The sequence below is a fragment of the Agrobacterium sp. NPDC090283 genome (genome assembly GCF_044769685.1).
Classification (GTDB): Bacteria; Pseudomonadota; Alphaproteobacteria; order Rhizobiales; family Rhizobiaceae; genus Agrobacterium.
Genome location: NZ_JBIVYG010000028.1, coordinates 1 through 47,116 on the forward strand (window position 1 = coordinate 1; position 47,116 = coordinate 47,116).

General features: G+C 60.8%; 41 protein-coding genes. 19 read left to right on the top strand and 22 right to left on the bottom strand.

Annotated elements, in window-relative coordinates:
* The 5 genes from ACIQUH_RS26120 to ACIQUH_RS26140 form a co-directional block, all read left to right on the top strand.
* The coding region (locus ACIQUH_RS26120) for a TOBE domain-containing protein (protein ID WP_400820715.1) at positions 1-198 on the top strand (198 nt) is incomplete at its 5' end.
* A complete protein-coding gene (locus tag ACIQUH_RS26125) occupies positions 195-971 on the top strand; it encodes an L-iditol 2-dehydrogenase (protein WP_400820717.1) in 777 nt (258 codons plus the stop codon). The genes ACIQUH_RS26120 and ACIQUH_RS26125, both read left to right, overlap by 4 nt.
* A 58-nt stretch (positions 972-1,029) precedes the next feature.
* Positions 1,030-2,514, top strand: coding sequence for a mannitol dehydrogenase family protein (locus ACIQUH_RS26130; RefSeq protein WP_400820719.1), 1,485 nt, complete (start codon positions 1,030-1,032; stop codon positions 2,512-2,514).
* A 7-nt stretch (positions 2,515-2,521) separates the two neighbouring features.
* Positions 2,522-3,241 carry an HAD family hydrolase gene (locus ACIQUH_RS26135; protein ID WP_400820722.1) on the top strand — a complete coding sequence of 240 codons (720 nt, stop codon included), beginning with the start codon at positions 2,522-2,524 and terminating at the stop codon, positions 3,239-3,241.
* A 57-nt stretch (positions 3,242-3,298) separates the two neighbouring features.
* Complete coding sequence (locus ACIQUH_RS26140; RefSeq protein ID WP_400820797.1) at positions 3,299-4,873, top strand: FGGY-family carbohydrate kinase; 1,575 nt, start codon at positions 3,299-3,301, stop codon at positions 4,871-4,873.
* Between the two features lie 222 nt (positions 4,874-5,095).
* Here the strand turns inward: ACIQUH_RS26140 and ACIQUH_RS26145 are convergent, their stop codons facing one another.
* Entirely contained in the window at positions 5,096-5,929 is an 834-nt protein-coding gene (locus ACIQUH_RS26145; RefSeq protein WP_400820724.1) for a MurR/RpiR family transcriptional regulator, read from the bottom strand.
* Between the two features lie 296 nt (positions 5,930-6,225).
* Here ACIQUH_RS26145 and ACIQUH_RS26150 point away from each other — a divergent pair, with 296 nt between their 5' ends.
* Positions 6,226-6,963, top strand: a complete 738-nt coding sequence (locus tag ACIQUH_RS26150) for a sulfate transporter family protein (RefSeq protein WP_400820727.1) — start codon at positions 6,226-6,228, stop codon at positions 6,961-6,963.
* On the opposite strand, the gene nth is transcribed toward ACIQUH_RS26150, so the two are convergent.
* The gene (gene nth, locus ACIQUH_RS26155) at positions 6,925-7,707 is read right to left on the bottom strand and encodes an endonuclease III (protein ID WP_400820729.1); all 783 of its coding nucleotides are present in this window, start codon (positions 7,705-7,707) and stop codon (positions 6,925-6,927) included. The genes ACIQUH_RS26150 and nth overlap by 39 nt on opposite strands.
* Positions 7,708-7,744: 37 nt before the next feature.
* Between nth and ACIQUH_RS26160 the strand changes: the two genes are divergently transcribed.
* The 4 genes from ACIQUH_RS26160 (at position 7,745) to ACIQUH_RS26175 (ending at position 9,901) form a co-directional block, all read left to right on the top strand.
* Entirely contained in the window at positions 7,745-8,227 is a 483-nt protein-coding gene (locus ACIQUH_RS26160; RefSeq protein ID WP_003523126.1) for a DUF2244 domain-containing protein, read from the top strand.
* 217 nt (positions 8,228-8,444) lie between these two features.
* Positions 8,445-9,317, top strand: a complete 873-nt coding sequence (locus ACIQUH_RS26165) for a methylated-DNA--[protein]-cysteine S-methyltransferase (protein WP_400820731.1) — start codon at positions 8,445-8,447, stop codon at positions 9,315-9,317.
* 54 nt (positions 9,318-9,371) lie between these two features.
* Positions 9,372-9,608, top strand: coding sequence for a CopG family ribbon-helix-helix protein (locus ACIQUH_RS26170; RefSeq protein WP_400820733.1), 237 nt, complete (start codon positions 9,372-9,374; stop codon positions 9,606-9,608).
* Between the two features lie 5 nt (positions 9,609-9,613).
* Entirely contained in the window at positions 9,614-9,901 is a 288-nt protein-coding gene (locus ACIQUH_RS26175) for a type II toxin-antitoxin system RelE/ParE family toxin (RefSeq protein ID WP_400820735.1), read from the top strand.
* Here ACIQUH_RS26175 and ACIQUH_RS26180 read toward each other — a convergent pair.
* Positions 9,898-10,896, bottom strand: a complete 999-nt coding sequence (locus ACIQUH_RS26180) for a sugar-binding transcriptional regulator (RefSeq protein ID WP_400820737.1) — start codon at positions 10,894-10,896, stop codon at positions 9,898-9,900. The genes ACIQUH_RS26175 and ACIQUH_RS26180 overlap by 4 nt on opposite strands.
* Before the next feature lie 193 nt (positions 10,897-11,089).
* Between ACIQUH_RS26180 and tal the strand changes: the two genes are divergently transcribed.
* Positions 11,090-12,055 carry a transaldolase gene (gene tal / locus ACIQUH_RS26185; protein WP_400820739.1) on the top strand — a complete coding sequence of 322 codons (966 nt, stop codon included), beginning with the start codon at positions 11,090-11,092 and terminating at the stop codon, positions 12,053-12,055.
* Between the two features lie 102 nt (positions 12,056-12,157).
* Here tal and ACIQUH_RS26190 read toward each other — a convergent pair whose 3' ends face one another.
* A complete protein-coding gene (locus tag ACIQUH_RS26190) occupies positions 12,158-12,925 on the bottom strand; it encodes an IclR family transcriptional regulator (RefSeq protein WP_400820741.1) in 768 nt (255 codons plus the stop codon).
* 198 nt (positions 12,926-13,123) lie between these two features.
* On the opposite strand from ACIQUH_RS26190, the gene ACIQUH_RS26195 reads away from it, so the two are divergent.
* Positions 13,124-13,855 (top strand): SDR family oxidoreductase, encoded by a 732-nt coding sequence (locus ACIQUH_RS26195; RefSeq protein WP_400820743.1) that lies wholly within the window; start codon positions 13,124-13,126, stop codon positions 13,853-13,855.
* A gap of 211 nt (positions 13,856-14,066) precedes the next feature.
* Here ACIQUH_RS26195 and ACIQUH_RS26200 read toward each other — a convergent pair whose 3' ends face one another.
* The 5 genes from ACIQUH_RS26200 to ACIQUH_RS26220 form a co-directional block, all read right to left on the bottom strand.
* Positions 14,067-14,240 carry a DUF1328 domain-containing protein gene (locus tag ACIQUH_RS26200; RefSeq protein ID WP_003499086.1) on the bottom strand — a complete coding sequence of 58 codons (174 nt, stop codon included), beginning with the start codon at positions 14,238-14,240 and terminating at the stop codon, positions 14,067-14,069.
* A gap of 211 nt (positions 14,241-14,451) precedes the next feature.
* Positions 14,452-15,306: a metal ABC transporter permease gene (locus ACIQUH_RS26205; protein ID WP_400820745.1), complete on the bottom strand. Its 855-nt coding sequence runs from the start codon at positions 15,304-15,306 to the stop codon at positions 14,452-14,454.
* Positions 15,303-16,163, bottom strand: coding sequence for a metal ABC transporter permease (locus ACIQUH_RS26210; protein ID WP_400820748.1), 861 nt, complete (start codon positions 16,161-16,163; stop codon positions 15,303-15,305). Before ACIQUH_RS26210 ends, ACIQUH_RS26205 begins: the two co-directional genes overlap by 4 nt.
* A complete protein-coding gene (locus ACIQUH_RS26215) occupies positions 16,144-17,052 on the bottom strand; it encodes a manganese/iron ABC transporter ATP-binding protein (RefSeq protein WP_400820751.1) in 909 nt (302 codons plus the stop codon). Before ACIQUH_RS26215 ends, ACIQUH_RS26210 begins: the two co-directional genes overlap by 20 nt.
* Positions 17,049-17,939: a metal ABC transporter substrate-binding protein gene (locus tag ACIQUH_RS26220; RefSeq protein ID WP_400820753.1), complete on the bottom strand. Its 891-nt coding sequence runs from the start codon at positions 17,937-17,939 to the stop codon at positions 17,049-17,051. Before ACIQUH_RS26220 ends, ACIQUH_RS26215 begins: the two co-directional genes overlap by 4 nt.
* Positions 17,940-18,223: 284 nt before the next feature.
* Between ACIQUH_RS26220 and ACIQUH_RS26225 the strand changes: the two genes are divergently transcribed.
* A complete protein-coding gene (locus tag ACIQUH_RS26225; protein WP_400820755.1) occupies positions 18,224-19,165 on the top strand; it encodes a hypothetical protein in 942 nt (313 codons plus the stop codon).
* Positions 19,166-19,307: 142 nt separating this feature from the next.
* On the opposite strand, the gene ACIQUH_RS26230 is transcribed toward ACIQUH_RS26225, so the two are convergent.
* The 7 genes from ACIQUH_RS26230 to ACIQUH_RS26260 all read right to left on the bottom strand — a co-directional run bounded on the left by ACIQUH_RS26230 (position 19,308) and on the right by ACIQUH_RS26260 (position 28,999).
* Positions 19,308-21,047: a patatin-like phospholipase family protein gene (locus ACIQUH_RS26230; protein WP_400820757.1), complete on the bottom strand. Its 1,740-nt coding sequence runs from the start codon at positions 21,045-21,047 to the stop codon at positions 19,308-19,310.
* Positions 21,048-21,437: 390 nt separating this feature from the next.
* Positions 21,438-22,937 (bottom strand): lysine--tRNA ligase, encoded by a 1,500-nt coding sequence (gene lysS, locus ACIQUH_RS26235; protein ID WP_400820760.1) that lies wholly within the window; start codon positions 22,935-22,937, stop codon positions 21,438-21,440.
* A 252-nt stretch (positions 22,938-23,189) separates the two neighbouring features.
* Positions 23,190-24,647, bottom strand: coding sequence for a glutamate--tRNA ligase (gltX, locus tag ACIQUH_RS26240; RefSeq protein WP_400820762.1), 1,458 nt, complete (start codon positions 24,645-24,647; stop codon positions 23,190-23,192).
* 261 nt (positions 24,648-24,908) lie between these two features.
* Complete coding sequence (locus ACIQUH_RS26245; protein ID WP_400820765.1) at positions 24,909-26,681, bottom strand: SLC13 family permease; 1,773 nt, start codon at positions 26,679-26,681, stop codon at positions 24,909-24,911.
* A 244-nt stretch (positions 26,682-26,925) separates the two neighbouring features.
* Positions 26,926-27,237, bottom strand: a complete 312-nt coding sequence (locus tag ACIQUH_RS26250) for a GIY-YIG nuclease family protein (RefSeq protein WP_400820800.1) — start codon at positions 27,235-27,237, stop codon at positions 26,926-26,928.
* A gap of 153 nt (positions 27,238-27,390) precedes the next feature.
* Positions 27,391-28,149 carry a TerC family protein gene (locus ACIQUH_RS26255; protein ID WP_400820767.1) on the bottom strand — a complete coding sequence of 253 codons (759 nt, stop codon included), beginning with the start codon at positions 28,147-28,149 and terminating at the stop codon, positions 27,391-27,393.
* 163 nt (positions 28,150-28,312) lie between these two features.
* Entirely contained in the window at positions 28,313-28,999 is a 687-nt protein-coding gene (locus tag ACIQUH_RS26260) for a TetR/AcrR family transcriptional regulator (protein WP_400820769.1), read from the bottom strand.
* Between the two features lie 160 nt (positions 29,000-29,159).
* On the opposite strand from ACIQUH_RS26260, the gene ACIQUH_RS26265 reads away from it, so the two are divergent.
* The 6 genes from ACIQUH_RS26265 (at position 29,160) to ACIQUH_RS26290 (ending at position 38,607) form a co-directional block, all read left to right on the top strand.
* The gene (locus tag ACIQUH_RS26265) at positions 29,160-30,374 is read left to right on the top strand and encodes an HlyD family secretion protein (protein ID WP_400820771.1); all 1,215 of its coding nucleotides are present in this window, start codon (positions 29,160-29,162) and stop codon (positions 30,372-30,374) included.
* A gap of 34 nt (positions 30,375-30,408) precedes the next feature.
* Positions 30,409-31,992, top strand: a complete 1,584-nt coding sequence (locus ACIQUH_RS26270; RefSeq protein ID WP_400820774.1) for a DHA2 family efflux MFS transporter permease subunit — start codon at positions 30,409-30,411, stop codon at positions 31,990-31,992.
* A gap of 347 nt (positions 31,993-32,339) precedes the next feature.
* Positions 32,340-33,362 carry a LacI family DNA-binding transcriptional regulator gene (locus ACIQUH_RS26275; protein ID WP_400820776.1) on the top strand — a complete coding sequence of 341 codons (1,023 nt, stop codon included), beginning with the start codon at positions 32,340-32,342 and terminating at the stop codon, positions 33,360-33,362.
* A 104-nt stretch (positions 33,363-33,466) separates the two neighbouring features.
* On the top strand, positions 33,467-34,921 hold the full coding sequence (gene xylB, locus ACIQUH_RS26280) for a xylulokinase (protein ID WP_400820802.1): 1,455 nt from the start codon (positions 33,467-33,469) through the stop codon (positions 34,919-34,921).
* A 234-nt stretch (positions 34,922-35,155) separates the two neighbouring features.
* On the top strand, positions 35,156-36,466 hold the full coding sequence (gene xylA / locus ACIQUH_RS26285; RefSeq protein WP_400820778.1) for a xylose isomerase: 1,311 nt from the start codon (positions 35,156-35,158) through the stop codon (positions 36,464-36,466).
* Positions 36,467-37,227: 761 nt separating this feature from the next.
* Complete coding sequence (locus ACIQUH_RS26290; RefSeq protein ID WP_400820781.1) at positions 37,228-38,607, top strand: GH1 family beta-glucosidase; 1,380 nt, start codon at positions 37,228-37,230, stop codon at positions 38,605-38,607.
* Positions 38,608-38,860: 253 nt separating this feature from the next.
* On the opposite strand, the gene ACIQUH_RS26295 is transcribed toward ACIQUH_RS26290, so the two are convergent.
* The 6 genes from ACIQUH_RS26295 to ACIQUH_RS26320 all read right to left on the bottom strand — a co-directional run bounded on the left by ACIQUH_RS26295 (position 38,861) and on the right by ACIQUH_RS26320 (position 46,859).
* Positions 38,861-39,988: a Gfo/Idh/MocA family protein gene (locus ACIQUH_RS26295; protein WP_400820784.1), complete on the bottom strand. Its 1,128-nt coding sequence runs from the start codon at positions 39,986-39,988 to the stop codon at positions 38,861-38,863.
* Between the two features lie 151 nt (positions 39,989-40,139).
* Positions 40,140-40,952 carry a 5-deoxy-glucuronate isomerase gene (iolB, locus tag ACIQUH_RS26300; RefSeq protein ID WP_400820787.1) on the bottom strand — a complete coding sequence of 271 codons (813 nt, stop codon included), beginning with the start codon at positions 40,950-40,952 and terminating at the stop codon, positions 40,140-40,142.
* 235 nt (positions 40,953-41,187) lie between these two features.
* Positions 41,188-42,096, bottom strand: coding sequence for a myo-inosose-2 dehydratase (gene iolE, locus ACIQUH_RS26305; RefSeq protein WP_400820789.1), 909 nt, complete (start codon positions 42,094-42,096; stop codon positions 41,188-41,190).
* A 1-nt stretch (position 42,097) separates the two neighbouring features.
* A complete protein-coding gene (gene iolD / locus ACIQUH_RS26310; RefSeq protein ID WP_400820791.1) occupies positions 42,098-43,924 on the bottom strand; it encodes a 3D-(3,5/4)-trihydroxycyclohexane-1,2-dione acylhydrolase (decyclizing) in 1,827 nt (608 codons plus the stop codon).
* Entirely contained in the window at positions 43,921-45,837 is a 1,917-nt protein-coding gene (iolC, locus tag ACIQUH_RS26315; RefSeq protein WP_400820793.1) for a 5-dehydro-2-deoxygluconokinase, read from the bottom strand. The genes iolD and iolC overlap by 4 nt, the downstream gene beginning before the upstream one ends.
* 206 nt (positions 45,838-46,043) lie before the next feature.
* Positions 46,044-46,859 (bottom strand): MurR/RpiR family transcriptional regulator, encoded by an 816-nt coding sequence (locus tag ACIQUH_RS26320; RefSeq protein ID WP_400820795.1) that lies wholly within the window; start codon positions 46,857-46,859, stop codon positions 46,044-46,046.
* Between the last annotated feature and the right edge of the window lie 257 nt (positions 46,860-47,116).

Consider the following 47,116-nt stretch of genomic DNA (forward strand, 5'->3'; position numbering starts at 1 on the left):
AGCGGCCTGTGGCAGGGCAAGGTGACGGTTGCCGAACATCTCGGATCGGATACCTTCCTGCATCTCGAGGTGTCAGGCATCGGCCCGATCACCGCAAGGACCGACGGCGAGTTCGAATGCAGGCATGGCGATACTGTCTTCATCACCCCGGATGACACTAAAATCCACAGGTTCGATGAGAAAGGCAAGGCGATATGACGGGGAGACTGGAAGGCAAATCCGCGCTGATAACAGGCTCGGCGCGCGGCATCGGCCGCGCCTTTGCGGAGGCCTATATACGTGAGGGCGCAACCGTCGCCATCGCCGATATCGATTTCGAGCGGGCCAGCAAGACCGCCCGTGAGATCGGCGAGAACGCCTATGCCGTCGAACTCGATGTGACCAAACAGCATTCCATCGACACCGCCATCCGCACCGTGGAAGGCCAGGCGGGCGGGCTCGATATCCTCATCAACAATGCCGCACTCTTCGACCTCGCACCGATTGTCGAGATCAAACGCGAGAGCTACGAAAGACTGTTTTCGATCAACGTGTCCGGCACGCTGTTCATGATGCAGGCCGCCGCAAAAACAATGATTGCTCGGGGAAAAGGCGGCAAGATCATCAACATGGCAAGCCAGGCGGGCCGGCGCGGCGAGGCCTTGGTGGCGGTTTATTGCGCCACCAAGGCCGCCGTGATCAGCCTCACGCAATCGGCCGGGCTTGACCTCATCAAACACGGCATCAACGTCAATGCGATTGCGCCCGGCGTGGTCGATGGCGAGCACTGGGACGGTGTGGACGCACTGTTTGCGAAATATGAAAACCGCCCGGCCGGCGAAAAGAAGCGGCTGGTCGGCGAGGCCGTACCCTTCGGCCGCATGGGCCGTGCCGAAGATCTGACCGGCATGGCGATCTTCCTTGCTTCTGATGAAGCACAATACATCGTCGCCCAGACCTATAATGTCGATGGCGGCAACTGGATGAGCTAATCCCCGGGGTTTCCCGGTGACCGGCACGAACAACGTTTCCCCTTTCGAGGATCGTGACATGACATGCAAACTCTCCCTCGCAACGCTTGACGAAGCCAGAAAAACGGCAGCGGTTCCGGCCTACTCCCGGGCTGATCTTTCCGCCGGCATCGTGCATTTCGGCGTTGGTAATTTCCACCGCGCCCATCAGGCGGTCTATCTGGATGACCTGTTCAACACGGGTGCGGATCATGACTTCGCCATCATCGGCGCCGGCGTTCTGCCGTCGGATGCGGTGATGCGCGAGAAACTCGCCGCGCAGGATTTCCTGACCACTGTCGTGGAGCAGGACAATAACCGCACCGGCGCGCGCGTCACCGGGCCGATGATCGATATTCTGCAGGTAGGCGATACGCAGCGGATCATCGATACGCTGGCCGATCCGAAAATCCGCATCGTCTCGATGACGATTACCGAGGGCGGTTATTTCATCGATGCTTCCGGCTCTTTCAACCCGCAACATCCGGCCATTGCCGAAGATGGAAAGAACCCGTTGACGCCAAAAACCGTCTTCGGCCTGATCGTCGCCGGGTTGAAGGCACGCCGCGACAGAGGGCTGCAACCCTTCACCGTCATGTCCTGCGACAACATCCCGCATAATGGCAAGGTCACCAAAAACGCGGTGGTCGGGTTGGCGGCCTTGTCCGATCCGGCCTTCGCCAGCTGGATCGGCGAAAGCGTCGCTTTCCCCAATTCCATGGTCGACCGCATCACCCCTGCCACCGGCGAGCGCGAACGCAACATTGCCCGCGACGATTTCGGTATCGAGGACAATTGGCCGGTCTTCTGCGAAGAGTTCAAACAATGGGTGATGGAGGATCATTTCCCCGCCGGTCGCCCGGCGCTGGAAAAGGCCGGCGTGCAGTTCGTCAGCGACGTTGCGCCCTATGAGCACATGAAGATCCGCATCCTCAATGGCGGCCATGCGGCAATTGCCTATCCGGCCGCACTCCTCGATATTCACTTCGTACATGAGGCGATGGAACATCCGCTGATCCGGGCATTTCTGGCAAAGCTCGAAAATGAAGAGATCATCCCGGTCATTCCGCCGGTTCCCGATACAAATCTTGCCGATTATTTCGCCCTGATCGAGCGGCGTTTCCTCAATCCGAAGATCGGCGACACCATTCCGCGTCTGGCGCAGGACGGCTCCAACCGCCAGCCGAAATTCATCCTGCCATCCACCGCCGACCGTCTGGCGCGTGGCGAGGATATCGTCGGCCTTTCGCTGGTGTCTGCCCTGTGGTGCCGTTATTTCCAGGGCACGTCCGACAGCGGCAGGGAAATCGCCTTCAACGATGCCAGCGCCGAACGCCTGCAGGCGGCGGCGATCAAGGCGAAGGACGATCCGATGGCCTTTCTCGCACTTGACGACATCTTCGGGGAGGTTGCCGAATCGGAGCTTTTCCGTAAACGCTTTGCCCATGCACTGAAGACGCTGTGGCGCGAAGGCACGGCGAAGACCTTGCAGCTTTATCTGGATGACAAGCTGGCTGAAAAGTGACCACGAGATGGAAGACGAGACCGGGCCCCTGTTGATTTTCGATTGCGACGGCGTTCTCGTCGACAGCGAACCGGTCTCCATCTCCGTCCTTCTCGACATGCTCTCCCATCTCGGCGTGACGATGGGAGAGGAAGAGGCCTATGAGCGCTTTCTCGGCCGCAGCGTCGCCAGCATGACGGCGACGTTGTTTGAGGACTACGGCGTTGAGACGGACATCGATTTTCTCGACCATATGCGGGCGACGCTGTTCGAGCGTTTCCGCACCGAATTGCAGCCCATAGAGGGCATTGCCGAAACGCTGGACAGGCTTCTGCCGCTGAAGCGCTGCGTGGCGTCTTCCAGCCAGCCGGAACGCATCCGCTATTCGCTGGGGCTGACCGGCCTGATCGATAAATTCGAGCCGCATGTGTTCAGCGCCACCATGGTGAAGAACGGCAAGCCGGCGCCCGACCTCTTCCTGCATGCGGCGCGCGAGATGGCTACCGAGCCGCGTCACTGCATCGTGATCGAGGACAGCCCCGCCGGCATTGCCGCCGCAAAGGCAGCCGGCATGGGCGTTTTTGCCTTTACCGGCGGTTCGCATGCGCGCTTTCCCGCATTCCGCGAAAAGATCGCCAGGCTAGGGGCGGATGCGGTGTTTGACGCGATGCCGGATTTGGTCCAACTTGTCAGGAGCTATGTGGGGAAGGGCGGTTTTGACGGCCAAATGGAACGTGATGCGGGCTGAAGCGTATTTTGCCTGCCGTTGTCGGGTCGTTGCGCAAGGGATGGAATTGCAGTCTTGATGCGTCAAAATCTCGTCGCTGTCGATGTCGGCACCGCCAGCGCCCGGGCCGGCATTTTCGATCCGGCCGGCCGGCTGCTTGCCCGTTCCACCCATCCCATCCTGATGCAGCGGCCGCAGGAAAACCACGCCGAACACGATTCCACCGACATATGGAACGCGGTCTGCATCGTGGTGAGGGCGGCGCTTGCCGAGGCGGGTGTTTCACCGCAAAGTATTGCCGCCATCGGTTTCGACGCCACCTGCTCGCTCGTCATCCGCGATGGGCGGGGTGAGCCGGTTTCGGTTTCCGTTACCGGCGAAGACCGCTTCGACACCATCGTCTGGCTCGATCACCGGGCGATATCGGAGGCCGACCGGCTGACGGCATCCGGCCACCGGGTGCTGGATTTTGCCGGCAACAGCGTCTCGCCGGAAATGCAGATGCCGAAGCTGATGTGGCTGAAGACGCATATGCCGGCAAGCTGGTCACGCATGTCCTTCGCTTTCGATCTGGCGGATTTTTTGACATGGAAAGCGACGGGTTCGGCCCAGCGTTCAAATTGCACGCAGACGGCGAAGTGGAATTTTCTGGCGCAGGAAAATCCCGGCTGGCAGGCGGATTATCTCGAACTGGCGGGCCTTGCCGATTTGAGAGAGCGGGCAGGGCTGCCCGAAACCACGGTGATGCCGGGGGAAAGCATCGGCCCGCTTTCACCCGAAGCGGCCGCCGAGCTGGGTCTCGATACCGGCTGTGAGGTCGCTGCGGGCATGATCGACGCCTATGCCGGCGCGCTGGGTGCGCTGGGCGGCTGCTTGTCTGCGGATGTGGGCCGGCATGTGGCGCTGATCGCCGGCACATCGAGTTGCCTTGTTGCCATGTCGGAGCGGCAGATGCCCGGCCATAGCCTCTGGGGTCCCTATTGGCAGGCGATCCTGCCCGGGCACTGGCTGGTGGAAGGCGGGCAATCGGCCACCGGCGCGCTGCTTGACCATATCGTGCGCATGCATGCGGCGGGCGGTGAGCCGGATACGGCGCTGCATGACCGCATCGTTGCGCGGGTAACGGAATTGCGGGCGCTTGAGGGCGAGGCCTTCGCCGAGCGGCTGCATGTGCTGCCGGATTTCCACGGCAACCGCTCGCCGCTTGCCGATCCGCATGCCGTCGGCGTCATTAGCGGGCTGACGCTGGATACGTCTTTCGACAGTCTGTGCCGTCTTTACTGGCGCACCGCCGTGGCGATTGCGCTTGGCGCCCGGCATGTGCTCGATGCCATGGAACGTTTCGGTTATGCGGTGGAAAGCCTGCACGTCACCGGCGGGCATGTGAAGAACCCGCTGCTGATGGAGCTTTATGCCGATGTGACCGGCAAGCACATCGTGGTTCCCGCCACCGCCGATGCCGTGCTGCTGGGCACGGCGATGACGGCGGCGACGGCCGGCGGAGTGCATGCGAACCTTGCCGCAGCCGGAGCCGCCATGTATCCGGGCAATGCGGAAATATCGGGAAATCCGGCGCGTGGCCCCCGTTATGAGCGGGATTATCGCCGTTTTCTCGCCATGTACCGCCATCGTCAGGAACTGGAAAGCCTTTGATTTTTCGCCGAAAATGGCAAGGCTAGACCATGGCTCAGGGCTGCCGCCTGTTTCTTCTCCCCGCCGGGGAGAAGGTGGCCCGAAGGGCCGGATGAGGGGGCACCCTCACCGGATATCTCTACCCTTGCCCCTCATCCCGCTGCCGCGACCTTCTCCCCGGCGGGGAGAAGAAACAAGCGGTAACCGCTCGATCACTCGTCCCCGTGTGGCCGCCAAGCGCCATTAACTGCGCAGCGAGCGCTTCAGGGCGGCGATGTTCCTGGCCCGTGTCCTGCCCGCATCGTCGGCCCCGGTGCTGAGCGCACAGAGGGTGAATTCCAAAAGCGAGACCAGTTGCAACAGCCCCTGGCCACCGTTCTGGGCCTGCGGCATGGCAAGAGAGAGATCGACGCTTTCCGGTCCCCATTCGTAAAACCGGGTGGTGATCAAAAGCGTCCTGTAGCCGCTCTTGCGCGCCATTGCCGACAGGCGCTGCAGGGGCGACAGGCTGCCGCCGCAATCCATGATGACGAGCAGCGCCTGCGCGGGGTCGAAATCCCACAGGGCGACATAGGCCGCACTGTCGCTGCCGAGATAATGGATGCGGCCCCGGCTCTCCAGCAGCCGTCCGTAAAAATGACGCCCGGCATCGAGACTTTCCGGAGAAGTTGCCAGAAAAACATCGCCGGCCGTGGCGATCTCGTTCATGGCAACCCGCCAGATCGATTGGGTGGTCATGTCGAAAGCGGTCTGGATGGCCTGAATCTGCTGGGACAGAAGCTGTGAAAACGGGTTGGAATGGCGTTCGCCGCCTTCGGCCGTGGCGGGCTGGTCGGCGCCGGCCGCTTCTTCGGCATGGCGCAGATCGGCGCGGATATCGCTGAACTGCCGATATCCCAGGGAACGCAGGAAACGGCCGACCGTCATCGGACTGAGGCTGAGCTTGGCGGCAAGCGTCTGCGCCGTCTCGAACGGCAATTCGTCCAGATGTTCGATCAGATATTTGGCGATCTTGCGCTCGGAGGGCGTTCCCGCCTTCATGGCGCGCGTAAGGTTCAACAGCAGCTTTTCCACCAACGCCTCATTCTTTTATCTTTATTGAACGATGATGCATGCGCGCGCGCAAACGAGCGTGCGAACCGCGATTTATGGTGGGGGATAGCCTTTCCGGCCTTGTCCTCCACCGGACCGGAATGCGAATTATGATAGATGGATTATTATATTTTAGAGATACCTTTTGTTCAAGGGAAATTCCATCTGCGGTTTAGATCCGGATATCGGGCATCCCTTTGCCCGTCTTGCAGAGGGGGCGGGCAGCGCTTATCTCTCGTCTGCTAAGTGTGTTTCACCGCGAAGGTGTCGAGGAGTTACGGATGATTTTTGATGCGGCGAGGCTTGCCTTCCACAATCTCTTTGCCACCGAAACCCGGTCGGTGTTCTGGAAGGTTCTGGGGCTCACGCTTCTCGTGCTGGCGGCGCTGTGGTTCGCCATCCGCTCGATCTTCATCTATTTCGCCCTGCCCTGGGTGGATACGCTGATCCCCGGCGTGCCGGACTGGGCGGGCTGGCTGACCTTCGTTTTCGCCATTTTCGCCGGCATCGGTCTTGCGCTGGCGCTCGCGCTGCTCATTTCGCCGGTCACCGCCGTCATTGCCGGCCTGTTTCTCGATGATGTCGCCGAAGTGGTTGAAAAAAAGAGCTATCCGAACGATCCGCCGGGCAAGGCGATGCCGGTCGGCGAGGCCGTTTTGTCGTCCATCAAGTTCTTCGGTGTCGTCATTGCCGGCAACCTCATCGCGCTGTTGCTGCTTCTGGTGCCGGGCGTCAATCTCATCGCGTTTTTTCTGGTGAACGGTTATCTGCTCGGCCGGGAATTCTTCGAATTCGCGGCGATGCGTTTCCGCTCCCCCGTGGAGGCAAGGCAGTTCCGCTCAAAACACCGCACCACCGTCTTCATGGCCGGGCTGGTGATTGCGGCCTTTCTGGCGGTGCCGTTCCTCAACCTGTTGACGCCGCTTTTTGCCGCCTCGATGATGGTGCATCTGCACAAGGCCGTCAGCCGGCGCGATCCCTCATTCGCCGCCGGCCGCACCGAACAGCTGCGCGGGTAATTCCACCAGTGGGGCCGGAATATCGAAGGTCTTTTCCGGCGATTTACAGATATCGGCAATCACGCAGCGCTCGCATTCCGGCTTGCGCGCCTTGCAGCAATAACGCCCGTGCAGGATCAGCCAGTGGTGGGCATGGAACAGATATTCTTCGGGAATGATGCGGATCAGCCGGTCTTCAACCTCGTCAGGGGTTTTGCCCGGCGCAAGACAGAGCCGGTTGGCAATGCGGAAGACGTGGGTATCCACCGCAAGCGTGGGCACGCCGAAAGCCATGGACATCACCACATTGGCGGTCTTGCGGCCGACCCCCGGCAGCGTCACCAGCGCCTCGCGGGTTTTCGGCACCTCGCCGCCGAAATTGTCGATCAGCATCCGCGACAGGGCAATGACGTTTTTCGCCTTGTTGCGGTAAAGCCCGATGGTCTTGATATAGCCGATCAGTTCCTCCTCGCCGAGCGCCAGCATCTTTTCCGGCGTATCGGCCACCCTGAACAGCGCCCTGGTCGCCCGGTTGACGCCCACATCGGTCGCCTGCGCCGAAAGCGCCACGGCCACCAGCAGGGTGAAGGGATTGGTATGTTCCAGCTCGCCTTTCGGCTCCGGCCGCTGAATGGAAAAACGGCGAAAGATTTCGGTGAGCTCGTCCTTTGAATAGGCCGTCTTCACCCGCGCCGGCTTGCGCGCAGATGCCGGATTTGACTTTTTCAATGTTTGGGTGCTGGATCGTTTCTTGGCGACTGTCATGGACTATCTATAGCCAGCCCGCCCAAAGGAAAGCAACGTGGATACGCTCAACGACCAGCCGATTTTCGCGGCGGAACTCGTTCCGCACCGTTCGCTTGGCAGAAGGGGTTTCCGGTTACTCCTGCTTTTTTCCGGGCTGGCCTGCCTTGTTTATGGCGGCTTCTTCCTCGCCACCGGGGCATGGCCGGTCGGCCTGTTCTTCGGGCTGGATTTTCTGCTGCTTTATGCCGCCTTCCGCGCCAATTACCGGGCGGCTAAGGCGCGGGAAGAGGTCAGCGTCTCACGCACCAGCCTGTCGATCCGCAAATTTTCTCCGGCCGGGCGGATGGTGGAACATCGCTTCAATCCCTTCTGGGCACGCTTCCGGGTGAGGCGGCATGACGAGATCGGCATCGTCTCCATGCATGTGACGGGCGAGGGCCGGGCGACCGATATCGGTTCGTTTCTCAATCCGGATGACAGGGAGAGCTTCGCGAAAGCTTTCGGCGGCGCGCTGGCGACTGTGCGGCGGCGGATGTAAGAGGATAATCCAGCTCTCCCTCCGTCATTCCGGCCCTGAGCCGGAATCCAGCCGACGCGCGTCTGCGCGGCGGAAGAGACTCCTTTCAGCCCAAGGACTTGGGCTGGCTGGATACCGGCTCGAGGCCGGTATGACGGTGGAAATGGAGCAGGGCGCAAGAAACGGGTGGAGACGAAATCGCTTTAATGGTTTTCTCTTACCCGTTAGGAGACATGCGATGAACGCCAATATTACGCTGAACGAAGACATCACCCCCATCGGATCGGATTACGATACGGTGCGCGGGGTTATCGAGCTTTTGACGCTGGATTATCGCGAGCAGCCCTCCCTCGAAGCCATTGCCGCAAGGCTCGGCCAGTCGCCGACGCAATTGCAGAAAACCTTCACCCGCTGGGCCGGTCTTTCGCCCAAGGCATTCCTGCAGGCCGTGACGCTCGATCACGCCAAGCGGCTGTTGCGCGAAGAGGACCTGCCGCTCTTGGAAACCTCGATCGAGGTCGGCATGTCGGGGCCGGGACGCCTGCACGATCTGTTCGTCACCCATGAGGCCATGTCGCCCGGCGAATGGAAGGCGAAGGGCGGCGGGCTGACGATCCGTTACGGGTTCCACGCCTCGCCCTTCGGTCTTGCCCTGGTCATGGCGACCGATCGTGGCCTTGCCGGCTGCGCCTTTGCCGATCCGGGTGAGGAAAGGGCCTGTTTCGAGGATATGGCCGGCCGCTGGCCGAATGCCTGTTATGTCGAGGATCGCGAAGCGACGGCGCCCTATGCCGCGCGTATCTTCGACCCATCCATGTGGTCGGCGGACAGGCCGCTGCGCGTCGTGCTGCTCGGCACGGATTTTCAGGTGCGCGTATGGGAAAGCCTCCTGAAAATCCCGATGGGCCGCGCCGTCACCTATTCGCACATCGCCTGCGATATCGGCCAGCCCACCGCCTCCCGTGCCGTGGGGGCCGCAGTCGGGGCCAATCCGGTGTCCTTTGTCGTGCCCTGCCATCGTGCCGTCGGTAAAAGCGGGGCGCTGACGGGTTACCACTGGGGTCTCACCCGCAAGCGGGCGATGCTCGGCTGGGAAACGGGGAAGGTGTGAGTCGAGACTTGGATTGCCTTTGCCGATCTGCTTGGGATCGGTTATTCTTGGCTTATGAAAAGCACGATTGAACTTCCTGATGATCTTAAGCGCCGGCTGGATATCTTGGCCGAGCGCTCGAATTCGACACCGAGCCGCATCATAGAAGATGCGCTTTCTCATGGACGTTCTCTGGCATGGCAGGAGAAATGGACGAGCGGTGTGAGGGCAGGGCTGGCGGAGGCCGAAGCGGGGGAGTTCGTTACTGAAGAAGAGATCAACGTCGTTCTGAATAAATACACCAAGGCCTGAAACGCGTGCGCTTGGTTTGGACGCGGCGCTATCTCCGGGAGCTTGATGCTATAGGCGACTATATCGCTGAACGTAATCCGCGTGCGGCGGCAAAAGTCGTTAGGGTAATTCACGAGACGACGGCACGTCTTTTATCCGATAGTCCTTATCTCGGTCGCAGTGGCGAAATCGAAGGCACTAGGGAACTGGTTATTTCCGGCTTGCCCTACATCGTTGCCTATCGCGTGAAGGAGCGACAGGTCGAAATCCTGTTCGTGCAGCATGCCGCTCGCGAATGGCCCGACGAGGCCTAAACCAGCTCCATCAACGCCCTTGCCGCCGCTTCGTCTGTTATCAGCGTGTTGCACCCGATGCGCTTGATCGTGGCGCGGATGGCGACGGCGCGGTGGGCGCCGCCGGAGGCGAGCACGATGTGTTTGGCCTTGCGCAGCGTATCGAGATCGATCGCCATGGCGCGCTGGTTGATTGGGTGATCGACGGAGCGGCCTTCCGCATCGATGAAATTGAACATGGTGTCGCAGACGCAGCCGGCATCGATGAGTTCCTGCAGCGTCGCCTTCGAAATGAAACCCTCCGACAAAGAGGTCGAATGCGGGCCGATATCGCCGCAGGAGACGATGGCGAGATCGAGCGTTTCGGCGAGGTCGTAAAGCGTGGCGAGCCCGCATTTTTCGATCAGCGCCCGCTTGGTCTCGACGGAATCCACCAGGAGCGGCGCCAGAAACATGTAACATTCGGCCCCCAGCGCGCTCGCCAGCCGCCAGGTGTAATCGAGCGGGTTGGTCTGGTGCACGGCGACGATACCGCCGAGCAGCGAGACGACCTTGCAGTTTTCCCGGCGCGGCGGGCGGAAGCTGGAAAGCGAAGCGGTCATGGTGCGGCCCCAGCCGACGCCGATGGTGGCGCCGTTCGGCACCGCTTCGGAGAGGAATTGTCCGAGCGCAAGCCCGACCGCCTTCGCCGTGCCTTCGGCGTTCGCCTTGTCTGGGGATGGGCCGGGGGACGGGATGATTACTGCCTCGTCCAGCCCGTAAGCGGCTTCCAGCCGGCCGGCCAGTTCGACGAAATCCTCGATACCCTCATTGATCCAGATCTGCACTTCGGAGCGTTTCATCGCCTCGTCCAGCAGGCGGATGACGGTGGAGCGGCTGATGCCCAGTTTCTCGGCGACGTCTTTCTGCGTCATGCCCTGATTATAATAGAGCCATGCGGCGCGCAGCCTCAGCGAAGCCGCTTCCGAATAGGCCGTATGGGTTTCTCTTCTCAGTTTCGCCACGGTTTCCGCCATTCTTTATGTTTGCGGAGTATCGCAGGCGTGAAACTTATGTCAATTGCGATGCGCAAATGTCTTGACTTTCGACCGTGCCGCTTGCGATAGTCGGAGCCGGACAAACCGCGATTTCGGCCTTGGGCGCGCCCATGGTGCGGGAACGAAATGACGGCTGAGCAAGTTTTCAAGCGATCATGAAGGATCATTCGATATGACGTCCAAACTCGAACAACTTCGCGCCATCACCACGGTCGTTGCCGATACCGGCGATATCGAGGCGGTTGCGCGCCTGAAGCCGGTGGATTGCACCACCAACCCGACCATCGTTCTCAAAGCTCTCGGCACACCGGCCTTTGCCGATGCGGTGAAGGAAGCCGTCGCATGGGGCAAGAAGCAGGGCGGTCAGTCCGACGCCGTGGTTGCCGCCGTTGCCGACCGTCTTGCCATTTCCGTGGGTGCAGCGCTTGCCGGCCTCGTTCCGGGCCGCGTGTCGACCGAAGTCGATGCCGACCTTTCTTTCGATACGCAAGCCTCCATCACCAAGGCGCGCCACATCATCGCCGCCTACAAGGAGCGCGGCATCGAGCGTGAACGCATCCTCATCAAGCTCGCTTCCACCTGGGAAGGCATCAAGGCCGCCGAAGTGCTGCAGTCCGAAGGCATCGATTGCAACCTGACGCTCCTCTTCTCGCAGGCCCAGGCGATTGCCTGCGCCGAAGCCAAGGTCTTCCTCATCTCGCCCTTCGTCGGCCGTATCCTCGACTGGTACAAGAAGTCGACCGGCGAGACCTACACCGCCGAAACCGATCCGGGGGTGGTTTCGGTGCGCAGCATCTACAATTATTACAAGGCCAATGGCATCAGCACGGTCGTCATGGGCGCGTCCTTCCGCAATGTCGGCGAAATCGAAGCGCTGGCCGGTTGCGACCGCCTGACGATCAGCCCGGCGCTGCTGGAAGAGCTGGACAAGGATACCGGCAAGCTGGAGCGCAAGCTTTCGGCCGAGAATGTCAAGGCCGAGCCGCTGCAGTCGCTCGACGAAAAGGCATTCCGCTGGGCGCTGAACGAAGACGCGATGGCCACCGAGAAGCTCTCGGAAGGTATCCGCCTTTTCGCCAAGGATCTGGTGACGCTGCGCGAAATGGTCCGCAAGGAACTGACGCTGGCTGCGGCCTGATACAAAAGGGGGAACCATCCACGTTCCCCCTGCGTTTACACAGCATAAATCTCCAGTCACTCAAAACGCGATCGGGTCCCTGCCGGTCGCGTTTTTTTGTGGTCAGACGCTTCCGGTGACGATCTCGGAAATGCGTTTTGCCGCCTCGCGGATCAGCCCTTCGCAGGCCTCGCTTGTCGGTGCCTTGCCGCCCAGCGGCGTGATATAGGGGCAGGTGATGACGGCGAGCGCCGTGCCATCGAGCGTCAGCACCGGGGCGGAGATGTTGCGCACGCCGGCGGTCTGCAGGCTGTCCATGGATTCGAAACCGTGTCTGCGCACCTCGGCCAGCCGCTCGGCAAGCCCCGGCGGCACCGTTTCGCCGCTGCCGCGCACCTGTTCGGTGATCATGATCTCGCGCTGCGCCTCGGTCTGGAAGGCCAGAAGCACATGGCCGGAGCCGGTATGGAACAGGCTCATCTGCGCGCCGACCCGCATGGACATGGCCCAATAGGTGGCCGATTCCTGCTGGGCGATAACGACGACGCTACCGCGGTCATAAACCGCCAGATGACAGGCCTGCTCGGCGCTTGCCGAAAAATCGCGCATGACGGGTGTGGCAAAGGAGACCAGCCGGCGGATCGGCGCGTGGAAATGCGCCAGCCCGAACATCTTCAGCGTCAACGAAAAACGGTCGCCATCAAGCCGCTGCACATAGCCGCGGCGCACCAGCCGGTCCAGCATGCGGTAAAGCTCGTTCGGGCTTTTTCCGATCGATTTGGCGATCTCGATCTGTGTCAGCCCGCCATCGGTGCGGGCCAGAAGTTCGAGAATGTCCAAACCCTTGTCGAGCGCGGGGGCGCGATATCTTTCGCTGTCGTCTTCGGTCATCTGGCCTCGATGGTGTTTTGCGTGGTCGTCGGGTGCGGCAGCCTGAAAATATGGTTGCCCGATACCCGACATCCGCGCAAGTTTGCTTGACGCCATATGAATACCGCGTTTACATATGAATTGTCGATCCATATTTGAGATCATCGAAATTTAGCGATCCGTCCATAAAGGACGGTCGCGCCGAGCGGGAGGCTATTCATGGTGCAGGATTTTAACGGCCGGACAGTGGTAATCACCGCCGCCGGTCAGGGTATCGGCCGGGCGGCGGCGGAGCGGTTCGTGTCGCTTGGCGCGCGCGTCATCGCCACCGATATCAATGAACAGGCGCTTTCAACGCTGAAAGGCGCGGAAACCCGGGTTCTGAACGTGCTTGACGGCGATGGTGTCAAGGATTTCGCCGCCGATATCGGCCATGCGGATGTGCTTTTCAACTGCGCCGGTTTCGTTCATTCCGGCACCATCCTGGAGTGCGAAGAGAAGGACTGGGATTTCTCCTTCGATCTCAATGCCAAGGCCATGTACCGCACCTGCCGCGCCTTCCTGCCGGGCATGCTGGAAAAGGGCAAGGGCGCAATCGTCAACATGTCCTCGGTTGCATCGAGCGTGAAGGGCGTGCCGAACCGTTTCGCTTATACCGCATCGAAAGCCGCCGTGGTGGGCCTGACCAAGGCGATTGCGGCCGACTTCGTCACCAGGGGCATTCGCTGCAACGCCATCTGCCCCGGCACGGTCGACAGCCCGTCCCTGCATGACCGCCTGCGTGCCACCGGCAATTACGAACAGGCGCTCGCCGATTTCATCGCCCGCCAGCCGATGGGCCGTATCGCCACGCCGGAAGAAATCGCAGCGCTCGTCACCTATCTCGCTTCTGATGAGGCAGGTTTCACCACCGGCCAGATCCATGTGATCGATGGTGGCTGGACGGCCTGAGGGGTTGTTACGGGAGAGAGGAGATGGGACCGCGTTTATTCGCCGGTTGAGGTTTTAACATCTCCACAAACTCAACGTCATCCTCGGGCTTGACCCGAGGATCCACACCTCAGGCTATGGATCCTCGGGTTAAGCCCGAGGATGACGCAGGAGAGTATACAGTTTTCAGAGATTAAAGGCGGCCGGCTCTTGCACCGGTCGCCTTTTTTATTCAGACGACGGCGCTTCCGGCCATCAGTGCAAGCACGAGGAAGACCAGGAAGATCACGACGGCGATGAAGAACAGAATGCGGGCGACGCCCGCCGCGGCTGCCGAAATGCCGGTAAAGCCGAATACGCCGGCGATCAAAGAAATAACAAAGAAAATAAGAGCCCACTTCAGCATGGCGCTTCCCCTTTTGCATGATTTTCCCGAGCCCGCCGCCCCGCGACAGGCTCGGTAAAATGACGCGCAAAAGGGGAAAATGTTCCACACGCCCGCAAAAATCGTTGTTTTAGAGTGTTTTCGCTTTTCTTCGAATCGCGAAAACACTCTAACTCTTTGTTTTGGCGCATTTCCGGACGGAAAACCGGGGGCCACTTTTCCTGGAAATGCTCTAGAAGCCTGTTTCACGCGCCGCGTCGATCTGGCGGGCTTTCCAGATGGTGCGGATGAAGGTGGCAACGAAAGCAAGGCTCATGAACATTACGATGGTGGGGGCCGGCGCGCTGTCGATCAGGAAGCTTAGCCATATGCCCGAAAGCGATGAGGCGACCGCCACCGCAATGGCCACCAGCAGCATGGCGGAAAAGCGCCGGGTCAGCAGGAAGGCGATTGCCCCCGGCGCCACCAGCATGGCGACCGAAAGGATGATGCCCACCGCCTTCAATGCGCCGACCACGGTGAGCGACAGAACCATCAGCAGGCCGTAATGCAGCACACGCACGGGCAGGCCGATGGCTTTTGCATGCTGGGCATCGAAGGCGTTGACCAGGAGGTCCTTGCGCAGGATGCCGAGGAACAGCGTGGCGAAAAGCGCGATCAGGCCTGTCTCCAGCATGTCCGACGGCGCAATGCCCAGCATGTCGCCGAAGAGGATGTGGTCGAGATGCACGTCGCTCTGCACCTTCACATAAAGCACGAGCCCCAGACCGAACATGCCGGAAAAGACGATGCCGAGCACCGTATCTTCCTTGATGCGGCTGTTTTCCTTGATGAAACCGGTGCCGACCGCGCAGATCATACCGGCGATGAAGGCGCCGATGGAAAGCGGGATGTTGACGATATAGGCCACCACCACGCCGGGCAGCACGGCGTGCGAAACCGCATCTCCCATCAGCGACCAGCCCTTCAGCACCAGAAGACAGGAGAGCATCGCCATGGGCACCGCGATCATCAGCGTGATCACGAAGGCATATTGCATGAAGGGCAATTGAAACGGCAGGATGGCGAGTTCGAGATATTCGCTCATGGCGTTTCTCCGAGCGCCTTGCGGGCCTTGGCCCGGGATGCGAGCAGGCCGTGCTTGGGCGCGAAGATGAAGGCGGCAAGGAAGATCGCCGTCTGCAGCACGACGATGACGCCACCGGTCGCGCCATCGAGGAAATAGCTGAGATAGGCGCCGACGAAGCTGGTGGCCGCGCCGATGATGAGGCTCATCAGGATCAGCCGCTCGAAACGGTCGGTGAGCAGATAAGCGGTGGCGCCCGGCGTCACCACCATGGCGACGACGAGGAAGGCCCCGACGGTCTGGAGGGCGGCAACCGTGGACGCAGCAAGCAGGGTGAAAAAAATCACCTTCAGTACTTCCGGCTTCAGCCCCACGGTGCGGGCGTGGTTCTCATCGAAGAACACCACCATGAAGTCACGCCATTTCAGCGCCAGCACGATGAGGCTGATGCCGCCGATCAGCGCCAGCTGGATGGTGTCTTCGGCGGTGATCGCGAGAATATTGCCGAGCACGATGGTCTGGATATTCACCGAAGTGGGCGAGAGCGACACCATGAACAGGCCAAGCCCGAAAAACGAGGTGAAGATCAGCCCGATGATCGCGTCTTCCTTCAGCCGTGTCTTCTGGTTCAGGAACAGCATGGAACCGGCCGCAAGCCCGCCGGAGAGAAAGGCACCCAGCGAAAACGGCAGGCCCAGCATATAGGCGCCGGCCACGCCGGGAACGATGGCGTGGGAAAGCGCATCGCCGATCAGCGACCAGCCTTTCAGCATCAGATAGGCGGAGAGAAAGCCGCAGACGCCGCCCACCAGTGCGCTGACCCAGATGGCGTTCAGCATATAGCCATAGGTGAAGGGCTCAAGAAGGCTGTTTATCATCGACTTTTTCTTTCGGAGCCTCAGGATCGCGCCCGTTCTGGCCATTCTTGCCGTAGATCACGAAAGGCCGCTCGTCATCGGTGATGACCTTCACCCGGCGCGGATCGGCGTCGTTATGCAGGTCTGCCCCGCCAAGCACGAAGTGGCGCAGGCTGCCGCCGAAGGCTTTTTGCAGGTTCTCCTCGTTGAAGGTATCCGCCGTCTTGCCCGATGCCAGCACCGTGCCCTTGACGAAGACGGCGCGGTCACAGAATTCCGGCACGCTGCCGAGATTATGGGTGGAGACCAGCATGACGCGGCCTTCGTCGCGCAGCGCCTTCAGAAGTGCGACGATCTGCTCTTCCGTCGTCACGTCGACACCGGTGAAGGGCTCGTCCAGCAGGATGACCTGACCTTCCTGCGCCAGCGCGCGGGCCAGAAACACCCGCTTCTTCTGCCCGCCGGAAAGTTCGCCGATCTGGCGCTTGCGATAATCGAGCATGTTGACGCGTTTCAGCGCCTCTTCGACCATCTGGTGATCGCGTTTCGAGGGGATGCGCAGGAAATTCATGTGGCCGTAACGCCCCATCATCACCACATCCTCCACCAGCACCGGAAAACTCCAGTCCACCTCCTCGGCCTGCGGCACATAAGCGACGAGGTTTTTCCTGAGCGCTTCCTTCACCGGCAGGTCAAAAATCGAGACGGAACCGGCGGCCAGCGGCACGAAACCCATGATCGCCTTGAAAATCGTGGACTTGCCGGCGCCATTGACGCCGACAAGTGCAGTGATCGTTCCGCGGGGGATGGAAAAGCTGGCATTTCTTAATGCGGTGTGGCCGTTTCGATAGGTCACTGTCGCATTTTGAACCGTCAGGCCGCCGCCGGATTTTTTACTGCCCATTCTCATGAAGACAGTCCCTTGGCGATGGTTTCGCTGGTGACGCGCAGGAGGTCCAGATAGGTCGGAACCGGGCCGTCGGCCTCGCTCAGCGAGTCCACATAGAGGATGCCGCCATAGGCCGCGCCGGTTTCCTTGGCCACCTGCTGCGCAGGATCGGCGGAAACCGTGCTTTCGCTGAAGATGACCTGGATATTATGCTCGCGCATGGCGTCGATCACGCCGCGCACCTGCTGCGGTGTGCCCTGGCTATCGGCATTGACCGGCCACAGGAACAGTTCCTTCAGGCCGAAATCACGGGCGAGATAAGAAAAGGCGCCTTCGCTCGTCACCAACCAGCGCTTGTTTTCAGGCAGAACCGAAAGCGTGTCGCGGATCGGCTGCACCGTGGCCCTGATCTTGTCCGAATAGGCCTTGGCATTGGCGGCATAGACGTCGGCATGGGCGGGGTCGATTTCGGCAAGACCCTTGCGGATATTTTCCACGTAGATCAAGGCGTTATCGGGCGACATCCAGGCATGAGGATTGGGTTTGCCCTGATAGGCGCCGCCGCTGATCGCCATGGGTTCCACGCCCTCGCTCACCGTCACGCTCGGCACGCCGGAAAGGTTGGCCAGGAACTTCTCGAACCACAATTCCAGATTGAGGCCGTTGCGCAAAACCAGATCGGCCTTGCGGGCTTTGAGAATATCGCGCGGCGTCGGCTGGTAGTTGTGAATTTCAGCGCCCGGCTTGGTGATGCTTTCCACCTCGGCCGCATCTCCCGCCACATTGCGCGCCATGTCGGCGATGATGGTGAAGGTGGTCACGACAACAGGCTTTTCCTGGGCAAGGGCAGCGCCCGGCAGGAAAAGCGAAAAAGCGAAAATGGCGTGGCGGATTTTATGGAAGTTCACGGAGTTCACCAGATTTTGTTGCGATTAATTCGCAATACCATCTGTTATAAAATCACGCTTGTCAACGCTATTGCAAATCATTCGCAAATTACTGCATTTCGCAAATGTCCGGAAATGGCGCGTTTTTGCTGGCGTTGTGCCGGCGGGATTAAACTTTTTTCAATGAGAAAGCGGCACTATCGCAAGGCTCGGACAGCGTGGTCCCGAGCTTGTCCCGCGTGTGTTCCTCATCCATCGAGCCACGTTTTGGGGTGAGGGCGTAAGACGGGGTACTTGATGTCAGGATGTTGCGGGTGAAAGCTGTATTCGGACGAATGCGGTTTTCGCGCAAGCTCGTTATGATTGGAGGCGGGATCCTGCTTTTGGCGGGTGCGACCGGCTCTGCTGCCGTATTTATCGGCAGCGAGCGGCTGCTCGGGCGATCCTACGTTTCTTCCAACGGGCTTTCCTGCGACGCGGTCCAGACAGTCAACATCCGCAAGAACGGTTCCTTATGGGTCCGCAAATTCATTCGCACCCAGGGCGGTGACGGCACCGAGCGGCTGAAGACCGCGATTCGGGTCGCCCGGGCGGTTTACGACAAGCAGAAACCCGATCTGGTTCAGGTCTCCGTGCTCGACAGGAACGGTCCGCAACTGCGCTCGGAAATGCGCGGCCGTGCCATTGCCGCACAGGTGGTCTTCATTCCCGATCCGGCAAAAATCCCCGAAGGGGCGGATGCCCACCGTTATTCGGCCTTTTATTATGATGGCGCGGCGAATGGCAGCGGCCAGTTTTACGGCTTGCGCATCGACCTGCCGCTGGAAGATACCGAGGCACTGGCGGCAAGCCTCAGCGATTCCGCCGATTGTGCCACGCCGGCTCTGGATGCAGGCTCGGAAGGCCACGAAGGAAAATCCGCGAAAAGTGCTTCGGGACACGGCGAAACCAAGGATGACGGCGCGGGTGGCCATGGCACCGCGCCGGCGCAAACCGAGGAAGGCGGCGCCGGTGCTGAAGGCCACGGCGAAAGCCCGTCTCCCGAAGCGCATGGCGAGCCGGCTGCCGACGAACTTCTGACCTCGACGCCGGAAGCCGATGGCGGCAGCATCTTCAGCCTCACCTATCTGAAATCGCTGATCTTCGGCAAAGGCTCGACCACCGCACAGGCGGCGGAAGGGAAGCCGGCTTCCGAAAACGCGTCGGCGGAAGAATCCGGTGCAGAGAAAAAGGCACCGAGCCACTAGAGGATTCGCTCGATCAAAGCGGATATTCCAGCTCCTTGTTTTACGCATTTTCCGGACGTAAAACCGCCTCGCACTTCCAGGGGAAATGCTCTAGCAGGCGAGGGTTCTCCCCGAAGCTTTCTCAGAAGCTTCACCCGGCTCGTCAGATATCCGGTCCGATCCGCAGGCGACCGGCCGGATTTGGAAACTTCTTCCGTTTGTTGACAATTGCCGGGGAGAAACTCTGTGACAGGGCGGCGAAGGCGGCAATGCGGGCGATCAGCTTTTCCCGCTCACCCTTTGTCACGGCTGCGTAGCTTTTGATCTCGTCGACATAGCCCGTCAGCCAGTCTTCATATTTGCCTTCGCTCCACACGCGCTCAGTCGCAAACACCGTCTCTTCCAGCCGATCATAGGCAACAAGCGTCCGCCGCCAGCGATGCTCGTCAAAATCCAGCGCGCCATTGGCAAACAGCGATCCGACTTCGAGACCATAACCCATCAGCTTTGCCGAACGCTCCGCCGGCATGGTGAGATTTAGTCCGCCTTCCTCCTCGTTGAGAAAGACGCGGGCGATGCGCTCCCGCTGGCCTGGCATTGTGGCAAGCGATTGATCCTGCCAGTCCTTCGCCGAGCTGAGGATGCTGCCGAGGAAACCGCTCATTTTTTCCATCTTGTGAACGGGCACGCCTATTCCTTCGCCCGCCTCCTGCGGAATGGTGACGCGCTTGCTGTTGCCGGCGATGGATTTCGGCAATTCATCGAGGCTGAGGGCGAAAGTGGGACGCGACGGAAGCAGGGCATCGAAAAGATGAATGGGAAAGTTGCTGCTGATGCCGCCATCCGAGAACCAGATTTTCGCTTTCATAACGGGTCGCGCGTCGCCGCTGAGACGCCGCACGATATCGAGCGTGCCGCGATCGTTGGTGTAAGCGGGAATGGCCTTGAACAGCACCGGGAAACTCAGGCTCATGCGCGTGGCGATGATGACCGGCAGCTGGCCGGGCTCCGGGAAAGCCTTGAGTTCGGGAAAGGGACCGCCCGGTGTTGCGATCTGCTTCAGCCAGTTCATCACGCCGGCGGGAAACAGCTTGCTCCATTCCTTCGGGTCGTAAGCCACCATGAGATTGGTGTTCGGAAGCGTGTGCGGTCGCCGCATCGACAGGTTCGTGGTGACCATCTTCAGGTTTATCACCGGCTTGTCCGGGTTGTCGCCGGAGAGATGGCCAAAGGTCAATGGCGGCGCTGCCGCGGCCTCGCTGCCGAAGGCGATGTCCTGGATCGATGCATGCAGCCATTCCGTGAGACCCGGAACATCCGCCCCCGGAACCGTCAGTCCCGAGCACAAACCGAAGCCTTCCTGCGGCAACCGATGGAAAACCAGCCACAGAACCTGGACGAGGATCGCGGCCACCAGTCCCACAAATCCGCCGAGAACCGATCCGGCGTAGCTGCCGCCCATGGCCCATAACAGGCCGGCGCCTATGACGATCCCCGCCAGCGAAGCCAGCGGAAAAGCCAGGGGCAGGCCCAGAACTTTGCCCGGCCAGCCGCCAGCCTGCGCCCATAACAGATATTGCATCAATGGGCGAAAACGACGCTCCGGCTGGAAGAGCTTGCCCAGAATTGCGGGTATCGTATCGCAATGGGCCTGCAGGCGGATGAACCCTTCAGGATCGTTTCTGACGGTGCGGGAATATTCCGCAGCCGCCGCAAAGGCGGCGGCAATCGCACCGGCCGAGGTGCCGCCTATCGAGTGGAAACGATACCGGCGCGCCAGTTCCAGAACCGCATAGGGATAAACGACACCGGAGGTGATGCCGCCCTTCATAACCACGTCGCAGTCCTTCTCGGGCGTTGCGAACATGTCGGGCTGGTATTTGGGAAGCTCATTCTCGGGCATGCGTATCTCCCCCGGCGGCTCTTGATCGAAAGCCGTCAAACACAATGCGAATGATGGGAAATGGGTATCACAAGTTGAGGTTAGGTCGCCAGTATATTCTACCGAAAGTTAAATAAACTTATGCGATCCGTTCGCTGAAAGTCGGATAACTACTTGCGCGCGTCTATGTATGGAGAGGAAAACCGGCAGACAAACGGGCGAAACCTCGCCACACTCTCCGATGTCATTCTCCGGCCTGTCCCGAGGATCTGCAACGGATTGATTTTGTTGGGCGTGATTAAATCCTTGGGACAAGCGCAAGGATGACGTCAAGAAAATACGCCCCTTCGCCACTAGCGAGAAAATCAGGGAGCGGAAGGCGGCCGCGAGGCCGCCCCTGGTTTCGTTCGATCAGTCCGCCTTGTTGCGGCGGGCCGGGAAGAGGATGACGTCGCGGATCGACGGCGCGTTGGTGAGCAGCATGATCAGGCGGTCGACGCCGATGCCGAGGCCGCCGGCGGGCGGCATGCCCTGGTCGATGGCGTCGAGGAATTCGTCGTCCAGCTGCTTGTCCTTTTCGCCGCGGGCGTGCGCCTGTTCCAGCTGCTCCACCATGCGGCGGCGCTGTTCTTCCGGATCGTTGAGTTCCGAGAAGGCGTTGCCCACTTCCCAGGCGTTGCAATAGCTTTCGAAACGCTCGACGAGGCGCGGTTCGCCCGGCACTTCCTTGGCAAACGGCGAGATATCCTTCGGGAAATGCGTGACATGGCTCGGCTGGATGAGCGTGGCTTCCACCTTTTCTTCAAAGATGAAGGCGAGGCATTCGCCCCAGGTCCAGTCCTTCTCGACGGCAAAACCGGCGGCCTTCGCCGCAGCGCGGGCTTCTTCGTCGGTCTTGATGGCGAGGAAGTCGATACCGGTGGCTTCCTTCACCGCGTCAGGCATCGGCACACGCTTGAACGGGCCCTTGAAGGAAATCGTCTGGCCCTGGAATTCAACCTCGGTGGTGCCGTGCAGGGCAATCGCCAGCGTCTCGAACAGACGCTCCACGAGACCCATGATGTCTTCGTAGTCGGCATAGGCCCAGTAGCATTCCATCATGGTGAATTCAGGATTGTGCCTTGTGGATACGCCTTCGTTGCGGAAGTTGCGGTTGATTTCGAAGACCTTGTCGGTGAGGCCGGAAACCAGCGTACGCTTCAGGAACAGTTCCGGCGCGATGCGCAGATACATGTCCATCTTCAGCGTGTTGTGGAAGGTCTTGAACGGATCGGCCGTCGCACCGCCATAGATGGTCTGCAGCATCGGTGTTTCCACCTCGAGGAAGCCTTCGGCCTCCATGAAGCGGCGGATGCCGGAGAGGATCTTCGAGCGCTGCAGGAAGCGCAGCTTGGATTCCTCGTTGGAGAGGATATCGAGATGGCGCTTGCGATACCGCAGCTCGATGTCGGAGACACCGTGCCACTTTTCCGGCATCGGCAGCAGCGACTTGGTCAGCATGGTGATTTCTTCGGCATTGATCGTCAGTTCGCCGCGCTTGGTGCGGCGCACCTTGCCGGTGACGCCGATGATGTCGCCGATATCGATCATCGGCAGCAGGTTGCGGGCTGCTTCCGGCGTCGTATCCTTGTGGGAGAAGATCTGGACCTTGCCCGAGGCGTCATGGATATCCATGAACATGCCGGAATTGCGCGAGGAATAAACGCGGCCAGCCACCGTCACCGTATCGCCGGTTTCGACGTCGGCTTCGATATCGGCATATTTTTCCGCCAGCTCGGCATTGGTCAGCGTGCGGTGGAAATGCGCCGGATAGACGTCGCCGATCTGCTCGCGCAGCAGCGCGAGTTTCTGGCGGCGCACTTCTGTCGCGTCGGAGGAAAGGGCGGTGGTTTCGGTCGTCTTGTCGTTCATTGTGTTTGCCTTTAGCGGGCTTGTTCGTTGCGGGTGGCCTTTGTGCGTTGGGCTTACCCCCCTCTGCCCTGCCGGGCATCTCCCCCTCAAGGGGGGAGATCAGATGCCGCGCCCACCCGTTCCATGGGCAAGGTGTCAGCCGCTTGTCGATCTCCCCCCTTGAGGGGGAGATGCCCGGCAGGGCAGAGGGGGGTAAGCCCCAGGCAGAAGGCCGTATTCTAAAATGCTGCCGTCACCGTCAGCACATAACTATCAGCTTCCGCTGCCAACCATCGTGGCCACAACGGCAATCGCCATCTTCAACCGCTGGCGCACCACGGAGCGGCCAAGCAGCGCCATCGAGTCAAACAGCGGCAGCGAGCGCGAGGAACCGGAGACGGCGACGAAGAGCGGCGGCGTCACCACGCGCAGCTTCTTGCCCGTGCGTTCGGCCACATCGCGCAACTCGGCCTCGATCGCTTCCACGTTCCAGTCCGGCATCTTTTCCAGATCGGCGGCAACCGTGGTGAGGATTTCGTGGATCTCCTCCGGTTTGCTCTTCAGCCCGGCAAAGGAAGCCGGCGTCAGGCCGACATCGCTTGCCAGCAGGAAGCCGGCAAGGTTCGGCAATTCGCCGAGTCTCGAAATGCGGCTCTGGGCAAGCTTCAGGCCTTCGGTCAGGCGGGCATTTTCCATCGCCCATTCCAGCGTGCGGGCAATGAACTCTTCCGGGGAAAGCTTCTCGCGCAGCCAGCGGCCGTTCAGCCAGTCCAGCTTCTGGATATCGAAGATGGCGCCGGCCTTGGAAAGCGCTTCTGGATCGAACTTTGCCGCCAGCTCTTCCATGCTCAGGAGCTCTTCGCCTTCGGCGATCTGGATGAAGAACAGGCCAAGGAAGTTCATCAGCGCTTCCGGCAGGTAACCGAGCGCGGAATAATAGGAGATCGACGTCGGGTTCTTGCGCTTGGAAAGCTTCGACTTGTCGGCGTTGCGCATCAGCGAAAGATGCATGAACGTGGGCTGGTCCCAGCCGAAATAACGGTAAAGCAGGATGTGCTTGGGCACGGAGGCCAGCCATTCTTCGCCGCGCGCCACATGGGTGATCTTCATCAGATGGTCGTCGATGACGTTGGCCATATGATAGGTCGGCATGCCGTCGGCCTTGATCAGCACCTGCATGTCAACCGAATCCCACGGGATCGAGACATCGCCGTAAACGCCGTCATGGAAATCGCATGAGCCTTCGGTCGGGATTTTCATGCGCACGACATTGGCCTCGCCGCTAGCGACGCGGGCGGTGACTTCTTCGGCCTTCAGGTTGAGGCAGTGGCCGTCATATTTCGGCGGCTTGCCGCTAGCGCGCTGCGCTTCGCGCATCTGCTCCAGCCGCTCGGGCGTGCAGAAACAGCGGAAGGCATGGCCTTTTTCCAGAAGCTCTTCGGCATAGGGCCAGTACATGGCCTTGCGCTCGGACTGGCGGTAGGGGCCGTAAGGACCGCCGACATCGGGGCCTTCCGACCAGGTGAGGCCGGTCCAGCGCAGCGCTTCCAGCACCTTCTGCTCATATTCGAGGGTCGAGCGGGTGGCGTCGGTATCCTCGATGCGCAGGATGAACTCGCCGCCATGTTTCTTGGCGAAGAGATAGTTGAACAGCGCGATATAGGCGGTGCCGACATGCGGCTCGCCGGTGGGGGAAGGTGCGATGCGGACGCGAACGCCGGAAGTGGTCATGAAATTCACTCGTCGTGACGTGGAAGTGACATAGGGGCGGCTTCACCCGTCTGTCACAGAGTTTTCGTTTGGATGCGGCAGGAAATCATGTTGGAAGACGCAATGAAAGCGCCTTTTGCACATTCCCGTTCGGCTTCGGCTTAGGCCATATTCTGCCGCAGGCGTCAAGGAAATACGCAGCCCGCGCTGTCTTCGCGCGGCGGCGGACCGCGCTGGTTCAGCGCCCTGGTTGGCGTCCTAGCTCACGTCCTAGTTCACGTCCTAGCTCACTGGCCAGACGTAAAGCAGCATGGGAATGCTGGCAATGACGATCATGATCGACAGCGGCAGGCCAAGGCGCGGATAGTCGCTGAAGCGGTAGCCGCCGGGGCCCATGACCAGCGTGTTGCACTGGTGGCCGATGGGGGTGAGGAAATCGCAGCCGGCGCCGATCGCCACCGCCATCAGGAAGGCCTCCGGCCGAAAACCGAGCGTGGTGGCGAAACCGGCGGCGATGGGGGCCATGACCAGCACGGTGGCGGCATTGTTGAGAAAGGGCGTCACGGCCATGGCGGTGAGCAGGATCATGCCGAGCGCCGCAAAGGGCGGCAATCCCTGCGCGGCATGGCCGAGCCAGGCGGCGATCAGTTCGCTGGCGCCGCTGGTGCGGAGCGAGTCGCTGACGGGAATGAGGGCGGCGAGCATGACGAGGATCGGCCCGTCGATGGATTTATAGACTTCGGTGAGCGGTATCGCGCCGACGACGATCATCAGGAAGGCGGCGGCAAAAAAGGCGACGGAGACCGGCACCAGCCCGCTGCCGGCGGCGATCATCGCGGCGGCGAGCACGAGGACAGGCAAAAGCGCGCGGCGCTGCACGCCGAGCAGGATTTCGCGTTGCGCCAGCGGCAAGAGCGAAAATTCCTGCAGCACCTGCGGCAGGTTCTTGCGGCTTCCCTGCAGAAGAATGACGTCGCCCGCCTGCAATGTCAGTTCGGAAAGCCGCTGGCTGACGCGTTGGCCGCGACGGCTGACCGCGATGAGGTTGACGCCGCGCGTATAGGAGAGCGAAAGCTCGCGCGCCGAAATGCCTGATAGCACCGATTCATTGCTGATGACTGCTTCCATGGAGATAAGATCGGTGGTTTTCTGGCCGTTCTCCATCAGCGGCTTGCCGGATAAGAGCAGCTTCGCCTGCGAGACAATGCGGTCGAGCCCCTCCGGGCTGCCTTCGAGGAGGATGGTGTCACCGGCTTTCAGCGTCACATCGGGAAAGGGGGAAATGCGTCGCGGGCCGCGCAGGATGGTGCTGGCGATCACGCCGCCATCGGCCTGTTTGAGCAGTTCGCGCAGCGGCTTTTCCGCGTAGGTGCTGTCGGCCGGCAGCGTGGCTTCGGCGGTATAGGCCGACTGATCGAGAATATCCTCCACCGAGGCCTGCTGGCGGTTGCGCGCCGGCAGCAGCCGGTAACCGAAGGTCAGGAAGATGATGCCGATCACCGTCAGCCCCGCGCCGACGGGGGTGAAATCGAACATGGTGAAGCTCTGCCCGGTCATCTCCTCGCGCAGGCGGGAGACGACGATGTTGGGCGAGGTGCCGATCTGCGTCATCAGCCCGCCGAGCAGGGCTGCGAAGGCCATGGGCATCAGATAATAGGAGACCGGGCTGCCGGATTTGCGGGCGAACTGGAAGGCGACCGGCATCATGATGGCGAGCGCGCCGATATTCTTGATGAAGGCCGACATGATGGCGACGACGATCATCAGAAAGGCCAGTTGCAGGCTCTTCGAGTGCATTTCCGGGAAATATTTCTTGATCGTCATGTCGACGATGCCCGAGCGGGCCACCGCCGAGCTGACCACCAGCGCACTGCCGACGATGATGACGATATCATCGGAGAAACCCGAGAAAGCCTTGTTAAAGGGCACGACCCCAAGCGCCACCGCCACCAGAAGGGCGCTGCAGGCGATGACGTCATAACGGAACCTGTCCCAGATGAACGCGACCATCATGCCGGCGATGACGATGAAGGCGAGGATCTGGTCTGTCGTCATGCTTGCTTATGCTTTCGAAGGAGAGGCGCCGATAGAGGACTCTATCGGTGATGGTATCGAAGAACGCAAGGCGGGGTGAAGCGGTTCCGGGTTGGATGTCGGGATTTATACCTCCTCCGTCATACCGGCCTTGAGCCGGTATCCAGCCGACGCGCATCCGCGCGGCGGGAAGAGTCTCTTCAGCCCAAGGACTTGGGCTGGCTGGATGCCGGATCAGGTCCGGCATGACGGAGTGGAGCTTTCGTTAGAGAAGAAAATGCGCGATGTCGTCCCATGCCGGATTGAAGTCTTCAATCAGCTTGATCTTCCACGCGCGGGGCCAGTTTTTAATGGTCTTTTCTCTCGCAATTGCGTCCGTGACGAGATCGTATGTTTCAAACCACACAAGCGTCTTGACGCCATAACGGGTTGTGAAGCCGGGCGTCAGGTTGTTCTGATGTTCATATAAACGGTGAGAAAGGTCGCTTGTTACGCCAGTATAGAGCGTACCGTTTCTTTTGGATGCAAGAATATAAACGTAACATTGGCGCATGGGAAAAGCATGCGCAAAGGTCATTGTTTTGGCAAGAGTTGAAATTATTTCCGTCATACCGGACTTGATCCGGTATCCAGCCGCCGCGCGTCTGCGCGGCGAGAAGAGTTCTTTCAGCCCAAGGACTTGGGCTGACTGGATGCCGGATCAAGTCCGGCATGACGGAAGGAAGTACGGTCAATGCGTCTCGCCCGCACCCGCCTTCTTGCGGCGGCGCGCGTTGCGGGCCAGCATGTTGAGCAGTTCCACCAGCGCCGAAAACGCCATGGCGGCATAGACGTAACCCTTCGGAACATGGAAGCCCATGCCTTCGGCGATCAGCGTCGTGCCGATCATCATCAGGAAGGCGAGCGCCAGCATGACGATGGTGGGGTTGCGCTCGATGAAGTTGGCGAGCGGCGTCGCGGCCAGCAGCATTACGGTGACGGCGACGATGACCGCGACGATCATGATCGGCAGATGCGGCGTCATGCCGACGGCGGTGATGATGCTGTCCACCGAGAAGACGAGGTCGAGCAGCAGGATCTGGCCGATGGCGGCGCCGAAATTCATGCCCACAGGGCCGCCCACCATGTCTTCCTTGTGGTCTTCCGGGTCGACATTGTGGTGGATTTCCTTGGTCGCCTTCCACATCAGGAAAAGACCGCCGGCGATGAGGATCATGTCCTTCCACGAGAAGGCGTGGCCGAAGACTTCGAAGACCGGCGTGGTGAGCTGCACGATCCATGCGACGGTGCCGAGCAGGCCGAGACGCATGACGAGTGCAAGGCCGATACCGATCTTGCGGGCTTTTTCGCGCTGTTCGGGCGGCAGCTTGTTGGTGAGGATGGAGATGAAGATCAGGTTGTCGATGCCGAGCACAACCTCCATGACGATCAGCGTGACGAGCGCCACCCAGGCGGCGGGGTCAGATAGAAGAGGGAGAACGGACTCCATCAGGCAGGTTTTCCTTTCAGCAACAAGGCCAGCCGAAACATTCGGTGGGGGGAATTTATAGCGCAATACGCGAGAAACAAGGAGTTGATGGCTCCAGGGCGCAAGATTTCATCGAAATTTCGCGCAGACCGCGTATTGGCGTTCACGCCGTTGCTGAATGATCTCAGGCCTTGTCGGTTCCGTAGGCAGCCATGAAGACGTTGATGGCACTGCCGATCACCCGGTCCAGTTCCTCGTCGGGAACCGGGCCTTCCAGCTCGCCGAACAGCCGGAGCTTGAAGAAGGTGCCGGTGGAAAGCTCTATATATTGCCGGGCGGCAAGCTCAGGATCATCCACCTTCAAATGGCCGATCTCGACCTGATGTTCGATGAAATCCAGGAGTACGGTACGTACATTATTCGGCGCGGAGAGGAAAAAACGCTGCGCCAGCTTCGGCATGCGATCGATGACACCAAGCACCGAACGCATGGCAGGGATCATGTCGGAGCAGATCATCTTGTTGGCAAAGGCCTTGCCGAACTGTTCCAGTCCCTCGCGCACCTCCTCGGTGCCCTCGAGAATATGGCGCATGGAGGTGGCGAATTCGTTGCGGTGATGGTCGACGAGGGCGACGAACAAATCCTCCTTGTTGGAGAAATAGACATAGATCGTGCCCTTGGAAACGCCGGCTTCGCGCGTGATGTCGTTCATGCTGGCCGCGTCGAAGCCCTTGCGCTTGAACACACGCCAGGCGCCCGCGAGAATCTGCTCGCGTTTGGCCGGGTCTTCACCCGCCGCAAAACGCCCGGCGGCATTGCCCGGACAGCCCGTTTCCGTTTCCGTCTCCATATCCCTGTCTTCACCTGCCATCGATACCGCCTCTTAGCATCGCAATGGCGTAAAAAAAATTAACCGAACGTCGAACCAATCGGTTCGATAACACTTGATATGTGTCAGGAAAGAGATTATGTCAATCGAACCGAACGGTTCAGTTCGAAAAACTTTCTTCAATTTATCACGGTAAGCTCTCATGTCGGCCCAGAAGAATAGTGCGGTTCGCGCCGCCAACGATGCGGAAGAGGCGGATATCTCCGCCAAGGCCGAGACCTCTCCCGCAAAGCCGGCCGAGGCCGCGCCGCAGCCGCAGCCCCAGACCATTGCTGCACCGAAGCAGAAGAAGCGTTCGAAGCTTCTGCCTGTTATCGCCGTTGCCCTTCTCGCCGGCGCCGGCTGGTACGGTTACAACTGGTGGGTCGACGGTCGTTTCATGGTGTCGACGGACGACGCCTATATAGAAGGCGATATCGCCGTCATCGCACCGAAGGTTTCGGGTTATGTCGCCAAGGTGAACGTGGTCGAGAACCAGGAAGTCAAGGCGGGCGATCCGCTGGTGACGCTGGATGATGGCGATTATCGCATCGCGCTCGATCAGGCCGAAGCCCAGATCCGCACCGAAGAACTGTCGCTGAAGCGCATCGATGCGCAGATCGTCGGCGGCGAAGCTTCGCTGGAACAGGCCGTCGCCCAGAAGGGCGCGCTGGATGCCGCCCTTCGCGGTGCGGAAATCACCCAGAAGCGCGCCAGCGAGCTGCAGGCGAAGGATGTCGGCACGGTTGCCGCTTCCGACAATGCGCAGGTCGCGCTCGATCAGGCCAAGGCGAATGTCGTGGCTGGCGATGCCGCCATCTCCTCCGCGAAAGCAAATGTCGAGCTTCTGCGCGCCCAGCGCGAGGAAGCCGAAAGTACGATCCGTTCGCTGCAGCTTTCCCGCGACAAGGCCGCCCGCGATCTGTCCTTCACGGTTCTGAAGGCGCCCTATGACGGCGTCATCGGCAATCTGGCGGTTCAGAACGGCGATCTGGTGTCTGTCGGCAAGCGTCTGGCTTCTCTGGTGCCGATGAACGAGCTTTATATCGACGCCAATTTCAAGGAAACGCAGCTTGCCCGCGTCGTGCCCGGTTCGAAGGTGCGCGTGCATGTCGACGCCTTTGACGATGCGACGATCGAGGGCACGGTGCAGTCGATCTCGCCCGGCTCGGGCTCGGTCTTCTCGATGCTACCGCCGGAAAACGCCACGGGCAATTTCACCAAGGTCATCCAGCGCGTGCCTGTTCGTATCGTTTTCTCCAAGGAAGACCTCGAAAAGCACAATCTGCGCGCCGGCCTCAGCGTCGTTGTCGATGTCGATACCCGCACGGCGCCGGAAACCACGAAAACGGCGCAAGTTAACCCGGAAGCCAAGTAAGGCGCATCGCTGATGCGCCGTTGAGGTCAAGATCATGGCGGCTACGGTTGTCGGTACGGGCGGGGCGTCGATCCCCGCCGATCCCCCGATGGACAGGCGCAGGCTCATCGCGTTTTTCGCGATGGTCTTCGGCATGTTCATGTCCATCCTCGACATTCAGATCGTCTCCGCCTCGCTCGCGGAAATCCAGGCCGGCCTCGGCGCCGGCTCGGATGAGATCGCCTGGGTGCAGACTTCCTATCTGATTGCCGAAGTCATCATGATCCCGCTTTCGGGCACGCTGGCGCGCATTCTCTCCACCCGCGTGCTCTTCGCCACCTGCGCGGCCGGTTTCACGATTTCGAGCGCACTCTGCGCCACAGCCACCAATATCGACCAGATGATCGTCTACCGCGCGATCCAGGGCTTTATCGGCGGCGGCATGATCCCCTCCGTCTTCGCCGCCGCCTTCACGATCTTCCCGCCCTCGAAGCGTTCGGTCGTGTCACCGATCATCGGTCTCGTCGCCACGCTTGCGCCCACCATCGGCCCGACGGTCGGCGGTTATCTCTCCAATGCCTTTTCCTGGCACTGGCTGTTCCTCGTCAACATCATCCCCGGCATCATCGTCACCATCCTCACCTGGAGCCTGATCGATTTCGACAAGCCCGAAAGCTCGCTCTGGAAAAAGTTCGACTGGTGGGGCCTGCTTTCCATGGCGGTCTTCCTCGGCTCGCTGGAATATGTGCTGGAAGAGGGCAACAACAAGGACTGGTTCAACGACGAACACATCGTGCTTGGCTCGGTGGCCATGGTCATCGGTGCTGTCGTGTTTTTCTGGCGCGCCTTCAAGGTGGAATTCCCCGTGGTGGATATCCGCGCCTTCGCCGACCGCAACTTCTCCATCGGCTCGCTGTTCTCCTTCGTCATGGGCATCGGGCTTTACGGGCTGACCTATCTCTATCCGCTCTATCTCGGCCGGGTGAGGGGTTACGATGCGCTGATGATCGGCGAGACCATGTTCGTGTCCGGTCTTGCGATGTTCTTCACCGCACCGATTGCCGGCAAGGTCTCCACCAAGCTCGATCCGCGGGCGATGATGGCCATCGGCTTCATCAGCTTCGGCTGCGGCACGTGGATCATGACGCATGTGACGACCGACTGGGATTTCTACGAGCTGCTGATCCCGCAGATTCTGCGCGGTTTCGGCCTGATGATGTGCATGGTGCCGATCAACAACATCGCGCTCGGCACCCTGCCGCCGGCCCGCATCCGCAACGCGTCCGGCCTGTTCAATCTCACGCGTAACCTCGGCGGCGCGGTTGGTCTTGCCATCATCAACACCATGCTGTCGCAGCGCACGGACGACCATTATGTGCGGCTGGCCGAACATATCAGCTACTCCAACCCGCAGGCGCTGGAATGGCTGAACAGCGTCGGCGCCAACTACGATTCCTACGGGCTGGACGGCGCGTCCGTCGCGGTCAAGAAAATGGTCGGCATGGTCTCGCAGCAGGCATGGATTTTGGCCTTCGCGGATGTGTTCTTCGCGCTGACGATTTTGTTCTCCAGCCTGATCTTCATGACCGTGCTGATCCAGAAACCCAAGGCAGCGCCGCCGCCAGACGCGGCGCACTGACAACAATCCCCTCCCATCCACCGCAGAGCTGGGGCCGTCGGAAATGACGGCCCCTTTTTTGTTTTGAATATGGAGCGAGCGGGGTGCCACCCGCTTCTTCTCCCCGCCGGGGAGAAGTCCGCGGCAGCGGGATGAGGGGGCAAGGGTAGAGATATTCGGAGAGCTTGCCCCCTCATCCGACCCTTCGGGCCACCTTCTCCCCCTCGGGGAGAAGAAACACGCGGCAACGCCGTGAAAGAACCTCCGCCGATTGATCGCTGCGGCTTTAAGCAGAATATGAGGTACGTACATCATTTTTCAGTTTACCTCGACCGCAAAGCTGGATATGCAAAAGGCAGGGAGAAGCCATGAAGCCGACAGTTCACGATATCGCCGAGCGGGCGGGCGTCAGTCTCGCCACCATCGACCGGGTGCTGAACATGCGCCCCGGTGTGCATGCCGCCACGCGTGCAAGGGTGGAGGCGGCCATTGCGGAACTCGGTTATGTGCGCGATATCGCGGCCGCCAATCTGGCCAAGGGCCGCAATTATTCGCTGGTCTTCATCCTGCCGGGCAATGACAATTCCTTCATGGCAACGCTGCGCGCCGAAGTGCGGGCGGCAGCGGCACGGGCGCATCTGGAGCGCACGGCGATCCGCATCATCGAGGTGCCGCCGTTCAATGCCACGGCGCTGACGGAGGCTCTCGAGGTGGCGCGGCGGGAAAAGCCGTCGGGCGTGGCCTTTGTCGCCACGGATTCCGGGGATGTGGCCGAGGCGGCCGACCGGCTGGCGGAAGACGGCATCGCCACGGTGACGCTGGTGTCAGACCTCTCCGGTTCGCGGCGCGATCATTATGCGGGTGTCGACAACGTCGCGGCCGGGCGCACGGCGGCGAGCCTGATGGGGCGTTTTCTCTCCGGGCGCGGCGGCGATGTCGCTGTTGTCGCCGGCTCCATGCTGGTGCGCGACCATCGCGAACGTCTGGAAGGGTTTCGCGCCGTCATCGAAAGCGAATTTCCGCAGGTGCGGTTGCTGCCGGTGCTGGAGGGCAGGGACGATCCGCTCACCGTCGAGGCGCTGGTGCGCGAGGCGCTCGGCAATGGTGCCCTCTCCGGCATCTACAGTCTCGGTGCCGGTAATCGCGGTCTCATTCGCGCGCTTGCGGCGGCAGATGGCGAAAGGGCGCTTTCGGTCATCGCCCATGAGCTGACGGAAAACACCGCCAATGCGCTGAGGGAAGGGCTGCTCGATGCCGTGCTCAACCAGGATGCCGGCCACGAGGTGCGCAGCGCCATCCGCGTGTTGAAGGCACGGGCCGACGGCCAGCCGGTCATCGCCGCGCAGGAACGTATCCGTATCGACATATTCCTCAGGGACAATCTGCCCTGACGAAAGCATTTCCAGGAAAAGTGACCGCCGTTTTCCGTCCGGAAATGCGGTGACTTCTAAAAAACGCTGAAAGCGGCGCATGGGGCGCCGGAATGGAGAAATACATGTATCTCGGTCTCGATCTTGGCACTTCAGGCGTCAAAGCCCTGCTGATGGACGGCGATCAGAAAATCATCGGCTCGGCCAATGGCTCGCTGGACGTTTCACGCCCGCATCACGGCTGGTCCGAACAGAACCCGGCGGACTGGATTGCCGCGACGAAAACCGCCGTTGCCGGCCTGAAGCAGAAGTTTCCGAAAGAGCTTGCCGCCGTGAAGGGCATCGGCCTTTCCGGCCAGATGCACGGCGCGACGCTTGTGGATGCCGAAGGCAAGGTGCTGCGCCCCTGCATCCTGTGGAACGACACGCGCTCCCATGCCGAGGCGGCAGCGCTCGATGCCGATCCGCGTTTCCGCAAGATCACCGGCAATATCGTCTTCCCCGGATTTACCGCGCCGAAGCTTGCCTGGGTGGCGAAGAACGAACCTGATATCTTCGCGAAAGTGGCCAAGGTGCTGCTGCCGAAGGATTATCTGCGGCTGTGGCTGACCGGCGACTATATCTCGGAAATGTCCGATTCCGCCGGCACCTCCTGGCTCGACACCGGCGCGCGCAAATGGTCCTCCGAGCTGCTTGCCGCCACCGGGCTCGATGAAAAACACATGCCCTCGCTGGTGGAAGGCACGGATGAGGCGGGCGTGCTGCGCGCGGAACTGGCTTCCGAATGGGGCATTTCCGGCCGTGCCGTCGTCGCCGGTGGCGCGGGCGACAATGCTGCTTCCGCCTGCGGCATGGGCACGGTGAAGGAAGGCCATGCCTTCGTATCGCTCGGCACATCCGGCGTGCTCTTTGCCGCCAATGCGTCTTATCTGCCGAAGCCGGAAAGCGCCGTGCATGCCTTCTGCCATGCGCTGCCCAATACCTGGCACCAGATGGGCGTCATCCTTTCCGCGACAGATGCGCTGAACTGGTATTCGCGTCTTACCGGCCAGTCTGCCGCCGATCTGACCGGCGAACTCGGCGAGACGCTGCTGGCGCCCTCCGGCGTCACCTTCGCGCCCTATCTCTCGGGCGAGCGCACCCCGCATAATGACGCGGCCATTCGTGGCTCCTTCATCGGCCTTTCGCATGAAAGCGACCGCAAGGCGCTGACCCAGGCCGTGCTGGAAGGCGTGACCTTTGCCATCCGCGATAATCTCGAAGCGCTGAAATCCGCCGGCACCTCGATTTCCCGCGTCACCGCCATCGGCGGCGGCTCGCGCTCGGCCTATTGGCTGGCATCGATTGCCACCTCGCTTGGCGTGCCCGTGGATATTCCGGCCGAGGGCGATTTCGGTGCGGCCTTCGGTGCGGCCCGTCTTGGCCTGATTGCCGCGACCGGGGCCGATCCGGTGGCGGTTTGCTCGCAGCCGGAAACGGCGCGGACGATCGAGCCGGTGGCTGCGCTGGCCGGGGCTTATGAGGAGGCCTATCGGCGCTATCATGCGCTTTATCCGGCTATTCGGGCGCTTTCGCATTGAGACGCGGAGTGTGCGGCTTTACCCCCCTCTGCCCTGCCGGGCATCTCCCCCTCAAGGGGGGAGATCGGCAGGGCGCTACCTCTCGCTTCATCTTCAGCCTCGCGTGAGGGCGAGACCTAACCACGAGTTGATCTCCCCCCTTGAGGGGGAGATGTCCGGCAGGACAGAGGGGGGTGAGCCACGCCCTCCAACATCAAAGAAACTATCTAAACCCACCCAAAGAGGAGGATCACCATGACCACAGGTTTCTTCGGCGATATCGCCAAGATCAAATATGAAGGCCCCGACAGCACCAATCCGCTGGCCTTCCGCCATTACAATCCCGATGAGATCGTCGCCGGCAAGCGCATGGAAGATCACCTGCGTTTTGCGGTCGCCTATTGGCACACCTTCACCTGGCCGGGCGGTGACCCCTTCGGTGGCCAGACCTTCCTGCGCCCCTGGTTCGAAGATACGATGCAGGCCGCCAAGCTGAAGGCCGATGTGGCATTCGAATTCTTCTCGCTGCTCGGTTCGCCGTTTTATTGCTTCCACGACGCCGATGTGCGCCCGGAAGGCCGGAACTTCGCCGAGAACACGAAGAACCTCAACGAGATCGTCGATTATTTTGCTGAGAAGCAGGCCGATACCGGCGTGAAGCTGCTGTGGGGTACGGCGAACCTCTTCTCCAACCGCCGTTTCATGTCCGGTGCGGCAACCAATCCGGACCCGGATGTCTTTGCATTCTCCGCCGCCACGGTGAAGACCTGCATGGATGCCACCAAGAAGCTCGGCGGCGCGAATTACGTTCTGTGGGGCGGCCGCGAAGGTTACGAAACGCTGCTCAACACCGATCTGTCGCGTGAACTCGACCAGCTCGGCCGTTTCCTCAACCTGGTGGTGGAATATAAATACAAGATCGGTTTCGAAGGCACGATCCTGATCGAGCCGAAGCCGCAGGAGCCGACCAAGCACCAGTATGACTACGACGTCGCCACCGTTTACGCCTTCCTGCAGAAGAACGGGCTGGAAAAGGAAGTGAAGGTCAATATCGAGCAGGGCCACGCCATTCTTGCCGGCCATTCCTTCGAGCATGAGCTCGCCATGGCCAATGCCTTCGGCATTTTCGGCTCCATCGACATGAACCGCAACGATTACCAGTCCGGCTGGGATACCGACCAGTTCCCCAACAACGTGCCGGAAATGGCGCTTGCCTATTACCATGTTCTCGCCGGCGGCGGCTTCAAGAATGGCGGCACCAATTTCGATTCCAAGCTGCGTCGCCAGTCGCTCGATCCGCAGGACCTGCTGATCGGCCATATTGGCGGCATGGATTGCTGCGCCCGTGGCCTGAAGGCGGCGGCGAAGATGATCGAGGACGGCGCGCTGTCGAAGCCGCTTTCCGAACGTTACGCCAAGTGGGATTCTGCTGAAGCGCAGAAGATGCTGCGTGGCGAGCTGAAGCTCGAGGAGATCGCCGCACTGGTGGAGCGCGAGGATATCAATCCCGAGCCGAAGTCCGGTCGCCAGGAATATCTCGAAAACGTGGTCAATCGTTACGTTTGACGGGATCATATGGTCTAAAAAAGAAAGCGGGAGAACATCTCCCGCTTTTGCCGTTTCGATTTGACGATCCCCGTCTCAAGGTCACTGCGTCATCCTCGGGCTTGACCCGAGGATCCATGGTTCAGCGGGTTATGGATCCTCGGGTCAAGCCCGAGGATGACGCAGGGTGTGGAGGAAGGCAGGCCCTAGGGGTCGTATGAGGGGACATGCTCTCCGTTACCCACCCAAAAGCGGGGAAGGCTTTCCGCCACCCCTCCTCACTTTTCAGCAACTTCCTAGAAAATACGTTCCCTCCCATCCCCGCCCGCCATTTCCGCCGCATCATTCTTCCCGCAACCGGAACGGAAGGGCGATACGCGCGGCGTCTTTCGCGAACCGGAGGCCGGCATCGACAAGCATGGTTCTGGCAGACCGTGTTTCGGAAAGGCATTCCGCCGGGCCAGAGGCGGGAAGGACCGATCCGATAGGTGCCGTGAAAAGACCGTGACCGATGGGCCGCGATTGTGGTCCCGATGATGCGGCCCGGTGAGTGCAACAACTTTCACCACATCCCATTCCCACCCGCATTCGCCGGGCCGATGCCCAGCGCCGCCGGCAAAACCGTCGCGGCGGCATCTGCCCATGCAAAGCGCTTTGGACTTGTTAACTGCGCAGCCTGAAACGTTGTAGATTCCTTGTCACCCGACTGTACCTCGCAGACGACATGGTCTAAACCGCTGCTGATCTTTTCACGCTCGATGGATGACGAAAGGGCCTCTCCGATGACCGATCCCCAAGCGCTTGCAGCCCGTTTCCCCGGCGATTTCCTGTTCGGTGTCGCGACCGCCTCGTTCCAGATCGAGGGCTCCACGAAAGCGGATGGCCGCAAACCGTCCATCTGGGATGCCTTCTGCAACATGCCGGGGCATGTCTTCGGGCGTCATAACGGCGATATCGCCTGCGATCACTACAATCGCTGGGAGGAGGATCTCGATCTCATCAAGGAGATGGGTGTCGAGGCCTATCGTTTCTCCATCGCCTGGCCGCGCATCATTCCCGATGGTTTCGGGCCGATCAACGAAAAGGGTCTGGATTTCTACGACCGCCTCGTTGATGGCTGCAAGGCGCGTGGCATCAAGACCTATGCGACGCTTTACCATTGGGATCTGCCGCTGACGCTGATGGGCGACGGCGGCTGGGCCTCGCGCTCCACCGCGCACGCCTTCCAGCGTTATGCAAAAACCGTCATGGCTCGTCTCGGCGACCGGCTGGATGCGGTGGCGACCTTCAACGAACCCTGGTGCGCGGTGTGGCTCAGCCATCTCTATGGCATTCACGCGCCGGGCGAACGCAACATGGAAGCGGCCCTGGCGGCCATGCATCACATCAATCTCGCCCATGGTTTCGGTGTGGAAGCCTCCCGCCATGTCGCGCCGAAGGTGCCGGTGGGTCTGGTGCTGAACGCCCATTCCGTCATTCCCGCTTCCGACAGCGAGGCCGATCTGAAGGCCGCCGAAAGGGCCTTCCAGTTCCACAACGGCGCGTTTTTCGATCCGGTCTTCAAGGGCGAATATCCGGCCGGGATGATGGAAGCGCTGGGCGATCGCATGCCTGTGGTGGAGGCGGAAGACCTCGCCATCATCAGCCAGAAGCTCGACTGGTGGGGGCTGAATTATTACACGCCGATGCGGGTTGCCGACGATGCGACGCCGGGCGCGGAATTCCCCGCCACCACGCCCGCACCGGCGGTCAGCGCGGTGAAGACCGATATCGGCCGGGAGGTTTACGCCCCGGCGCTCCAATCGCTGGTCGAGACCCTCTACAAGCGTTACGACCTGCCTGAATGCTACATCACCGAAAATGGCGCCTGCTATAATATGGGCGTCGAAAATGGCGAGGTGAACGATCAGCCGCGTCTCGATTATTACGCCGAACATCTCGGCATCGTCGCCGATCTCATCCGCGACGGTTACCCGATGCGCGGCTATTTCGCCTGGAGCCTGATGGATAATTTCGAATGGGCCGAGGGCTATCGCATGCGCTTCGGCCTCGTGCATGTGGATTATGATACGCAACTGCGCACGCTGAAAAACAGCGGCAAGTGGTACAGCGCGCTGGCTTCGGAGTTCCCGAGGGGGAACCATGGTGTGGCGAAGGTATAAACCGGGCGACGGCGTGAAAGCGACTGCCTCCCGGTAATAGCCTCCCGGTAATAGCCTCCCGGTAATGACGCCGGCTGCAGAACCTTCTATCGTCAGGTGCAAATGTGCCGGGGCCGGGAGCACGTCCCGTCTGAACGGGCGCGGTTGACGTGCTCCAACTCTTTGTTTTCACGCCTTTTCCGGACGTAAAACCGCTTCGCGCCTTTACGGGAAATGCTCTCGCCGCCGGCCTGACCCTGCTTTCGCGCCGGTGTTATTCCGCAATCTCGGCGCTTCCCACCCAGCGCCCTTCGGCGAAGGAGCGGGCCATGGCATGAATGCTGCGCTCGATCTTCAGCCCTTCCTCGAAATCGATGATATGGGCCTTTTTCCCCTCGATTGCCGCAATCAGTTCCCGGCATTCGATCACCTTCAGATCGTTGAAACCGAGGCCGTGGCCGGGGGCGGGGATGAAGCGGTCATAGGGCTTGTGATGGGGGGCGGTGAGGATGGTTCTGAAACCCTGTTCTTCCGCGCGTCCATCCGTGGTGTAGAGCTGGAATTCGTTCATCCGCTCCTGATCGAACAGGATCGAGCCGGTGGAGCCATAGATCTGGAGGGCGATGCGGCCCTTGCGGCCCCAGGCGGAACGGTTGGCGATGAGCACGGCGGAAATGCCGCCTTCGAGCTTCAGGAGAACACTGGCAAGATCGTGCGTCTCGACGGCGCGCTCGCCGCCGCCGGCCAGCGGGCGGGTCTCGTAAGGCTTCACCATGTCGGTGATGGCGCTTTGTGCGTGGCCGAACAGGGCATAGAGCAGCGACAGCGGATGCACGGCAAAATCATCCAGCGCGCCGTAACCGGAGGAGGCCTCGCTCTTCCAGTAGAAGGGCTGGGTGGCGTCGGCCATGAAGTCCTCGTCCATTTCGGCGCGGACGTGATAGACCTTGCCGATCGCGCCTTCGTCGATCAGGCGGCGGATGTGGCGGATGACGGGGTTCTGAATATAGTTGTAACCCATCGCCGCCGCCTTGCCGGACCGGCGGGCGGCGTCGCGCATCCTCACCGCGTCAGTGAAGGCGGGCGCCATCGGTTTTTCGCACCAGACATGTTTGCCTGCCTCGAGGGCGGCAATCGCCATTTCCGGGTGAAAGGCGTTGGGCGTGGTGACCGAGATGACGTCGATCTCGGGATCGGAAAGCAGGTCGCGCCAGTTGCCTGTCGAGCGGGCAAAACCGAACTCGGCTGCCTTTTTCGCGGCAAGCTCGGGGTTGACTTCCGCGAGCGTCACGAGGCGGGGGCGCTCCACATCGCCGAAGACGCTGGTGACGTTGTTCCACGCCAGCGCGTGGCATTTGCCCATGTAACCGGTGCCGATAAGGCCCACGCCAAGAGCGGCCATGGTATTTTCCTCCCGAAATTATTAGAATTAATTCAATTCGTTAATTGCGTTTGTTGTGTGCCAAGACAGTCTCAAGACGTATCTTCGCGCACTCCCTCATCCCTGTGACAGGCACAGGGATGAGGAGGTGGCGGTGTTTGCCTGAAATGCCTTACGGATTATCCCGCTTGAAAATCCAGTCATGATCCGGATGGTTCTTGAAGCGCCATTTGCGCATCGGTCCCGCCATCACGTTCAGATAATACATCTCGTAACCATAGGGCGCGCCGCAGGGGTGGTGACCCTTGGGCACCAGCACGACATCGCCATCCGCCACCGCCATGGTCTCATCCAGCGAACCGTCTTCGGTGAAGACACGCTGGAAACCGAAACCCTGCGCCGGGTTGAGGCGATGATAATAGGTCTCTTCCAGATAGGTCATATCGGGGTAGTTATCCTCGTCATGCCGGTGCGGCGGATAGGACGACCAGTTGCCTGCCGGGGTGAAGACTTCCGTCACCAGCAGGCTGTCGGCGACGTCGCGCTCTTCCATGGCGATGGGGAAGATGTAACGCGTATTGGCGCCCTTGCCGCGTTCGGTCAGCTGCACGCCATTGGGGCCGATCTGCTGCGCCTCGCGGCTGCCTTTTTCGCCGGGCGCGGTGCAGACGCCGACGGTGCAATCGGTCGTGGCCGTCAGCGACCATTCTGAGCCGGCCGGAACGTAGACGCAATGCGGCGGCTTGCGTTCGAACACATTCATGCGGTCGCCGAGTTCACCGAAGTCCTTATCCCCGGCGGAAATCGTCGCCTTGCCTTCGACCAGCACGAGGATGACTTCCGTATCGCCGGTGTTTTCCGCCGCCGTTTCGCCCGGCTTCAGGCGGTAGAGGCCGAAACCGACATAACCCCAATCCGCGCTTTGGGGCGTGATGTCGTGCACCTTGCCGCTGGTCGCGACCGGCTTGCGCAGAAGTGAGGTCATGGTGGTGTTCCTTTTTGGTCAGTCGTTCAATTTATCGGGCGGCTATTCCCGCGTTTCCCTCATCCCTGTTCCCCGGGACAAGCCCGAGGACGTCACAGGGATCCAGCCAGCCCAGGTCCTTGGGCTGAGAGGAGTCTTTCCGCCGCGCCGACGCGCGTCGGCTGGATTCCTGTGACAAGCACAGGAATGAGGGAGGAAGAGCTTCAGGCTTCCGCTGCCCAAGGCAGGAAAGGCTTCAAGCAGCCTCAGCCTTATCCAGCCCCGCTTCGCGCGCAAAAGCCTTCAGCGATTTCAGCCCCAGGCTCTGATATTCGAACGGGTTGCGCACATCCGGATCCTGTTCCGCCTCGATCACCAGCCAGCCGCTGTAACCATGCTCGGCCGCCACCTTCAGCACCGGCGGAAAGTTGACGCCGCCTTCGCTGTCGCCGGGAACGGTGAACACGCCGCGGCGAACGCCTTCGAGGAAGGAAAGCCGCTCGTTGCGCACCTGATCGGCAATGACGGGACGCACGTTCTTGGCATGGATATGGCCGACACGGCCCATATATTTCTGCGCGACGCGCACGGGATCGCCGCCGCCGAACAGGCAATGGCCGGTATCGAGCAGCAGATGCGTCTTCGGACCTGTATGCTTCATCAGCAGGTCGATTTCCTCTTCGCTCTCCACCACCGTTCCCATGTGATGGTGATAAACGAGGGTGATGCCCTGTTCTGCGGCAAAGGCGGCCAGCGCCTCGACACCCGCGCCGAATTTTGCCCAGTCCTCGGCCGCAAGGCGCGGACGGTCGACCAGCGCCGTGTCGTCAGCGCCATGGATGGCATTGGAGGTCTCGCAGACGATGATGACCTTCGAGCCCATGGCCTTCAGGAGGTCAAGCGCCGGCTGCATGGCCTTCTTTTCGGATTCGATGTCATCGGTCAGGAGGTTCAGCGAATGCCAGCCGGAGACGAAGGAGAGGCCGCGCGGCGAAAGCACGCCCTTCAGGCCTTCCGGCTCCGTCGGGAACTTGTGGCCCTTCTCGATGCCGTCGAAACCGATTTTCGCGGTTTCATCGAGGCATTGCTCCAGGCTGATATGGGCGCCCAGCGTGCGGTCGTCGTCGTTGGACCAGGCAATCGGGTTGGTACCGTAACGGATCATCTTACTGTCTTTCCTTGACATGGTTTTCATAACGGGCGCGGGCCGGGCCGATTTCGGCGCGGTCGGACACTTCAGGCACCGCGACATCCCACCAGTGACCGCCGGCCTGCGGCGTCGGATAGGGGTCGGTGTCGATGACGATGACGGTGGTGCGGCTGGAGGCGCGGGCGGCGGCAAGCGCCTCTTCCAGCTCGGCAATGGTGGAGACCTTGCGCGCATCCGCCCCCATCGAGCCGGCATGGGCCACGAAATCGATGGCGATGGGGTTGACGTTGGTGTGGGCGTAGAGGTTGTTGAACTCCGCGCCACCGGTTTCCATCTGCAGGCGGTTGATGCAGCCATAACCCCTGTTGTCGGTGATGACGAGCGTGATCTTCACGCCCATGGCGACCGATGTGGCAAGCTCGGAATTCATCATCATGTAGGAGCCGTCGCCGACCATGACGATCACGTCGCGGTCCGGTTCCGCCATCTTGATACCGAGGCCGCCGGCCACCTCATAACCCATGCAGGAGAAGCCATATTCCATGTGATAGGAGAGCGGCAGCTTGGATTTCCACAGCTGGTGAAGCTCGCCCGGCATGGTGCCTGCCGCGCACATGACGACGGTATTGTCACGCGACTGGCGCTGTACGGCGCCGATCACCTGCATGTCGGTGGGCAGGCTGTTGGCATTGTCCTCGCCCGGCGCCGCCGTATCGGCATCGGCCTTTTCAAACCATGCAGCTTTCAGGTCGGCATTGGGCGCCGCGAAACGGTGACTGCCAAGCGCTGCGGAGAGCTTTTCAAGCCCGATCTTCGCATCGGCCGTCAGGCTGATCGCATCGTGCTTGGCGCTGTCATAGGGCTGAACGTTGAGCGCCAGGATCTTGCGGTTCGGGTTCTTGAACAGCGCCCAGGAGCCGGTGGTGAAATCCTGAAAACGGGTGCCGACGCCGAAGACCAGATCGGCCTTCTCGCTGATGATATTGGCGCTTTCCGCACCGGTAACGCCAACAGGGCCGAAATTGAGATCGTGATCCCAGGCCAATGCCGATTTACCGGCCTGCGTTTCCACGACGGGGATGGAGTGCGTTTCGGCAAAGCGCTTCAGCGTCTCGGTTGCGCCGGCAAAATGAACGCCGCCGCCGGCAACGATAACAGGGTTCTTCGCCGCTTTAAGCGCAGCAACCGCCTCTTCGAATTCAACGACATCCGGCTCGGGACGGCGCTGGCGCCAGACGCGTTTTTCGAAGAAACTTTCGGGGTAATCATAGGCTTCCGCCTGCACATCCTGGCAGAAGGCGAGCGTGACGGGGCCGCAATCGGCAGGGTCCGTCATGGTGCGCATGGCGCGGGGAAGCGCCGTCAGCAACTGTTCCGGCCGCATGATACGGTCGAAATACCGGCTGACCGGGCGGAAGCAGTCATTCACCGTCATGGTGCCGTCGCCGAAATCTTCGAGCTGCTGCAGCACCGGGTCGGGGCCGCGATTGGCAAAGACATCGCCGGGGATCAACAGCACCGGCAGGCGGTTGACATGCGCCAGCGCTGCCGCCGTCACCATGTTGGCCGCGCCCGGGCCGATGGAGGAGGTGACCGCCATGGCGCGGCGGCGGCGCAGCTGCTTGGAATAGGCGATGGCCGCATGGGCCATGGATTGCTCGTTCTGGCCACGATAGGTCGGCAACTCGTCGCGGATGCCATAAAGCGCTTCGCCGATACCGGCGACATTGCCATGGCCGAAAATCGCCCACATGCCGGCAATATAGGTTTCGCCATGCTCATTCATCTGCGCTGCCAGGTAACGAACCATGGCCTGCGCAGCCGTCAATCTGATTGTCTTCACGCTGCCTCTCCCTTTTTGGCGCGCGCCTCATCCCAAATACGGCACAGGCTGGTGTAACGCTGCGCCATGTCCTTTACCGCTTCCTCGTCGGTCATCTTGCCCGAAAGCCAGCCGCGGGCGGCTTCCGCAAAGATCGTGCGGCCAACGGCGAAACCTTTGACCAGATCGAAACCGGCCGCAAGGCGGAAGCTTTCTTCCAGCTCGCTTTGCGGTGCGTCGAGACCGAGAACGACAATGCCCCGCACGTAAGGGTCGTTGCGATTGACGGCGTCGCAGGCATTCTTCCAGGCGGCGCGGGTCTTCATCGGCTCCAGCTTCCACCAGTCGGGGTAAACGCCGATCTCGTAAAAACGCTCGATGATGCGGGCGGCGGTCAAATCGTCGGTCGGGCCGACCTTGGAGGGGATGACCTCCAGCAACATTTCCAGCCGGTTGCGCCGTGCCGCCTCGAACAGGCGCATCACGGTCTCTTCCTGCGCGGCGCGCATCTCCTCGGTATCATCGGGGTGATAAAAACACAGAACCTTGACGACATTTTCAAGCGGCCATTCCGAAAGCCCGCCAAAATCCTTGCCGAGATCGGGTTCCAGCGTCAGCGGGCGCGAGCCCGGCCATTCCACCGGACGGCCGATCCAGAGGCCGGAGCCGCTGGCGGCAAACAGGGCGTCGCGGCCAAGGCGGCCGTCGCAGAGAATGCCGTAACCCGCCTCGCCACCGGAAACTTTCTGTGCGGCCTGAAGGCAGAGCGTCTTGAAAGCGCCTATCTGCTCGTGCTTGACGCCAAGTTCGTCGGCGATCGCTTCCAGCTGCATGCGGTGGTCGAAAGCGAAGACGCGCATCGTCTCCCAGTCGCCCTTGCGGTTTGTGGACCAGTGCACCTGCTCCAGCGCCTCGTCCTTGCGCAGCGCCTTGTTGCGGATGCCGGCCTTGAAGAAATATTGCAGCTCTTCCCAGCTCGGATAGGCCGGCGTGCAGCCATGGCGGGAGACGGCAAAGGCGCCGCAGGCATTGGCGTATTTCAGCGTTGTGGGCCAGTCTTCGCCGCGCAGCCAGCCACGGAAGAGACCGGCCATGAAGCCATCGCCGGCACCCAGAACGTTGAAGACCTCAATCGGGAAACCTTCGCCGGTCTCGCCATCATCGAGGCTGGCAGGAATATCGCCGGCGAAAACCGAAGCACCCATCGGCCCACGCTTGCACACCAGCGTCGCGTTCGAAACCTTGCGCACGGCCTTCAACGCGGTCAGCGTATCGGTGGAGCCACCGGCAATGTGGAATTCCTCTTCCGTGCCGACGATGAGATCGAATAGATGCAGGGTGGATTGCAGCTTGGCGGTGACCTTCTGCGATTCGACGAAACGGCTTTCGCCATCGCCATGGCCAGCCACACCCCAAAGATTGGGGCGGTAATCGATATCGAGCGCGGTCTTCGCGCCGTTCTCTCTGGCGAGTTTAAGCGCCTTCAGCACGGCCGCTTCTGTTCTTGGATGCGACAGATGCGTGCCGGTGGCACAGACGCAGCCGGCCTCGGCAATGAAGGCGGGATCGATATCGTCTTCGCTGAGCGCCATGTCGGCACAATTTTCGCGATAGAAAATCAGCGGGAACTGGTTCTGGTCACGAATGCCGAGCAGCACCAGCGCGGTCAGCCGCTCCGGGTCTGTCTTCACGCCGCGCACGTCAACGCCTTCACGCACCAGCTGTTCGCGGATGAAACGGCCCATATGCTCGTCACCCACACGGGTGATGACGGCGCTGTTGAGCCCGAGGCGCGCGGCGCCGGCGGCGATATTGGTGGGGGAGCCACCAATATATTTGGCAAAGGAGGCCATGTCCTCCAGACGGCCGCCGACCTGCGAACCGTAAAGATCGACAGACGAGCGCCCGATCGTGATGAGATCAAGTTTTTTCAAAAGGTTCCTCCTTCGGGCCGCCTGTTGCGGCGGCCTGCCTCATATGTTTGGAGCGACACCGGGCGAAGCCGCCCGCACCCTTCGCCATCCCGTTCCGGCGGGCCTCCTCCGCCCACTGTCACCCGTCACGAGACGGACGATGATGGAATGCCCGTTTCATGGATTTGGATCATAAATTCTATTTTTTCCATTTTCAATAAAAATATTCAGGCCGTCTTGCGAGTTCCCACAGCAACCGCCAGCGTGATGGCGAGACAGAGCGTGGCCGAAAGCGAGCGGAATGCGCCGAAATCGATCTCGGTGACGGTCAGCAGTGTGGCGCCGGATTTCCGGAGCGGATTGACGGCGGAATCGGAAAGCGCCACGACCGGAATGCCGTTGGCGCGGGCGTTTTCCGCCAGTTCCAGCGTCTCAGTGGAATAGGGCGAGAAGGTGATTGCGATCAGCGCGTCGTCGCGGGAAATGGCGCTGATATTGCCGAGCCCGCCGACCGCGCTGTGCAGAACCGCCGGCACTTTCATCTTCTCGAAGGCGTAAGCGAGATAGCTGGCAATCGGGAATGAGCGGCGCAAACCGATGATATGCACGGTGCGCGCGCCGGCCAGCGCCGAAACCGCCTCGTCAAGCTGGCGTGTATCGACCGATTTCAGCAGCATTTCCAGCGAGGACCGGCCGGCCTCCACGAATTCCGCCAGCAGGCCGGAGGCGCTCTCGTCGCCCTTTTCCCGCAGATGGTCGAGCCGCGTGGCATAATCCGGCCAGCCGCCGACATAGGAATCACGGAACAGGCGCTGCATTTCCGAAAAGCCGGAAAAGCCCATGATCTGGCAAAAGCGCATGAAGGCCGAAGGCTGCACGCCGGCCCCATCAGCCATTTCGGCGACGGTGGAAACGGCGATGCGATCCTGATTGGAGGCGACATAATCGGCACATTGCCGCAACCGCTTCGGCAGGCCCTCCGCGACCTGGAGCAAGCGCTCCTCAAAAGCCTTCACCGAATCTGGCGCCTCGATTGCCGTCATTGTCGTTCCCTTATGCAGACTGAAATCGTGTGCAGTTTAACTGCAATGGAATTTTTATTCCATTGGGTTTTTTGAGGGGCGGGGAAATGAGACATGGGTGGGTTTTTGATGGACGCAGGCTGACCCGCACACTCCCCCTCATCCCTGTGCTTGTCACAGGGATCCTGTGTATTGCACTTGTGTTATAAGAGTTGCGGGCGGAAGGCCGTCGGGGTCCTGGTCGATTGAGACCGTTTGCTGGCTTTGGCCTCCGCCCG

What these genes read in the sequence shown, in the direction of transcription:
- ACIQUH_RS26125 (WP_400820717.1), top strand. Translation starts at nt 195, where the DNA reads ATGACGGGGAGACTGGAAGGCAAATCCGCGCTGATAACAGGCTCGGCG.
- ACIQUH_RS26130 (WP_400820719.1), top strand. Translation starts at nt 1,030, where the DNA reads ATGACATGCAAACTCTCCCTCGCAACGCTTGACGAAGCCAGAAAAACG.
- ACIQUH_RS26135 (WP_400820722.1), top strand. Translation starts at nt 2,522, where the DNA reads ATGGAAGACGAGACCGGGCCCCTGTTGATTTTCGATTGCGACGGCGTT.
- ACIQUH_RS26140 (WP_400820797.1), top strand. Translation starts at nt 3,299, where the DNA reads ATGCGTCAAAATCTCGTCGCTGTCGATGTCGGCACCGCCAGCGCCCGG.
- ACIQUH_RS26150 (WP_400820727.1), top strand. Translation starts at nt 6,226, where the DNA reads ATGATTTTTGATGCGGCGAGGCTTGCCTTCCACAATCTCTTTGCCACC.
- nth (WP_400820729.1), bottom strand. Translation starts at nt 7,707, where the DNA reads ATGACAGTCGCCAAGAAACGATCCAGCACCCAAACATTGAAAAAGTCA.
- ACIQUH_RS26165 (WP_400820731.1), top strand. Translation starts at nt 8,445, where the DNA reads ATGAACGCCAATATTACGCTGAACGAAGACATCACCCCCATCGGATCG.
- ACIQUH_RS26170 (WP_400820733.1), top strand. Translation starts at nt 9,372, where the DNA reads ATGAAAAGCACGATTGAACTTCCTGATGATCTTAAGCGCCGGCTGGAT.
- ACIQUH_RS26180 (WP_400820737.1), bottom strand. Translation starts at nt 10,896, where the DNA reads ATGGCGGAAACCGTGGCGAAACTGAGAAGAGAAACCCATACGGCCTAT.
- tal (WP_400820739.1), top strand. Translation starts at nt 11,090, where the DNA reads ATGACGTCCAAACTCGAACAACTTCGCGCCATCACCACGGTCGTTGCC.
- ACIQUH_RS26190 (WP_400820741.1), bottom strand. Translation starts at nt 12,925, where the DNA reads ATGACCGAAGACGACAGCGAAAGATATCGCGCCCCCGCGCTCGACAAG.
- ACIQUH_RS26195 (WP_400820743.1), top strand. Translation starts at nt 13,124, where the DNA reads ATGGTGCAGGATTTTAACGGCCGGACAGTGGTAATCACCGCCGCCGGT.
- ACIQUH_RS26200 (WP_003499086.1), bottom strand. Translation starts at nt 14,240, where the DNA reads ATGCTGAAGTGGGCTCTTATTTTCTTTGTTATTTCTTTGATCGCCGGC.
- ACIQUH_RS26205 (WP_400820745.1), bottom strand. Translation starts at nt 15,306, where the DNA reads ATGAGCGAATATCTCGAACTCGCCATCCTGCCGTTTCAATTGCCCTTC.
- ACIQUH_RS26210 (WP_400820748.1), bottom strand. Translation starts at nt 16,163, where the DNA reads ATGATAAACAGCCTTCTTGAGCCCTTCACCTATGGCTATATGCTGAAC.
- ACIQUH_RS26215 (WP_400820751.1), bottom strand. Translation starts at nt 17,052, where the DNA reads ATGAGAATGGGCAGTAAAAAATCCGGCGGCGGCCTGACGGTTCAAAAT.
- ACIQUH_RS26225 (WP_400820755.1), top strand. Translation starts at nt 18,224, where the DNA reads ATGTTGCGGGTGAAAGCTGTATTCGGACGAATGCGGTTTTCGCGCAAG.
- ACIQUH_RS26230 (WP_400820757.1), bottom strand. Translation starts at nt 21,047, where the DNA reads ATGCCCGAGAATGAGCTTCCCAAATACCAGCCCGACATGTTCGCAACG.
- lysS (WP_400820760.1), bottom strand. Translation starts at nt 22,937, where the DNA reads ATGAACGACAAGACGACCGAAACCACCGCCCTTTCCTCCGACGCGACA.
- gltX (WP_400820762.1), bottom strand. Translation starts at nt 24,647, where the DNA reads ATGACCACTTCCGGCGTTCGCGTCCGCATCGCACCTTCCCCCACCGGC.
- ACIQUH_RS26245 (WP_400820765.1), bottom strand. Translation starts at nt 26,681, where the DNA reads ATGACGACAGACCAGATCCTCGCCTTCATCGTCATCGCCGGCATGATG.
- ACIQUH_RS26250 (WP_400820800.1), bottom strand. Translation starts at nt 27,237, where the DNA reads ATGACCTTTGCGCATGCTTTTCCCATGCGCCAATGTTACGTTTATATT.
- ACIQUH_RS26255 (WP_400820767.1), bottom strand. Translation starts at nt 28,149, where the DNA reads ATGGAGTCCGTTCTCCCTCTTCTATCTGACCCCGCCGCCTGGGTGGCG.
- ACIQUH_RS26260 (WP_400820769.1), bottom strand. Translation starts at nt 28,999, where the DNA reads ATGGCAGGTGAAGACAGGGATATGGAGACGGAAACGGAAACGGGCTGT.
- ACIQUH_RS26265 (WP_400820771.1), top strand. Translation starts at nt 29,160, where the DNA reads ATGTCGGCCCAGAAGAATAGTGCGGTTCGCGCCGCCAACGATGCGGAA.
- ACIQUH_RS26270 (WP_400820774.1), top strand. Translation starts at nt 30,409, where the DNA reads ATGGCGGCTACGGTTGTCGGTACGGGCGGGGCGTCGATCCCCGCCGAT.
- ACIQUH_RS26275 (WP_400820776.1), top strand. Translation starts at nt 32,340, where the DNA reads ATGAAGCCGACAGTTCACGATATCGCCGAGCGGGCGGGCGTCAGTCTC.
- xylB (WP_400820802.1), top strand. Translation starts at nt 33,467, where the DNA reads ATGTATCTCGGTCTCGATCTTGGCACTTCAGGCGTCAAAGCCCTGCTG.
- xylA (WP_400820778.1), top strand. Translation starts at nt 35,156, where the DNA reads ATGACCACAGGTTTCTTCGGCGATATCGCCAAGATCAAATATGAAGGC.
- ACIQUH_RS26290 (WP_400820781.1), top strand. Translation starts at nt 37,228, where the DNA reads ATGACCGATCCCCAAGCGCTTGCAGCCCGTTTCCCCGGCGATTTCCTG.
- ACIQUH_RS26295 (WP_400820784.1), bottom strand. Translation starts at nt 39,988, where the DNA reads ATGGCCGCTCTTGGCGTGGGCCTTATCGGCACCGGTTACATGGGCAAA.
- iolB (WP_400820787.1), bottom strand. Translation starts at nt 40,952, where the DNA reads ATGACCTCACTTCTGCGCAAGCCGGTCGCGACCAGCGGCAAGGTGCAC.
- iolE (WP_400820789.1), bottom strand. Translation starts at nt 42,096, where the DNA reads ATGATCCGTTACGGTACCAACCCGATTGCCTGGTCCAACGACGACGAC.
- ACIQUH_RS26320 (WP_400820795.1), bottom strand. Translation starts at nt 46,859, where the DNA reads ATGACGGCAATCGAGGCGCCAGATTCGGTGAAGGCTTTTGAGGAGCGC.